This window comes from Salinicola socius (genome assembly GCF_001937195.1).
Lineage (GTDB): Bacteria > Pseudomonadota > Gammaproteobacteria > Pseudomonadales > Halomonadaceae > Salinicola > Salinicola socius.
Genome location: NZ_MSDO01000011.1, coordinates 1 through 57,671 on the forward strand (window position 1 = coordinate 1; position 57,671 = coordinate 57,671).

Consider the following 57,671-nt stretch of genomic DNA (forward strand, 5'->3'; position numbering starts at 1 on the left):
ACTAGACGAATGGGACGTAATGTCTCGGCTCCGTCGAAGTGGCGCGTATGTTACTGAGGCGACCTAAAGGTGTCAAGCGGTTGATTTCACCGATTTTCACCTCGACCCAATCAAGGCTGGTCAGTGCCCGACAAATGGCCTGTAATGCAAGGCATGAGCTGCAACGAATAGTGTCAACGTGATGATGAGGAGACCGAACATGAGCAAGGTGGAGAAGACTGAAGCCGAATGGCGCGAGAAGCTGACCCCCGAGCAGTACCACGTGACCCGCGAGAAAGGCACCGAGCGCCCGTTCACCGGCGACTATCAGGTCGAGCCGGTCCAGGGTATCTACCACTGCATCTGCTGCGGCGCCCCGCTGTTCGAGAACGAGCACAAGTTCGAGGCCCACTGCGGCTGGCCGAGTTTCGATCGGCCCCTGGCGGCGGCCTCGGTCGAAGAGCATCAGGACGATAGCCACGGCATGCGCCGGATCGAGGTGACCTGCCGCCGTTGTGACGCGCACCTTGGTCATGTATTCCCGGATGGCCCGGCGGACACCACTGGTCAGCGGTACTGCATCAACTCCGTGGCGATCACCTTCCACGCTGGCGAGTGAGCGCGCCCGTGGGCCGTTCGGCCCATCCTGCGGCACGTAGCTCCCTGCTAGCACCCAGACGATAGCACCCAGACGATAGCACCAGGACGACAGCGCCCCGATCTGGATCGGGGCGCTGTCGTGGCGACCGTCGCCGCCCGTCGGGCCGTACTCAGCTGCCGCGATAGGTGGAGTAGGCGTAGGGACTCAGCAGCAGCGGAATATGGTAGTGCTGCTGGGTATCGGCGACCTCGAAAGGCACGGTGATCTCAGGGAAGAAGGTTGCGCTGCCACGGGCGCGGTACCAGTCGCCGGTCTCGAAGACGGCGCGGTAGACACCGGACTCGAACGTCTCGCTCTCGGGATAGAGCGCCGAGATCCGCCCATCCTCGGAGGTTGTCCCGGTGGCGATGGTCTCCCACTGGCCGTCGGCCCGATGCTCCAGCTTCACCGCCACCCCCGCCGAGGGCTTGCCGGTCTGGGTGTTGAGGACGTGGACGCTGATCGGGTTGCCGGCGGCCAGTGAGACGCTCGCGACGCTGGCGAGCAGCAGACCGGCGGCGATTGATGCGAGTGGTTTCATGCGGGGCTCCTTTCCCTGCTGTTGATGATCAGACTCCCCTACGCAGCCCGTCGACGAGTGGATGCAAAGAAATGCCATCGCCGGCTGACGATCGCGCCCGCCACGGACGCCGACGCGCCCCAGCTGCAGCCGTCGGGTGCCGCATTCTGCTAGAATGTCCGCCCGCTTGCCGTTGGGCGCGGCACGATTCGATTCGAAGAACAGGCAGGAGAACCTCATGCTCGGCTGGTATCCCGGACACATGAACAAGGCGCGGCGCCAGATCACCGAGGCGCTGCCGGAAATCGACGTGGTGATCGAGGTCCTCGACGCCCGCCTGCCCTACTCCAGTGGCAACCCGATGCTGGCGGAGCTCACCGAGCACAAGCCGGTACTGAAGATCCTGTCCCGCGCCGACCTGGCCGATCCCGAAGCCACGCAACAGTGGATCGAATTTTTCGACGCCCAGCCCAATAGCCGCGCGATCGCCGTCACCACGACTCAGGCTCGCGAGCTCAAGCAGATTCCCGCGCTATGCCACGAACTGGCCGGCCAGGTACGTGCCGACCGCGACGTGCGCGTGATGGTGATGGGCATCCCCAACGTGGGAAAATCGACCCTGATCAACGGGCTGGCCGGGCGCAAGATTGCCAAGACCGGCAACGAGCCGGCGGTCACCAAGCGCCAGCAGAAGATTCGGATCGACGGCCGGGTCTCCTTGATCGACACGCCAGGCGTGCTGTGGCCGAAGATCGAGAATCAGGTCAGCGCCTATCGGCTCGCCGCCAGCGGCGCGATCCGCGATACCGCGATCGAGTACGTCGATGTCGCCATCGTCTGTGCCGCCGAGCTGGCCAAACGCTATCCACAAGGCCTGCGCGAGCGTTACAAACTCGCCGAACTCCCCGTCTACGTGGCGCCTTCCGAGGCCGATGCGGTGGACGCCGATGGGCCCAAGCTGGTCGATTTCCAGGCCAGGGCCGGTTTCGACGGTCACGCGATCATGAACGAGATCGCGCGCAAGCGTGGCGGACTGAAGGCCGGCGGGGTGATCAATCTTCATCGCGGGGCGGAAGTCCTGCTGCACGAACTCCGCGATGGCAAGCTGGGTCGGCTGACGCTGGAACTCCCCGAGGACATTCCCGAGCCCATCGAGGCAGCAGCCGACGAATCCGAAAGCTGATTCTCGCCATACAGATGACCTGAAAATTGTGTCTTTTCTGCCCCTTGCGCCGCGCCTGCGCGGCGTTATGCTGAGATATCGGCGACGCAGCCCGCCGAGCAGAACTGACTCAGCGTGTTCGCCAGCGGCGCCTTGCGTTTCACGCCGTGCGCCACCGACTCTTGATCCTACTCATCCGCCTGACTCTTTAGGCTGTGCAGCTTACGGAAGCCCCATGAACGGCCCCATTCGGAAATCGCATAAGCTCGACAATGTCTGCTACGACATCCGTGGCCCCGTTCTCGATCACGCCAAACGGCTCGAGGACGAAGGTCATCGCATTCTCAAGCTGAATATCGGCAATCCGGCACCCTTCGGTTTCGAAGCGCCGGAAGAGATTCTTCAGGACGTGATGCGCAATCTGCCGACGGCGCAGGGCTATTGCGACTCCAAGGGGCTCTATTCGGCGCGCAAGGCGATCATGCAGGAGTGCCAGCGCAAGGGCATCCCCGGCGTCGGCGTCGAGGACGTGTTCATCGGCAACGGGGTTTCCGAGCTGATCGTGATGGCGATGCAGGCGCTGCTGAACGACGGCGACGAAGTTCTGATTCCGGCACCGGACTATCCACTGTGGACGGCGGCGGCAAACCTGTCCGGAGGTCATCCCGTTCACTATCTTTGCGACGAGGCCGCCGACTGGTCACCGGACCTTGCCGATATCCGCGACAAGATCACCACGCGTACTCGCGCGATCGTGCTGATCAACCCCAACAATCCGACCGGAGCGGTCTATCCACCGGCGGTGGTCAAGGAGATCCTCGCAGTCGCTCGCCAGCACGGCCTGGTGGTGTTCTCCGATGAGATCTACGACAAGATTCTCTATGACGGCGTCGAGCACGTCTCCACCGGCGCCCTGGCAGCGGACGACCAGCTGGTCGTGACCATGAACGGTCTCTCCAAGAGCTATCGCTGTGCCGGCTTCCGCTCGGGCTGGATGATTCTCTCCGGCGGCCAGGGCAAGCAGAACGCCGAGGATTTCATCCAGGGCCTCAACATGCTGGCCTCGATGCGCCTGTGTGCCAACGTGCCGGCGCAGCACGCGATCCAGACCGGATTGGGTGGCTATCAGTCGATCAACGATCTGATCCTGCCCGGCGGTCGTCTGTTGGCACAGCGCGATGTGGTCTATGAAAAGCTCAACGCCATTCCGGGCGTCTCCTGCGTCAAGCCCAGGGGGGCGCTCTATGCATTCCCACGGCTCGACCCGGAGGTCTACCCGATTCACGATGACGCCCAGATGGTGCTCGACCTGCTGCTGCAGGAACGCATCCTGCTGGTCCAGGGCACGGCCTTCAACTGGCCGACCCCGGATCACGTGCGCATCGTGACACTGCCGTGGGCAGACCAGTTGGGTGATGCCATCGATCGTTTCGCGCGCTTTCTGTCACGCTACCGCCAATGATTGAAAAGGCCGCGCGTCATCGCGCGGCCGACCGCCCTCCTGAAATCTCCCTCTTGAAACCTATTCGCGAAAGCCGTATCTAACGGTTCATAACCGCCTGATTACCGGGCGATAACGAATAACAGACCAATCAACCGGCGCGCAAAGCGTCGGCAGCACCTTTCCACGACCGAGGGTAAAGACCGATGATGCGAATCATCCTGTTTCTGGCGACCAACCTGGCGGTGGTGCTCGTCGCCAGCATCACGTTGCGATTACTGGGCGTCGAGCCCTATCTCAATGCCAACGGGCTGAACATGAACAGCCTGCTGATCTTCTGCTTCGTGTTCGGCATGGCCGGTTCCCTGATCTCGCTGTTCATCTCCAAATGGATGGCGAAAATGAGCACCAAAGCCAAGGTGATCGAGCAGCCGGGAAATTCGACCGAGCAGTGGCTGCTCGACACCGTCCGCGAGCTGGCACAGCAGGCCAACATTCAGATGCCGGAAGTCGCGATCTTTCCAGCCCAGCAGTCCAACGCCTTTGCCACCGGCTGGAACAAGAACGACGCGCTGGTGGCGGTTTCGCAGGGACTGCTCGAGCGCATGCGTCCCGAGGAAATTCGTGCGGTGCTGGCCCACGAGATCGGCCACGTCGCCAACGGCGACATGGTTACGCTGGCGCTGATCCAGGGCGTGCTCAACACTTTCGTGATGTTCTTCGCGCGGGTGGTGGCCCAGGTCGTCGACAGTTTTCTGCGCGGTCGCGACAACGGCGGCGGCCTCGGCTTCATGGGCTATTTCGTGGTGGTGATCGTCGCCGAGATCGTGTTCGGACTGGTGGCGTCGATCATCGTGGCGTGGTTCTCCCGCTTCCGCGAGTATCGCGCCGATGCCGCCGGTGCCAAATACGCCGGTAGCGGCGCCATGATCAATGCACTGGCCCGACTGAAAGCCGAAACCGGCCAGCCGGACCAGATGCCCGACTCGCTGACGGCGTTCGCCATCACTACCGGGCAAACGCGCAAGATCATGGAAAAACTGTTTGCCAGCCATCCGCCGCTGGACGAGCGCATCCGCGCGCTGAAGGAGTCCGCCTACCGGGATTGACGTCCATTCGGGACGATGCCCGAGACGCTACAGGCCCCCTCCCAACGCCCCGCCCTGTGCGGGGCGTTGGCCTACCCCGCCCCCTATCCGGCCAGTGTTACCTCGCGCTGCCCCCTTTCGGCAAGTCGACGACTCGATTCGGCACGCTCTGCGCCAAAGATGTGCAGACCTGGCACCCAGGCCGGGCCGTCGACCGGTGGAGGACGCGGATGGATAACCCTTTTCAGCGCCGCGGCATACAGCTTGCTTGGTCAGTGCCGACTGCCATAGCGAGGATCGAACCATGCCCCTACCCCAAGCCGACAATGACTACCCCCTGAGCGAAGTGCCTGACGATGCGCGCAAACCCTTCGCATCGCTGACCTTGCTGTTGCTGGGCTTCACCTTCTTCACCGCGACCATGTTCGCCGGCGGCCAGCTCGGTGCGGCGTTTCCGCTGGGAGAGCTGCTGGCGTTGATCGTGGTGGGCAATCTGCTGCTGGGCATCTATGCCGCGGCGATCGCCGGCATTGCCGCGCGCTCCGGTCTCAGCACAGCGCTGATGTCGCGATTCGCGCTGGGCGAGCGCGGCAGCGCGCTATCCGATCTGCTGCTGGGCATCACCCAGGTCGGCTGGTACGCCTGGGGCGTGGCCACCATCGCCAACGTGCTGGTCTCGACGCTGGGACTCGCACCAGACTGGGCGACTCCGCTGATGGTGGTGTTCGGCTTCGGTTTCTGTCTCACGGCCTTCATCGGCTACCGCGGCCTGGCTCTGCTCTCCAACGTGGCGGTACCGGCGATGGCGCTGCTGATTGCCATCAGCATGATCATCGCCTGGCGCGATGGCGGCGGCTGGACCGGACTGGCCGCCAACGCCCCCAGTGCCGAGCTGGGCTGGGCAGCCGGTATCACCATCATCTTCGGCACCTTCGTATCCGGCGCGACGCAGGCCAGCAACTGGAGCCGTTTCGCACGCACCCCGCGTCAGGCGATCACGGCGACCCTGTTGGCGTTTTTCATCGGTAATGGCCTGATGGTCTTGATCGGCGCCGTGGGAGCGTTTGTCTACCAGCAACCGGATGTGGTCGAGGTACTGATCCTGCAAGGCTTGAGCGTCGTCGGGCTGGCCATGCTGTTCCTCAACCTGTGGACCACTCAGGACAACACCATCTACAACTTCGCCGCCGCCGGCTGCAACCTGCTGCGAACGCGCCAGCGTGGCTGGGTGACGCTTGGCGGCGCGGCGATCGGCACGCTGCTGGCGCTGGCCGGGATGGATACGCTGCTGGTGCCCTTTCTGATCGCGCTGGGCACCTGCATCCCGCCGCTGGGGGGCATAATCATTGCCGACTACGTCTTCCTGCGTCGCGGCCACTATCCCAGACTCGACGCTGCCAGGTTGCCGGCGTTTCATCTTCCCGGGCTCGGCGCCTATGCGTTGGCAACCCTGGGCGCCTGGTTCTCTCCATGGGTGCCCCCGCTGGTCGGCATCGCGCTGGCGCTGGCGCTCTACCCCCTGTGCTGTCGCTGTCTGGGCCAACGATCCATGAAGCCGGTACTATAATCCGCTCCAGCGAGGCCCAGGCCCAGGCCCGTTCAGCGGCATCGAGATCGTCTGCATCCATATCTCTGGCCCGCGTGTATCCCCGGTGCAGGACATGAAGTTCTGCCCTATTCACGCTTGGAGAGACGCCAATGAAAACTCGACAGCTAGCCAGCGTTACCCTGACCGCCGCCCTGCTGGGTTCCTTCAGCCTCGTGGCAAATGCGGATGGAGTACCGGCAGACGTACAGGTACCGGACGGCAACAAGGTCGCCATGGAAACGGTAGGCGTCGGCGAGATCACCTACGCCTGCGAGATCAAGGATGGCGCGCACGAATGGGTGTTCAAGGGACCGGATGCCAAGCTCAACGACGCGGACGGCAATCAGGTCGGCAGCTACTACGGCCCGCCGGCCACCTGGGAATCCAGCGACGGCTCCAAGATCACCGGTACTCAGCTGGCTACCGCGCCAGGTGGCGAGGGCAACATCCCCTTCCAGCTGGTCGAAGCCAACCCGGCAGAGGGTGAAGGACACATGACCGGCGTCAGCTACGTCCAGCGCCTGAACACTCAGGGCGGCGTGGCTCCGGACATGGCCTGCAGCGCCGACAACGAAGGCGCCGAGGAAGTGGTCGAGTATCAGGCTGACTATCTGTTCTGGAAAGCCAGCTGATCGGCAGACAATGCCAGCTGACCGACAATGCCGACTGATCGACAATGCTGGCTGATCTGCCAACGCAGTGGATGACTCCACGCTCATCCACAGGCCAACACGGGCTCGCCATGACGAGTCCGTGTTGCGTAGTATGAGACTCATCAGCCCCGACCGGGGTGCGCTTCAAGGAAAGTGCGTGTGACAGACGACACAGCAGCGCTCAATCAGTCGACGTCCGATCATGGCGTTCTGCTCGAAGCCTGTGCCAAAGGGGACCGCCACGCGCTTCAGCGGCTCTACGCGCAGGAGGGATCCCGCATGCTGGGCGTGGTGATCCGTATCGTCGGCGATCGCGGCATCGCCGAAGACATCATCCACGACGCTTTCGTGAGCATCTGGAACAAGGCCCATACGTTCGATGCCCAACGCGGCTCGGGCAAGACATGGATATTCAGCGTCACGCGTCACTTGGCACTCAATCATGTCAGAACCCGTCATCGGGAAGTGACCGTCGATGACGATACGGCCGAAAGGCTCGATGCCGAGCGATCACAGGAGGCGGCTACGGATACCCAGGATCATTTCGACTGGCTCGGCCATGGAGAGCTGGATCGCTGTCTCGGGCAACTGGCGCCGGAGCGACGCAACTGCCTGTTCCACGCCTATGTCGACGGCTTCAGCCATCAGGAGATCGCCGCGCGCCTGGATCGTCCCCTGGGGACCGTCAAGGCCTGGATCAAGCGAAGCCTGGCGGCGCTGCGTGAGTGCCTGTCATGACCGACCATCTCGAGCCACTGTCTCCTCTCGGACCGGACGAGACCGACGACTTGGCGGGCGAATACGTTCTGGGTACGCTGAGCGCCGAACGGCGCGACGCGGTCGAACATCGTCTAGCCCATGACGCGGCGCTTCGAACCGCTGTCTGGAGCTGGGAATCGCGATTGCAGCCTTACACGGCGTTGGCCGAGCCGGTAGAGCCGACGCCTCATCTATGGCAGCGCATCGAGCGAAGCCTCGACCACCAGGATGGGCCGGTTTCGACGCTCCCGGCGGATCGATCGCCATCCAGGAACACGCTCTGGGAACGGCTGTGGGACAGCGTCACGGTGTGGCGAGGCGTGAGTTTCGCCAGCGTGCTGGCGGTCGCTGGCCTCGCTGCCATGCTGGCCTTGGCTCCGTCATCTGCGCCGTCGTCCCGTTATCTGGTGGTATTGATGACACCCCAGCACACCCAAGCCGGCTGGGTAGTCGAGGCGAGCTCATCGCAGCAGCTCAGTCTGATCCCGGTCGGTACTTTCGAGGTGCCACCGGGCAAGGCGCTGGAATTCTGGACCAAGGCCGACGACTGGAGCGGGCCGGTCTCGCTGGGTCTCGTTCAACCCGGAGAGTCCCAGCAGCTTTCGCTGAAGAACCTGCCACCGCTGGAAGACAACCAGCTGTTCGAGTTGACGCTGGAGGACGCCACGGGCTCCCCGCTCGATCGCCCTACCGGCCCGATTCAGTTCATCGGTCGTGCCGTCGAACTGTAGCGCATCGCAACTCTGCAGCGGCGTGGGCCGCTGCAGGACACCTTCCGACACTTGATGAGAATGGTTGACAATAACGTCCTTCGCGCGCCTAATTGGTTGACACTATCAACCGAAAAGGCAGCCACATGCCAGGCATGACGGTCGGCGAGCCCCTGCATCAGCTCATGCATGCCTACAAGCGCGCGCTGCGCCAGGCATATGCCGAAGCCGAGCTGGACCTCACCGTCTCGCACATTCGCACGCTCAAGGCGATTCGTAGCCAGATGCCCTGCACCGCGCAGCATATCGCGCATCGGACCCAGCGCGACAAGGCCCAGATCACTCGGCTACTTCGCGATCTGCTCGACGCGGGCATTATCGCCAAATCGCCGCATCCGGATGACCGGCGCAGCCTGATTCTGTCGCTGACTGCCCATGGCCAAGCCGTGATGAAGCAGGTCGATACCTGCGAACGCCAGGCCCACGCGCAGCTGTCGCGCGGCATGACCCAGGCCGATCTCGAAGCCTTCCTGCGCCTGTCGAGGTTGATGATTTCCAACCTGAATTGATCGGGAGTTTCAATGCCAAAACCCGCACCCAGACCCTATACCGTGCTGAACCGACGACTCGTCACGCCCCATATGTTGCGACTGACGTTCGGCGGCGAGGGCATGGCCGAGTTTCCAGCCGACCAGGAAAGCGCCTACGTCAAGCTGATCATTCCGACCGATAACGACGCGCGCGACACGCTGCGCACCTACACGGTCCGCCATCAGCGCGAAGACAGCATCGATATCGACGTCGTGCTGCACGAAGATGGTGGCCCCGCCGCGACCTGGGCCGCATCGGCACAACCGGGCGACACGATTCTGATCGGCGGCCCGGGACCGGTCAAGCGCCTGCCGGCAGCAGCCGACTGGTATCTGCTGGCAGGCGACATGACCTCGCTACCGGCGATCGGTGCCAACCTGGAACGGCTGCCTCCAGACGCCAGCGGCTACGCCATCATCGAAGTGACCAGCGAAGCGGACATTCAATGGTTCGACCTGCCCGCGGGCATGCGGATCAACTGGTTGATCAATCCGCATCCCGGCAGTGACAGCGATCGTCTGGTCACGGCGCTGCGCGAGTTCGATTGGATCCCGGGCACGCCGGGCATCTGGGTCGCCTGCGAGTTTTCGGCCATGCGCAAGCTGCGTCGTCATCTGATCGATGAGCGCGGCGTCGGCAAGCGGGACATGTACATTTCGAGCTACTGGAAACTGGGCAGCAGCGAGGATGGGCATCGCACCGTCAAGCGCGAGGACGCGGAAAGAGAGGAAATCGAGAGCGCCTAGCCCCGAGGATGTCGGCACGGGCGCTCTCTGGCGGGGCAAGACTGGGCTATTTGCCCAGCTTGACGCTGAAGCCGAACCCTTCCATGGCGTCGCGAAGACCGCCCTTGTTCTTTTTCAGCTCGACCCGCAGCGTCTGAAACTCCCGCCGTGACGGGTACTCGCGACGATAGGCATCGAAGCCCGCCGCCATTCCCAGACGCCGCCGGTAGCGATCGAACGCCAGCATGTCGCGGCGAACGTCATAGCAGGCGCGGGCACATAGCGACAGCGCTTCCAGCGGCGGTGTCCAGCTGTGCAGCACGATCTTGCGCAACCATGGGTCGGGCTTGAGCTGACCGAGCTTCTTGCGCGCCGGCAACCCGAAATGACGCATGGCCGCCTGGTAGATCATTTCGGTGCCCAGCATCTTGCCGTCGACACTGTAGCCCGCGATATGCGGCGTGCCGATATCGACCAGCTCGAACAGCGCCTCGTCGACGCCCGGCTCATGTTCCCAGACATCGAGTACCGTACGCAGATCGGCCTGACGTTCCAGCCGCTCGCGCAATGTATCGCCATCGAGACAGTCTCCGCGGCCGGCATTGATCAACACCGTACCCGGCTTGAGCGCATCGATACGTTGACGATTCATCAGATGATGAGTGGCGTGTTCGCCATCGGCCACCAGTGGCGTGTGCAGGCAGATGATGTCGGCACGGTCGATCAACGTGTCCAGATCGAGAAAATCTTCGCGGTTCTCGGCCTCGGCGCGCGGCGGGTCGCAGATCAGGCAGTCGACGTCCAGATTGTCGAGACGCGTCGCCAGGCGTCCGCCGACGTTACCGGCGCCCACGATACCCACCGTCTTGCCGGACAAGGAAAAGCCGTCTTCTTCGGACAGCAGCAGCAGACTGGAGAGCACGTAGTCGACCACGGATTCGGCATTGCTGCCCGGCGCGCTGGCGAAGCCGATGCCACGTTCGGTCAGAAGGCCCGTATCGATATGATCGGTGCCGATGGTGCAGGTGCCGACGAACTTCAGCTTGTCGGCACCCTCAAGCAGTGCGGCATTCACCGGAGTGATCGACCTGACCACCAGGATATCGTGTCCACGGAGACTGGCCGCTGTCATCTCGCGACCGGGCTGGCGGGTGACCTCCCCCAGCTCACCAAAGAATTCTTCTGCCAGCGGAATGTTCTCATCCACCAGGATGCGCATGACTACCCTCTTGTCTCGTTCAACGCCGACTTATGTCGTTCAGCCCAGCCTCGAGCCGGCTCGGTGAGCCCCGATGTCGAACTCAAGCGTCGACACCGGCGTCGATTTCTGCGGGGCTTGCTTTACAATGGCGCCTGACGTCGGGTGCGACGCGGGGTCGCGGAATCGCGACGCTCGGCGCAGCCATATTAGGCCGGCCATTCGCGATGAACAAGCGAAGAGCAACAAGCAGCAGGAGTCCGCGTGATCGTCCGTTGGGAAAGTGAACATGACTATGTCCTGGTCCATCTGCACCAAGACATGTTTGGCGACTGGATCTACAGCCGCGCCTGGGGCCAGATCGGCACCCAGTATGGCGGCCTCAAGCATGCCGTCGCCGACAGCTACGATCAGGCCATGATGTGGATCGACGACCTCTCCCATATCCAGACGGCGCGTGGCTACCGCAAGGTGCTCGACGCCGAGGACGATACCCCCGAGGGGCGGCAGGCCATGGCCCAGCTGTCGCTGCTGGACTAGGCACTGTCTGAAAACTGCCTGCGCTCGCCCATACGGCGTTAAAAATCGGCTCACTGAACAACGTTCAGAACGTCCGAAGGGCGAGCGGAGCGAGTCGCATGCTCATTGACACCGCGTAAACTGGTACGCCAGCCCGGTCCGTCTTCATCGATTTTCGCCTTGGCCACGCCCCCGGTCTTGCCTTCGCTCGTCGACTTTTCAGACAGAACCTGGGCTCTGACGGGTCCGTTCGAGCGCCTAGCCAAGGTGCCGAATGCGGAAGCAGTGATGCAGATTGGCCCGCCGGGTGAAATCCGGATCGTAGGTCTGCGCGGTGATCTCTTCGACCTGATAGCGTGACGCCACCGCCGCGTCCAGGCTGAACCGCTGCTGGTTGTTGGAGAAGATCAGTTCCCCTTCCGGTGCCAGGCGCGCCATCGCCAGCGCGATCAGCCGAGCATGATCGCGCTGGATATCCAGCGTGCCCTCCATCCGCTTGGAATTCGAGAACGTGGGCGGATCCATGAAGATCAGATCGAATTCGCTGCCCGCGGTCTCCAGCCAGCGCAGGCAATCGTCGCGCACGACCCGATGCCGGCTGGGATCGAGCTTGTTGAGCGTGAAATTGTCCCGCGCCCATTCCAGGTAGGTATTCGACAGATCCACGCTGACGCTGTCGCTCGCCCCGCCCAGCGCGGCGTGAACCGTCGCCGTGCCGGTGTAGCAGAACAGGTTGAGGAAGCGTTTGCCGCTGGCCCTTTCAGCCAGCAGACGGCGTACCGGGCGGTGATCCAGAAACAGCCCCGTGTCGAGATAATCCTTGAGGTTGACCCACAGCCTGGCATTTCCCTCGTCGACCACGAAGCGGTCGCCGCTGTCGGCCTGCTTGCGATACTGCGCCTTGCCGCTCTGGCGCTCACGCTGCTTGTAGTGAATCTGCTCGGGACGGACGTCCAGCGCGACGGGAATCGCGCTCAACGCATCCATCCGACGACGCTGCGCCTTGCTGGGCTCGATCGATTTCGGCGCCGCGTACTCCTGCACGTGAACCTGATGACCGTAGACATCGATGGCCAGCGCGTACTCCGGCATATCGGCGTCATAGAGCCGATAGCAGGACTCGCCGGACTTCTTGAGCCACTTGTTCAACCGTTTGCGATTCTTCTGCAGCCGATTGGCGAACATCTGCGCGCCTTCGCTCAGCGTTGCCTCCCGCGGCCCAGCGGCCGATCGCTTTTCGTCGCTTTCCGGGACCGCCCTTACGGCAATATCGATCAGCAGCAGCTTGCAGTCCAGCGGGCCATTCTTGAACGCGTACTGTTTGTGAGCGCGCAGGCCGAGACGGTGGCCCAGGTCCGGATTACCGGTGAACAGCGCCAGTTGCCAGCCCGGAAACTGCTGACGCATGCGCTCGCCGAGATCGCTGTAGAGCGCCACCAGCTCGGGCAGTTCCCCCAGCCGCTCGCCGTAAGGCGGATTGGTGATGACCATGCCGGTTGATTCGGCATCGTCCTCGCCGAGCTCGGCCGGACGTTCGAGCGCTTTGACCGACCCGCCGGACAGCGTGATGAGGGCAGGAATGCCCGCCCGCATGGCGTTGCTCCTGGCCGCAGCGATCGCCTGGGGGCTCTGGTCCAAGCCGAACAGCCGCGACCTGGCGCGACGCCGGCCGAGATCGGCACGCGCTCGGGCTTCGCGACGCAGCTCCTGCCAGCCCTCGGCGTCGACATCGGCCAGCGTCTCGAACGCAAAGCTCTCACGGTTCAGCTGCGGCGCCACATCGGCCGCTATCATTGCCGCTTCGATCAACAGCGTACCGGCACCGCACATCGGATCGACCAGCGGTTCGCCGCGGCGAGCTCTCGCCGGCCAGTCCGCCCGCACCAGCAGCGCCGCGGCCAGATTCTCCTTCAGCGGCGCGTGGCCGGCATCGCGACGATAGCCGCGCTGGTGAAGGCTCGCCCCCACCAGATCGATACCGACCAGCAGCTGGCCCTTGTGGAGGTGGGCATACAGGCGCACGTCGGCCTCGCGGGGATCGATGGCGGGTCGCTCCCATCCGGCCTCGCGTAGCGCATCGACCACGCCATCCTTGACCACTTGGGCTCCGAACCGCGTATGCCGAATGGCTGCGGAGTGGCCATGAAAGTCCACGGCGAGTGTCTGTCCGGGTTTCAGCATACTGGCCCAGGGCACTGCCTTGACCATCGCCACGATCGCCGCCGGTTCCTCGCAACCGGTTTCCCGACCCAGGGTCAGGATCACCCGATTGGCCAGACGTGACCAGAGACAGATCCGATACGCCCCTTGGCGGTCGGTGGTCGCATGCAGTCCGGCGACGGTAGTTTTTTGTATCTCGCCCCCGAGATCGGCGATCTCTTCCGCCAGCAGGGATTCGATACCCCAGGGGCAGGTGATGTAGAGGCTTAACAGGGAGTTATCATCTTTCATGGCAGCGTCATCCGACCGTTATATAGCGGTCATATTCCAGTGTGTTCAGTGAAGAAGCCGTTTTATGACGAAACGCCTATCGACATCGTTTCTCATTTCGACTAAAGCTATCAGACGTAGCTACGAAACAACGCATGCGGTTTGCCTGTCCGGACTTTTTTGCGGGCAGTCCGTCGAGTTCGGCCCCGGGCCACTCGATGGACTGTGGTTTTCCTCAGAAGATGCACTGGCTCTGACAAGAGGCTACTACACGATGAAACGACAGAAACGTGATCGTAACCAGCGGGCTTTTCTTCACGGCTACAAGGCAGGGATCGTCGGTCGCTCACGCGACGAATGCCCCAGCCAGGACGTGAATCTGCGCGAAAACTGGATGAGCGGTTGGCGTGAAGGTCGCGGCGACCAATGGGCCGGAATGACGGGCGTTTCGGGCATCCACAAGAACCCGACGGTGATGACGTAGCTGGCGCTGATTTCAATACCCTCAAGGCTCGCCACCGGCGGGCCTTTTTGTGATGCCCGCATAGTACAATCCACGCCCGGACACGGCTGCGGCCGGCTTCATTTCCGATCTATCACCGCTCTTCCATCACTGCTCTGGCTCTGACGCCGGTTTCAGCGACTGTCGCGGTCGTCTTCGTCAAGCCGCTTGACCGACCACCGGCGCTCTGACGTTGTCGGCATGCTCAAGCCTGGGCGCTATCGAGCTGCGTCGCTCGCACGCACTCGCCAATCAGCTCCGGTCCGCGATAGATGAAACCGGTATAGAGCTGCACCAGGTCGGCGCCCGCCTGGCACTTCTCGCTCGCCCGAACACCGCTGTCGATACCGCCCGCGCCGATGATCGGCATCGTCGGCAACAATTTTCGCAGCTCTCGAACCACTGCCGTCGAGCTCGCGAACAGCGGCGCTCCCGACAGTCCTCCGGCTTCATGGGCGTGGGGCATGCCGGTCACGTGCTCGCGGGACACCGTGGTGTTGGTCGCGATGACACCGTCGATATCGTTCGCCTGAAGCGTGTTCGCGACCAGCGCCATCTCGTCGTGCGTCATGTCCGGGGCGATCTTGACCGCCAGCGGCACACGATGGCCGCGCTCGGCGTCGAGTTTGGACACCTCGGCCTTCAGCGCGCTCAGCAGGCCATCGAGATGATCACCGAACTGGAGATTGCGCAGCCCCGGCGTGTTGGGCGAGGAAATGTTCACCGTGATGTAGTGCGCGGCACCGTGCGCCTTGCGCAGACAGGTCACGTAATCATCCACCGCGCGCTCGACCGGGGTCGTCAGGTTCTTGCCAATGTTGATGCCGATGACGCCGTTGTAGCGGCTCTTGCGCACGTTGGCGACCAGGTGATCGACACCCGCGTTGTTGAATCCCATCCGGTTGATGATCGCCTGGGGGCCGGTCAACCGGAACAGGCGCGGCTTGGCGTTCCCCTGCTGCGGCTTGGGGGTTACCGTACCGACCTCGACGAAACCGAAGCCCAGAGCACCCAGCGCGTCCAGATGGTCGGCGTTCTTGTCGAGACCAGCCGCCAGTCCCACTCGATTGGGGAAGGTCAAGCCCATCAGGTCCACGGACGTCGATGCCACATAGGCATCGCCGAGCATGCCGGAAAGTCGGGCACGATGTGCCGTATCCAGCGCGGTCAGGGTCAGGCGGTGTGCGGTTTCCGGCTCTAGCCGGAACAGCAGCGAGCGAACGAGGGCGTACATGAATGGATCTCGTCGGTAACGAAAGAAGTCTGTCGCGGCGGGGGAGTATATCCCAACCTGGTACCTCGGAACGAACCCTGCGCGCTCGAACCCGAAAGTCGAGGCCTGGAGACGAAAGCTTCGAGACCAGAAGCTTCGAGGCCAGAAGCGCTTGAGCGGAATACTCTGGGACGAAGGTGCCGAAGGAACGGTTAGAGCGAGTGGTAAAATCCGGTGCCATGACCGACAGGCCCGGCGCTCAAGCGCCGGGCCTGTCGGTCTTTTCAGGACTTACTGCGTGTCGAGTTGCTGAACCCGAAGCGTATAGTTGTTGGCGCCGTTCATTGCCGACCCGAACCGCTGGCCCTTCACCCAGACGCGGTAGCGACCAGGCTGCAGCACGCTCTCGATATCGAAATTGCCATTGGCGAGCGAGCCTTCGTCACTGGCCACCGTCCTGCCATTGGCGTCGAGAACCTTGGCCTGAAGGCGATACGTACCCTCGTTGCCGGGGAAGGTCGAACTCTCGATCGACACCGTGCCCGCTTCGGCGACATCGAAGCTCAGGACCTCGCCTTGCTGGCGAATCATGATGTCGGCCACGATCTCGTCGAACGCGTCCGGCATCTGCGGCTGCTCGCGGGCCGAGGCGCTGTGGCCGCTTGCGGCAGTGGCCTCGGCGCCCGAACTCGGCGTCGCAGCGGCCCCGGTGTTGGTGGTACCGAAGGTGGCGTCTCCATCGTCCTGTCCTGCCGATCCGGTCCGAGGCGCGGTGCCGCCACCTGCGGCAACACTGCTGGCAGCCTGACGGCCCGGTGCACTCAAGGTTGCGACCTGATCGCCCTCGTCGACGAACGCCGTCGTCCGGCCGCTGGGACCGGGGCCACCGAACATGATGCCTCCGCCATTGTCCACGCCACCTTCATCACTGGTAACCACGTTGCCGCTGGCGTCCAGTCTCGCCACGTCGATATTGAAGCTGTTGCCACCGGTCTTGGTGGTGCCGAACTTCTGTCCGGAGACTTGCAGGGAGTAATCGCCGGGCTCGAGCGTTTCCGTCATCTTGAGGCCACCGGTGTTCCCCAACCCCGAACCGCTGGCCAGTACGTTGCCATTGCCGTCCACGAGCTTGGCGGAGATCTTGTAATCGTCCGATTCGCCCGGCAGAGTCGAACTGGAGAACTGATACCGGCCCGCCTTGTCGACGCTGAATGGGTGCTGGTGGAGCCCACCGAAGAAGAAGCTGCGGCTGCGCGCGTCCGAACTGGACTTGAAGAACTTGGTCAGATCGACCTTGCTGGCCGCTTCCTGGGCATCCTTCAATGCCTCGCTCTGAGCCAGAGCCTGACTGCTGGCGCCGGCCAGACTCAACGCCACGAATAAGGTGGTAAATACGCGATACTTCATGGGGCCTCTCTGCACTCTGCGACCGAATCGGAGCCAAAGCATACCAGAGACGCCCGCCGGAGCACCTTAAAGGCTGGCCGGCGAACCCCTCTGAGCTGAATAAACGCATGACCTGACGGTGCTCACCCGGCAGCCCTTAGCGTTGCCGAATGGCACCATCCAACATGGGCGACATCGCTGCCGCCCGGTCTGCAGGCCACCTTAGCCCTCGCTGTCACTCTCGGCAAGGTCGACCAGTTCACGGATGGCGACGGCAACCAGCGGGAAACTGATCTGCGCCCCCGTTCCGATTTCCGCCAGCAACGCATTCCAGCGGTCGAACAGCGGCGCATGCTGCTCCTGCCAGTGCTCGACTCGGGGTTCGATTTCCCGCGGGGCGTCCGACATGCCCAACACCCTGACCGTCAGTGCCAGCTGCTGACGATCGAGATCGTCGCGGAACGTCTCCCGCGCCTGCGCCTGCCAGCTATCGCGGACTTCCAGCGTGTTGATCTGCTGCATCATGCGTGGCAGTTCCAGACGCTGGCCGATAGCGTAGTAGGTCTCGGCCACCCGCTGGATCTTGTCGCCACTGGTCCGTGCGGCCTGAATGATGCCGAGCCCCGCGTAGAGACTGGAAGCCGCCGCAACGATCGACGCCAGCGCTTCCGGCACCTTGGCCTCGATCAGCGCATCGCGGCGCTGACTCCAGGCTTCCCGCTCGTCGCCGCTGAGACGGTTGCCGATATCTTCCTGCAGCTGGGCCAGCTGCGGCGCGTACTGTTCGACGCACTCCTTGACGCCGAGCGAACCCCGATGACGCAGGAACCAGCGCGTCGCCCGGCGCAGCAACCGCATCAGATCGAGCATCATGGTGTACTGGGTCTGGCTGTCGACACGATAGTCCAGGGCCTCGATCTGCTCCCACAGCGGGTTGAGACCGAAGCTGTCGCGGGCGATGACGTACGCCTGGGCGATCTCGACCCGCGAGGCACCGGTGGAATCGCGCAGCTGACGCACGAAGGTGATGCCCATGTGATCGACCAGATCGTTGGCAATCTGAGTCGCCACGATCTCCCGGTTGAGACGATGCTGATACAGATCGTCCGGATAGCGCTCCGCCAGCGTCGCCGGGAACGCCTTGGCAACGTGCTGCTGCAATTGCGAATCCGCCGGCAGCTCGGCCGCGATAAGATCGCTCTTGAGCGTGCTCTTGGCATAGGAGATCAGTACGCTAAGCTCCGGCAGCGTCAGACCGCCATCGGCATTGCCGCGTTCGATCAGCTGTTCGTCGCTGGGCAGGAACTCGAGTTCACGATCGAGACTGCCGGCCGCTTCGAGTTCATTGATGAACCGACGGTACGGGCCGAGCCCCTCTTTCGACTGCAATTCGGAGAGCGACAGCGCCTGGGTCTGACGATAGTTGTCGCGCACGACCAGCTCGCCGACCTCTTCGGTCATCTCGACCAGCAGCTGATTGCGCTGCTTTTCGGTCATGTCGCCGCGCTGAACGATGCCGTCCAGCAGAATCTTGATGTTGACCTCATGATCCGAGCAGTTGACCCCGCCGGCGTTGTCGATGAAGTCGGTGTTGACCCGAATGCCCCTTTCCGCCGCTTCCATGCGGCCGCGCTGGGTCAGCCCCAGATTACCGCCCTCGCCGATCACGCGGCAGTTGAGCTCGCGTCCATCGATGCGCAGGCCATCGTTGGCCTTGTCGCCGACATCCGCATGGCTTTCGCTGGAGGCCTTGACGTAGGTACCGATACCCCCGTTCCAGATCAGATCGACCTTCGACTTCAACATCGCGTTGATCAGGTCGTTGGGCGAGAGCTTGTCCTCCTTGATCCCGAAGACTTTCTTCATCGCCGTCGAGAGAGGGATCGATTTGGCATCGCGGGAGAAGATACCGCCGCCTTCGGAGATCGTCTTCTCGTCGTAATCCGACCAGCTCGAGCGCGGCTGGGCGAACAGCCGCTTGCGCTCGGCGAAGGACTTGGCGGCGTCGGGTTTGGGATCGACGAAGATGTGGCGGTGGTTGAAGGCTCCCACCAGCTGAATCTTGTCGGACAGCAGCATGCCGTTACCGAAGACATCACCGGCCATGTCACCGATACCCAGCACGCTGAAGGTGTCCTTCTGGGTATTCAGCCCCATCTCGCGGAAGTGGCGTTTGACCGACTCCCAGGCGCCACGGGCCGTGATCGCCATGCCCTTGTGGTCGTAGCCCTGAGCGCCGCCGGAGGCAAAGGCATCGCGCAGCCAGAAGTCATACTCGATCGAGATCGCATTGGCGTAATCGGAGAACGTGGCCGTGCCCTTGTCGGCGGCAACGACCAGATAGGGGTCGTCCGGATCGTGACGCACGACCGTGCGCGGCGGCACGACGGTCGTCCCGTCGAGATTGTCGGTGATGTCCAGCAGACCGCGAATCAGGATCCGATAGCACTCGATCCCCTCGGCCTGAATGGCGTCACGGTCGGCGTTCTCCGGCATCCGCTTGCAGATGAAGCCACCCTTGGCGCCGACCGGAACGATGACCGAGTTCTTGACCTGCTGCGCTTTCATCAGACCCAGAATCTCGGTGCGGAAATCCTCGTTGCGATCCGACCAGCGCAGGCCGCCGCGCGCGACCTTGCCACCGCGTAGATGCACGCCTTCCATCCTCGGCGAATAGACGAAGACCTCGAACATCGGCCGCGGCTTGGGCATGCCCGGCACCCTGCTCGGTTCGAGCTTGAACGAGATGTACTCCTTGGCGCTGCCATCTTCACGCGGCTGGAAGAAGTTGGTCCGCACGGTCGCCTGGATCAGATCGACATAGCGACGCAGCAGCAGGTCGTCGTTGAGGCTGGCAACCTGGTCGAGCATCGCATTGACCTCGTCGATGCAGCTCTGGCACTGCGCCTCGCGCGACTGGGTCTCGGGCAACTGGGTCTCGGGCGAGAAACGCAGCGTGAACAGCCGCGTCAGCCCCCGCGTGATATCGGCATGGGTCGCCAGCGTATTGGCGATGTAGGCCTGCGAAAGCCCGATGCGCAGCTGCTTCATGTAACGTGCATAGGCCCGCAGCACGGCGACCTGACGCCAGTCCAGATCGGCGCCGATGATCAGCCGGTTGTAGGTATCGTTCTCCGCGTCTCCCACCCAGATCTTGGTGAAGGCATCGATGAAATTGTCGCGCATGTCGCCCAGGTCGACCTCACCCACGCCGTGATACTCGAAGGTGAAATCGTGGATCCAGTAGGTCTGCTGGCCGCTTGCGATGCGATAGGGGCGCTCGCTGATGACGCGCAGCCCCAGGTTCTCGAGGACCGGCAGCATGTCGGAGAGCGGAATCGGCGTATCTTGATGATAAAGCTTGAGATTGACGCTGTCGGCGGCGCTTTCGGCCAGATGGTAGAGGCTGACGCCGATCGGGGAGCCATCGTCGAGCGCTTCGAGATGGCGAATGTCATTGGCGGCGGTTCGCGCCGAGAAATCGTCCCGGTAGCTACCCGGGAAGGCGTCGCGGAAGGCCTGGGCACGGCGGTTACCCGCTTCCTCCCCCAGGGCCTCGATCAGCGCCCCGTGGAGCTCCTCGCGCCAGTTGCGGGCCAGGTTGATCACCTTCTTCTCCAGCGCACGCGCGTCGAACGCGACCGGCTTGTCGCCGTTGAATCTCAGCGTGAACTGGATCCGTGCCAGAATCGACTCGGAGAGGTACGGATTGAAATCGGCGAAGGTCGCGTCTAGCTCCTCGCACAGCAGATTCTGAATACGCAGACGCAGGTCCGTCGAGAAGATGTCACGCGGCACGAAAACCAGACAGGAATAGAACTGCCCGGCACGATCCTCGCGGATGAACAGTCGCACCCGGCGACGCTCGCGGATATTGAGAATACCGAACGCGGTCCGGCTGAGCTCTTCGGTGGAGCTCTGGAACAGGTCATCACGCGGGTGCACTTCCAGCACCTGCAACAGCAGCTTGCCATTGTGACCTTTGGGATTGACTCCCGCGGAATCGATCACTGCCTGGACCTTGCGGCGAAGGATCGGCACGGTGCGCGGCGACTCGTTGTAGACCAGCGAGGTGAACAGCCCGAAGAAGCGCCACTCGCCGATCACCTTGCCTTTGCTGTCGTGGCGGGTGATGGCGATGTAATCCGGGTAGGTCGGGCGATGGACGCGAGCGTGATAGGCGCTCTTGGCGAAGTGCAGCAGCGCCGAACCTTCGTCCTGCTCGAATCGCACCGGCTCCTGGTAGCGCGGCTGGTCGAGCTTCAGCACCCCCAGTTCGCTACCGTCGACCCGCTCTTTGCGGGCCTTCTTGCCGCTGCCGACGAAGCGGCTCTCGGCGTACCCGAGAAACGTGAAGTGTTCGTCCAGCAGCCACTTGAGAAAGGCGACGGTTTCCTGCTGATCCGCCTCGGAGATAGCGTTCGCCGGCTGATTCTCCAGCTCGCCGATGACCTCGCGAACCTGATCGCACATCGGGTCGAAATCAGCGACGGCGGTACGCACGTCGAGCAGTACGTCGCGCAGCCCTTGTTCGAGATCGGAGAGCGTCTCGCTATCGGTATGCCGATCCACCTCGATCAGAATGATCGACTCGCGGGCCTCGGGGGCCTGCGGGGCGCGGGTGCCGGTGATCCGCACCGCGTGGTGACGGGAATCACGTTCGACCGCCAGCACCGCGTTGTGGATCGCATGCAGGGTCAGACCGCGCCGATTCAGCTCCATGCGGACCGAGTCGACCAGAAACGGCATGTCGCGATGCAGCACCGCCACCACCGTATGCGGCGATTGCCAGCCGTGGGTTTCGAAATTGGGATTGAAGACACGCACCTTGGCTTCGTCGGGATCGAAGGTGCGCATGAAATGCCAAGCCGCCAGCGTCGCGCCGTAGATATCGTCGAGCTGCCGGTCCGCTGCCTCTTCGAAAGGCGCGGTGGCATAGAGATCCTCGGCGAATGCCGTGATCCGCTTGACCTTATCTTCGGGGAGTCGCTTGGACAGCTTTTCCTGCAGCTGTTCCAGAAATTCCGTTTTTCCCTCGATCGCGACGTGTTGCATCTATCACCTCGGCTGGCATCGACCGTCAACATGGCGGCCGCATTCAATAGGCTGGAAGCTTACGTCAGCGCCGCATGGCGCCCTACTCAGTTGAAGCTTCGTCATGACGCATGTCGGTTATGCATCACCGGCGGCACTTCGCGAGCACGCCAACGGTTGACAAGTCTCGTCGTTGAGCCATGTCGCTGGCGACATGGCACTTCGAATCACGCGTTGGGCAGACGCTCGAGCAATACCCCGCACTCACAGTGGTCGGTCCAGGGGAATTGGTCAAACAACGCCATCCGGACCACCCGGTGCGTCTGACTCAACTGTTCGAGATTGACCGCCAACGTATCGGGGTTGCATGAAATATAGACGATGCGGGAATAGCGCATCAGCGGCGCGCAGCTCTCCGCGTCCAGACCGGCCCGCGGCGGATCCACCAGTACGGTGGAAAAGTCGCATTCGTCGAGATCCATGGCCGCCACTCGGCGCCCCTGCTTTTCCCCGATCAACGCCTGAGCGAACTCTTCGGCCGACATCCGCGCCACATGCACGTTGTCGATACCGTTGGCCTCGAGGTTGGCCTGTGCAGAGGCGACCGAGGTCCGCGAGATCTCGGTGGCGACGACACGTCGGAAATTCTCTGCAAGCGCCACCGTGAAGTTGCCATTGCCACAGTAGAGCTCGACCAGATCGCCCTCGCTTTCGCGGGTCACACTCCGCGCCCAGCTCAGCATCGAACGACAGATCTCGGCATTGGGCTGGGTGAAGCTGTTCTCGACCTGCTGATAGCGAAACTCGCGACCCTCCACCTCCAGGCGCTCCCAGACGTGGTCACGGTCCAGCACCAGACGCTGCTTGCGGGAGCGCCCGATCAGCGCTACGCCAAGCTCGGCCTGCAGCTCGCGAGCCCGGGTTTCCCAAGCGTCATCGAGCGGCTTGTGATAGATCATCGTGACCAGCGACTCACCGCTCAACGTGGTGAGGAACTCGACCTGGAACAGCTTTCGCCGCATCAGTGGCTCGTCCCGGATCGCGTCCAAAAGCTGTGGCATCAATTCATTGATGCGCTCGCCGGCAACCGGAAACCGGTCGACACGGATGATGCGTTGAGCGACGCGCCCTCGCTGAAGCGGCGCTTCCGGGTCGGCCTCGAACATCGCGTAGAAAAGATCGTCCCCCTCGTGCCAGATCCGGAATTCGGCCCGCATCCGGTAGTGCGACGGCGGCGACGCGAACACCTCCAGCGGCGGCGGCGAGAAGCGAGCGAACTGTCGTTCGATGCGTTCGCGCTTGGCCTCGAGCTGCGCGTCGTAACCAGAAGGATCAATATCGAAGATCACCAAACCATCAGTCCTTAACAAGAAGTCTTTGAATCAGGCCATCGGCAACCGGGCCAATCGGTAGTCGACAGGAGAGATCCCGGCCTCGCGGCTACGGCACCTTCGGTGATGCCACCTCGAGCGCGGCGGGCGGCGCATAGCCATAGCGCGCCAGCGCCGCCGCCAATCCCTGGACCGTGGCAGCCGTGGCCCAGCTGAAATCGAAACCCATGCGCGTGACGCCTCTACCGAGCCTGGATTCTTCGACCGCCCCCCCTGTCGCAGCCGTCGTCACACCAGTCATCGGCCCGTTGGCGAGCACGGACTCGAGACGCCTGGCGATGGCTTGCCCCGAGTCGATCCAGGCGACCTCCGGCGGCATCAAGGGCGCCAGGCAGTCACGCAGCAGCGGGAAATGCGTGCAGCCCAGCACCACGACATCGACGTCTGGCGCGACCCTGAGCGGTTCGACGGCCTGATGCAGCCGCTCGAGATCCACCGCCCGCCCCTGAAGCCGATGTTCGGCCTCGATGACCAGTGCGTCAGCGGCCACGCGGACAACCCGACAGTCAGGCGCGTGGTCGGCGATCAGCCTATCCAGATAAGGGCGATGAACGGTTGCGTGCGTAGCGAGCAGGCCGATCGCGCGGCTTCGGGTCATCTCCGCGGCAGGCTTGATCGCCGGAACGGTACCGATGACCGGTATCGACAGCCGAGCCCTGAGCGCCTCCAGCGCCAGGGTGCTGGCCGTGTTGCACGCCACTACCAAGGCGCGGGGTCGAGCCTGCTGACAGGCGCGGATGCAAACGGCAACGATCCGCGCCAACAACCAGACCTCGTCCTTTGTACCGTAAGGCAGTGCGGCATTGTCACAGACGTAGCCCAAGGATAGCCACGGCATCCGACGACGAATATCGGCGCTGACCGAAAGCCCCCCCGCCCCCGAATCGAAAATCAGCGCATCAATCATATGGCGTGCCGCCACCGAAATAGTCGAGCAGGGCGTCGATCAGCGCACGCAGGCGAGCTGGCATGTAATCGCGCTCGGCGTACAACAGGTGAACGTCGAGCGGCGGCATCTCGAATGCCTCGAGTACACGAACCAGCTGTCCGCTCCTCTCTTCCGCTGCCGCCAGCGATGCGGGCTTTAGTGTCAGCCCCATGCCCAGCACGGCCGCTTCGACCAGCGCGCGGCCGTTATTGCAGGAGAGCGCCGGCTGCAGCCGAAAGCGATGGAGCTCGCCATCGACCATGAACGGCCAGTGAAGCCCGTGTCGGGACAGGGTGTAGTACAGGCAGCGATGATCCTTGAGATCCCGGGGATGCTGCGGCGTACCATGGTGCTCGAGATAGCCCGGCGAGGCGTACAGATGCATCGGCATCCGCATCAGCGGCCGTGCGATCAGGCAGGAATCCTCCAGCTCGCCGATGCGCACGACCAGATCGAAATCCTCGGCCAGCGGATCGACTCGCCGGTCCTCCAGCACCAGATCGAGCGAAACCGCCGGATGTGCCGCCTCGAAAGCCTGCAGTGCCGGCATCAGCGAACGGGCGCCGAAATCCACCGGTGCCGAGAGCCGTAGACGACCCCGCACTTCGCCGCGCTGTTCGCCGATCCCCGCTTCCAGTTCCTGCAACTCGTCGAGCAGGCGACTGGCCGTCGTCAGGTAACGCTCTCCTTCCGCGGTGAGCTGTAGGCGCCGCGTGGTGCGCACCAGCAGCCGCACTCCGAGGGCCTCTTCCAGCCGGGACACCTGCTTGCTGACCATGGCGTTGGAGACGCCCAGACGCCGAGCTCCACCGGCGAAGCTACCGGCGTCGATGACCGCACGAAATACCTGCATCGCCTGCAGTCGATCCATCCTGCCTCCTGTCCCCGTTCCTGTGGCTCATTCTACGCAAGCGGCGACGATCGCGCAGTGGCGATCGTCGTCGGGAGAATGACAGGTTCGGCGGTGGATGACGTTCAGGCTACAGCGGTGACGGTGCCTCTCGGAATTCCGTGTAGAGCTCCGGATAGGCCTCCTGCAAACGCGCCAGCTCGGCGCCCGCCTGAGGCGGCAGCTCCTGGGCAAGCCGCGCCAGATCCTCTTCGTCGAAATGTTCGCGAATCAGCGGAAACAGCTCTTCACGCTCGGCACGCAGGTAGGCTCGATGCGCCTCGAGATAGGACTTGAGATCATCGGCAAACTTGTCCATCGGCATCACCCCATCCATCAGGATCATGTCGATGTTTTGAGACAGCTGCATCAGCTGCTGATGGAGATGCTGGTAGTCATCAGCCAGGCGATTGCTCAGATCGCCGATCTCCGACTCCCGCGCCACCAGTCGATCGCTGCAGATGCGTTCCAGCGGAATGGTGAAACCGCTCATGTAGTCGAGGATGTAATCCACGACTTCCCGAATCAGCCGAAAGTCCGGGCGTTCGCCATCGGCCAGTGTCTTATGCTTGAGTTGCAACACATGCAGCAGGCGCGCCATGTTGGCATGGTCCTGACGCAGTTGAGTCAGCATGGGCATGGTGAGTCTCCTGTCCGTGAAGCGCGATGTCGGGTAACACCGCCGTGTCCGCCTAGTGTAGCGTCTGTCTTCGGAGTTGGCTCTGGAACTCGTGACCGTGAATCCGGAACGCGCACGGCGGTGCCGGAATGCATCGTCCGCGCTCCGGAGATCGGACAACGACCGCCAGCAAGGCGCCTTTGCAGCCAGAACAGGTCGGTTGCGCCCAGCATCCCTTCCCACGATCGATTGGGTCTACCTCCAGCGACGCGCTAGAATTTCCTACCCTAGCGGGTTTTTCGATAAACGCTCTACGCCTAACGTCTGAATCGCTGTAGCGAAATGTACGCTTTCGCTGCCGACAGCCAGCCCGGAAGATGCCATGGACCTTTTTGCCGACGACGCCTCCCGAGGCGAATCCCGCACGGACAACGCGCCGCTCGCCTACCGTATGCGACCGCGCACGCTTGACGATTACATCGGTCAGCAGGCACTGGTCGGGCCCGACAAGCCGCTGCGACGCATGGCGGAAACCGCCAGCGTGCGTTCGATGATTCTGTGGGGGCCACCGGGCGTGGGCAAGACCACGCTGGCCGAGATCCTGGCCGAGGCCTCCGGCGCACGACTCGAGCAGCTTTCTGCCGTGATGGCCGGGGTCAAGGACATTCGCGCGGCGGTGGAGCGAGCGCGGGAAGGCCAGATGCGCGAGCGCCAGACGCTGCTGTTTCTCGACGAGATCCACCGTCTCAACAAGAGCCAGCAGGATGCCCTGCTGCCTCACGTCGAATCCGGCCTGCTGACCCTGATCGGTGCCACCACCGAGAACCCCTCGTTCGAGGTCAACTCGGCGCTGCTGTCCCGGGCCCGGGTCTACGTGCTGAAGACGCTCGACGAGAGCGAGCTGATCACGGTCCTGAAACGCGCCCTCGGCAACGAGACGCTGGGGCTGGGCGCACGCAACATTCGCGCCAGCGACGACACGCTCTCGATTCTCGCTCGCGCAGCCTCCGGAGACGCACGCCGCGCCCTGGGCCTGCTGGAAACCGCCTGCGATTTCGCCAAGAGCGACGAACATGGCGAACACCTCGATCGCGATGCCGTGGTCGAAGTGATCGGCCATCAGGGCGCCGCCTTCGACAAACAGGGAGAGCACTATTACGACCTGCTCTCGGCGATTCACAAGTCGGTGCGCTCGTCGCGCCCCGATTCGGCGCTTCTTTACATTGCCCAGTTCATCAGTGGCGGCGGCGATCCGCTGGACATCGTCCGGCGACTGGCCGCCATCGCATCGGAGGACGTGGGTAACGCCGACCCGCGCGCGCTGCCTCTGGTCATCTCGGCGTGGGATGCCTACCTACGCCTGGGCGACTACGAGGGTCAGCGTGCCATTGCCCATGCCGCAATCCACCTGGCGATCGCACCCAAGAGCAATCGCATCGATCAGGCCTGGAGCCAGGCCAAGGCATTCGTCGCCCAGCATCCCGACCTGGAAGTGCCGGTCTATCTGCGCAATGCACCGACCCAGCTGATGTCGTCGCTGGGCTACGGCGACGGCTATCGATATGCCCACAGCGAACCCAACGGCTATCCCGCCGGCGCCGAACACGACTGCTGGCCTCCAGAGCTGCCTAGAACCCGCTTCTACGAACCCAGCGACTACGGCCAGGAGAAGCGCTTCCAGCAGATGCAGGCGTGGCGCGAGGAACTGGATCGGCAGGCTGACGGCGGCGCCTGATCCGCCACGTTCGGAGCGGCAGGGACTATCAGCAAGAGCCGCTCGTGTGTGATGGCTGCCAAAAGCACTCGCCCCCGTCGTGGCAACCACGGCGGGGGCGAGTCGACTGACGGACGAAAGCGTTACGGCGTCGCGGGCGACTGCTCTCGGATCACGTCAGCGCCCTCGGGGGCCTGAAACTGGAACTGGGCGGGATCGATATCGACGTTGGTCTGCGCATTGTCGAAGTCGATCGCGGTGCGTTGTCCGGTGCTGTCGGTCATCTGCAGCGCATCGAGTTTCTCGCTGTAGAAGGTCAGCTTGAGCTGCTCGAACAGGGTATCGTTGGCCTGCGGCACCAGGGTGAAGGTCTCGCTGGCGCCCTGCTGCTGCCGCGACACGTCGTAATTGTCGGAGAGCTCCGAGGCGCTCCCGGAGAGCAGCAGCGCTGGCGTGTGGGTGACGCGGTCATCCAGCGGCTGGATGGTGACCTGCTCGAGATCGGGATCGTAAAGCGACACCTCGTCACCGTCGGAAACCACCAGCTGGCGATACGGCTCGTTCACGGCCCAGCGGAAATGTCCGGGACGAGACAGCCACATATGCCCGCTGGTGTCCTGCAGACTCGAACCCGATGCATCCAGGATCTGCTGCGTGAAGTCCGCCGAATAGGTCTTCAGCGGCTCGAGCAGATGGGTCAGGCGATCGGCGGAGGCCTGATCCGCCAGCGCCGCCTGGGTCATCAACACCGGCGTCAACAGCAACGAACCGGCAACGGCCAACATCTTCATCTTGCGCATGCGCATTCCTTATCGTGAATCGACGACCTTGCATCGACGATCTTGACTCAATGGCGTGGAATCATCGTGGTGATGAGACAGCAAAACGGCCGTAGGGTTTAATCTCACCCTGCGGCCGCTGGCACCCGATCAGTGGCCGAGGGGCGGCGGCGCGAGCACCTCTCGCGAACCGTTGTTGCCCATCGAGGAGACGACACCGGCCTGCTCCATCGCCTCGACCAGCCGCGCGGCGCGATTGTAGCCGATCTTGAAACGACGCTGGACGGCGGAAATGGAAGCCCGCCGTGTCTCGGTGACGAACTGCACGGCCTCGTCATAGAGGGCATCCTGTTCGGCATCGTCACCGTCACCGCCGTCGGCCTCGAGCCCGGCAAGCGCGTCGGCGGAGACCCCGCCCGACAGAATCTCCTCGATGTATTCCGGCTCGCCGCGGCGTTTCCAGTCCTCGACGATACGATGCACTTCATCATCGTCGACGAACGCGCCGTGGACGCGCTGCGGCATGCCGGCACCGGCCGGCAGATAGAGCATGTCGCCGTGGCCGAGCAGGTTCTCGGCGCCACCCTGATCGAGAATGGTGCGAGAATCGATCTTGGAGGAGACCTGGAACGCCATGCGCGTCGGAATATTGGCCTTTATCAACCCCGTCACCACGTCGACCGATGGCCGCTGGGTGGCCAGAATCAAGTGAATACCGGCCGCTCGTGCCTTCTGGGCCAGGCGCGCAATCAGCTCTTCGACCTTCTTGCCCACGATCATGAACATGTCGGCGAATTCGTCGATCACCACCACGATGTAGGGAAGCTTGCCGAGCACCGGTGGCGGCTGATGCATCTCCCACGGCTGCGGCTCCCACATCGGGTCCTGAACCTGGGCACCGTGGCTTTCGGCCTCGTCGAGCTTGGCATTGAAGCCGGCAATGTTACGCACGCCCATCGCCGCCATGAGCTTGTAGCGTCGCTCCATCTCGGCGACACACCAGCGCAAGGCATTGGCGGCCTCTTTCATGTCGGTGACGACGGGCGCCAGCAGATGCGGTATCCCATCGTAGACGGAAAGCTCGAGCATCTTGGGATCGACCATAATCATGCGAACCTCGTCCGGCGTCGCCTTCAGCAACATCGACACGAGCATGGTGTTGATACCCACCGACTTGCCCGAGCCGGTGGTGCCGGCGACCAGCAGATGCGGCATCTTGTTGAGATTGGCGACCACCGGCTTGCCGCCGATGTCCTGACCCAAGGCCAAAGTGACCGGCGATTCGGCATTCTGGTAGACGTCCGAGTCCAGCACCTGACGGATGCGAATCATCGCCCGGTTGGGATTGGGAATCTCGATCCCCACCGTCGGCTTGCCGGGAATGATCTCGACCACGCGCACGCTCTTGACCATCAGCGAGCGCGCCAGGTCCTTGGCCAGGTTGCTGATCTTGGAAACCTTCACCCCGGCCGCCGGACGAATCTCGAAGCGGGTGATCACCGGCCCGGGCCAGGTTTCGACCACTTCCGCCTTGACGCCATACTCCCGCAGTCGCATCTCGAGCAGATCGGCCATATCCGCCAGCTGCTCGGGGGTGTAGTTCGGCTGTTCGGGGTCGGCGGGCGTGGTCAGCCGAATCGAGGGCAGATTGCCGCTCGGCTCCGGCATGTCATCCATGACCGGGCGCTGACTTTGCAAATGCTCGACGGTCCACAGCGTCGGCTGGTCGTCAGCCGCCGCTCTGGCTTGAGCCGCCGTCGCCAACTGCCCCCCCTCGCTCGACGTAGGCGTAGGCGTGGGCGTGGGCGTGGGCGCATACTGCGGCGTCGCGGCGGGCGTCGCGGCGGGCGTCGCGAGACCATTAGCGCCCCCGCGACTTTCCTCCACCGCAGCCCGATCGCCGTCGGCGATGTCGAAACGCGGTTCCTGACGCTGGGTTCGCTCGACCGACACCCCTGCCGACTCCTGCGCCGGTCCGGACGCAAACCCCGGATCCGAAGGCATTTCACCACTGTCCGCTTCGACTTCTCGCCAGTTCACACGCGGGTGACGGCGCTGATCGTCTGCCGGTTCGGTCGGGAACGCCTGCCGCGATGCGACTCTCGAATCGTCGCTATCGATCTCCGGTTCCTCGGTATCGAATGTCGATTCACCGGTATCGATGATCGCCCCGTGGTCATGGGTGGCCGTTGCCGAAGGCCGTTCGGCGATCGGTTCCTGACGTTCGGCACGAATGCCCCATTGATGCGTCGGCGCGTCCTCGTCGGTTGCGGACAGCCCGGATTCGCGGGCAGCACGCTCGGACTCGTCGCTGGCAACCCCCGAAGCGGGAGCTTGCTGACGACGCTCGTACTGACTTGGCGGCGTTTCGACGAGCGTGGGCTCGGGGGCATCATCACGATCGGTGAACGGCTCGGAGGCGAACTCGCCTGCCGGTGCCTGAAAAGCATCGGGGATACGCCGCCGGGTAACGTCGGCGCGGAACGGTGCCCGTTCCGCCTTGCCATCCGACTCGATAACGGGCCTGCCTTCCGGTTCGACGGCGGAGATCGCGGAGGAACCAGCGACCACACTCTCGGCGCCATCGGTCGCGGAGATTCTGTTCGGCGTCGTGTCGATGGATCGCTCGTCGGAAGCGCGCTGAGCGGGAGAGAAATGCCGAGCCGATGTCGGTTCCGCGAACCGTGTCGGCGGTGTCGTCCGCGGCGACACGCCGGGGGCTTCATCCGGCGTCCGACCCAAAGTGGGTTCGCGAGACTCGTCACGCTGCTGACGAGCGGTGTAAGAAGACTCGGGACGCTTGGCGGACGGTGTACGTGCCGGGACGTCCCAGGGAATGTCGGTGCGACCGTCATGTCGCCACATCGAGCTACCGCGCTGTTCGTGTCCGTCGACGGCAGCACCGACGGCATCCTCCCACGCCGGTTCCTGACGGGTGGCATGGGCGCCACCCTCGTCGTCTTCCCAACGCTCCAGATCCGGCGCCTTGTTCCAGGGCAACCACCTGGCCCACCATGCGGTCTTGCCGGACGACGCTTCCTCCAGCGCCACGTTGTCGTCGTCCTCGATTGCCACGTCGTCGACACGATCATGGTCAGCCGCCACACGACGTGCCTCGGCATTATCGAGACGGCGGTTAGCTCGCACTTCGCGCTGCTCGCCCGCCTTGGCTTTCGTCCACTGGAACAATCGGTTGAGCGAGCTGCCAAGCTCATCCATTACCGTCAACCAGGACATCCCGGAGAACAGCGTGAAGCCTGACATGAAGGCCGCGATCGCGATCAGCGTGGTGCCCCGCACGCCAACCAGCGACGTCAGCGAACCGGCGATGCCTCGGCCGAGAATACCGCCAGCTTGATTGGGCAGATCGCTGGAAGCGTTATAGAAATGCAGATCGCCCAGGGTGGTCGTGCTCATCAGCAGCAATACCAGCCCACCGGTGTGCACGGCCAGCGCCATGGGGTCCCAGGCAATCTGGACCTGGGACTGCCGCATCAGGCGCCAGGCACCCAGACCGAACATGCCAGGCCACCAGAGGGCGCTGGCACCAAACAGGGAATAGAGCACGTCCGACAACCAGGCGCCGATCCGGCCCATCCAGTTGGAAACCGACTGATCCGGCCCGCTGTGAGACCACCCGGGGTCCGTCGGCGTGTAGCTGAATAGCGCCAGTAGCAGAAAGACGCAAATGGCGAGCAGCAGAATCACGGCACCTTCACGTGTCACGCCCTGTAGGCGCATGATCACGTGGCGGGCCTGCTCCTTGGCTTGCGCTTGCGTAGATGAACGACGGCTCTTCTTGGCCGAACTCTTGGCACTCAACTGATCAACCCCCTCGCGCCTGGTCTGGCGTGGCGTAGCGCAATCAACGGCCACACCGCTGGCGGCATTCCATTCCGCTCACGGCGTTGGCGATCAACAGCCGAACCCGTTAACGGGTCCGGCCTCTTCGACCCGCCATCATACCGGGGGGCGCGCCGACATCACAGGGGGCGCCGACAGGTCGCCAGACCCGTCATCTGTCATGCATCCACTCAAGCCGATAGCGTTTCGTCGGCCGTCGTTCGCGCCAGAGCACCCCGGGAGGACGGCAAGGCGCCAACGGGCGACTCCGGCTCGGCCTGTACCGTGCTGCGCAACCGGAATAGCGAGACGGTGTCCGCCAGCTGGCGACTCTGCTCGTTCAGCTGTTGCGTCGAAGCACTGGATTGGCGCACGAGCGCCGCGTTGCTCTGGGTCGTCTCGTCGATCTGCGAGATCGCCAGATTGATCTGCTCGATCCCGTGGGACTGCTCTTCCGACGCCAGACGGATCTCCGAGATCAGCGTGCTGATGCGCTCGACCTGAGACACGATTTCGGTGACCCGCTGCCCTGCCTCCGCCGCACGCAGGTTGCCGCCGTCGACCTCGTTCACCGTCTTTCCGATCAGCGCCTTGATCTGCTGGGCCGATGTGGCGCAGCGCTCCGCCAAGCTGCGGACCTCCTGAGCAACCACTGCGAACCCTCGACCATGTTCGCCCGCCCGTGCCGCTTCGACGGAGGCGTTCAGCGCCAGCAGATTGGTCTGGAAGGCAATGCCATCGATCACGCCGACCACCTCGGATATCTGCTTCGCCATGCCGACGATGCGCTGCATCGCTTCGGCCGTCGCCTCGACGGTACCCTGCGCCTCACCCGCCGCCACTGCGGTTCGTCGGGCCTGCTCATCGCTCTCCTGCGCCCGCTGGGCATTCTGCCGCACCGTCGCATTGATCTGCTCGGTACTGGCAGCCGTTTCCTCGAGGCTCGCGGCCTGGGATTCGGTGCGCGATGCAAGCTCGCCATTGCCCGATGCCAGTTCGCGGGTATGGCTTTCGGTCTGCGCAACGGCGCCACGCACCTGGCCCACGATGCGCTCGAGCCCATCGCCTATGCCGTTCATGGCACCGACCAATTGGCCGATCTCATCACCGCGACGCGTCTCTATGCGCTGCGACAGATCGCCCTCTGCGAGAGCCTGCGCCAGACCCACGGCACGATTCATGGGTCGTGTCACCACCCGTTTAACGACCCAGTAGAGCGTGAAGCTCAAGCCCGCCGCGAGGGCGAGCGCAATCAGCAGGAACCGGTTCCGCGCCGCGACCACGCCGGCCTGAATCTCATCGACCGAAACCGATCCGGCCACGACCCACTGCCATTCGGGATAGCGCGAATAGAGAACCAGCCGCTCTTCGCCGCTCCTGGCGGCGTAGTCGATCTCGCCGGAGTCCTGGTCGAACATCGGCCTGAAGACAGCTCCGTTATCGCTGTCCAACAGATTCTGCCCTTCGTAGGGTCCGCCCGCGATCACCTCGCCAGCGCGATCGCCGGCTGCAGAGATCAACATGGTGTAACCCGCCTCGCCGATCCCCATTTCCCGAATGCGGTCCTGAACCTGGGCCATCTCGGCGCTGACGTCCACGCCCACGAACAGCGCCCCGACGACCTGGCCATCGCCATCCTGAATCGGCTGATACTTGGTGATGTAGGGAATGCCGAAAAGCGTGGCGAGACCGATGTACGGCTGATTTGCCATCAGCTTGGCGTAGCTCTTCGAGCCTCTGTCGAGCAAGGTTCCCATCGCCCTCTCGCCCTTCTCGTTCTTCAGCGAGGTGGAAATCCGCACGAAATCGTCGCCGTCACGGGCGAATATCGTCGCCGGCGTTCCCGTCTGGGCGGTGAAGCGATCCAGCTTCCAGGTGTTGTCGTTGAGGACTTCCAGCCCGTCCTTGAGCGTCGGCGTCGGACGTCCGGAAACCTCGACGAGCTGATCCGGGCTCAGGGCGAATCGACCGGAGTACTGGTCGGAGAAGATGTTCAGAAACCGATCCGCCTGCTGCTGCAGGCTGTAATCGAACAGCGACAGCATGTCTCCGATGGAGTCCTGCTGCGTTTGCAGTTCATGCGCAGTGGCCGCGCGCAGCTGTGACGTGCTGTTCTGGGCCATGGCGAAAGCCAACCCCATGAGCACGGCGACCTGCAACAAGGCGACGATGAGGGCCAGCTTGGTACCGATACTGGCGTGACGAAAGCGCTGTCGGAGTGCAGCCATGGATCTTTCCGCGAGTTATGGAGTCGAGGAGCTTATCGGCGGCCGCAAAGAGAATCTTGATGACGGTCACGACAAAATCGTGTCCGGGCAAGACGCCATCCGGGTTTGCTATGCTGGGGGCCGCTTTCTCATCCGGCCATCTGCATGCTGCCCTGGTTACCGCCTCACATCGTCGCTTTCCCACCCGCCGCCCAGGCGCTCGATGACCCTGACGGCCTGTTGGCCGCGGGCGGCGCGCTGACGCCCGACTGGCTATTGAGCGCTTATCGTCACGGCATCTTTCCCTGGTATGGCGAGGGCCAGCCGGTGCTGTGGTGGTCGCCGAATCCGCGCATGGTGCTGTTCCCCGAGGAGATCCGCATTCGCCGAAGCCTGGCCAAACGCCTGCGCAACGGCGGCTTTCAGGTCAGCTTCGATCACGCATTCGAGCGCGTCATCGCCGCCTGCGCCGAAACCCGCGCCGAGGCCGAGGGGACCTGGATCGACGACGCCATGCGCGAGGCCTACGTGGATCTTCATCACCTGGGCCATGCGCATAGCGTCGAGGTGTGGCAGGGAGAAGTTCTGGTCGGCGGGCTGTACGGGCTGTCGATCGGCCGCATCTTTTTCGGGGAGTCGATGTTCAGCCACGTCCCCGATGCCTCAAAGGTGGCGCTGGTCCATCTGGCCCGGCGCCTCCAGCGTCACGGCTTCACCTTGATCGACTGCCAGATGCATACGCCCCACCTGGCCAGCATGGGCGCCAGAGACATCGCCCGGGATACGTTCCTCGACTATCTTGAGAACAGTCTCGGACTCGGGAGCGAAAGCCTCGTCAACAAGGCTTCTCTCGAAAACGATCTCACTGCCCTCAACCCGGCCGATCCCTGGTCAACGGAGTCAACGTGAGCAGCGGCAATGCGAACAACCCGCAACGTCAGGCACGCGATCTTCGTTTTTTCCTGACGGTGCCCCACCCCTGCAGCTATCTGGCTGGCCGTGAAGCCACGACGCTGTTTCTCGACCCACAGGAAACCGTAGCTTCCGACGTCTACGACGCCCTCACGCTATTGGGATTTCGGCGCAGCGGCAGCAATCTCTATCGCCCCCATTGCGAGGCTTGCAATGCCTGCACATCGGTCAGAATTCCGGTCGAAGAGTTCGTGCCATCGCGAACACAGCGCAAGCTGATCAACCGCAACCGCGACCTTACCCTGCAGGTACGGCCAACCGAGTTCGATGAGCAGCACTACGCACTCTATGCGCGCTACATTCACGCCAGACATGCGGATGGCGACATGTTCCCCCCCAGCCGGGAGCAGTACCGAACGTTCCTGACCCAATCGCATCCCTTTGCCAATCTGCTGGAATTTCGGCTGGGCACTCAGTTGATGGCCGTTGCCGCCACGGACCTGCTCGGCCATGGACTCTCTGCGATCTATACGTTCTTCGACCCGGATCCGATCTTCGAGCGACGTTCGCTGGGCAGCTTTGCCATCCTCCGTCAGATCGAACTGGCCAGTGAGCGCCAATTGCCCCATGTCTATCTCGGCTATTGGATCCGTGCCTGCCAGAAAATGCGTTACAAGCAGGACTACCAGCCGCTCGAATATCTCAACGGCGGGCGCTGGCAACGCATGGTCCCGGCGACAGCCCTGCGCTAGCGCAACCGGCTCGGCAGGAGAGGTCGCAAACGTCACGACACTCATGCCCGCGGACGAATTCTGGCCCGATTTCAAGCGTATTTTTGCCTTCCCCGACGAGATGGCCCATAATATCGCGCACTTCAGAGGCTCAAGGGCGGGCCGGCTCGATGCCGACGTGAATGGCGACACTGCCGTTCGCGTTGATTTACGTTGATTGCCGACCGCAAGGCGCCATGCCAGGCCCTCACACCAAGCCCCATGCTCAAACGTTCAAGAGGGATCGCCTATATGGCACGAGAAGATCATATCGAAATGGAAGGCGTCGTCGTCGACACGCTTCCCAACACCATGTTCCGCGTTGAACTGGAAAACGGCCACGTCGTGACCGCCCATATTTCCGGCAAGATGCGCAAGAACTACATCCGCATCCTGACTGGTGACAAGGTCAAGGTAGAGCTGACTCCCTACGACCTATCCAAAGGCCGCATCGTCTACCGCTCTCGCTAATTCCGCGGCCCATCTCGGCGTGACCCTGTCTCGGCGATCTCCCGCCTTCCGGGAAAATACCTGACCTCCTGGTCGGGCGTCAGGCAGACGAGAGCAGAGATGCAAAGAATCGAAAAACGCCTCGCCATGTTGCCATGGCGAGGCGTTGTCGTTTCCGTTCCACCGCAAGGCGCTGACCTTGTCAGGCGACCTCGGCCTCGGTCTCCAGTTGCAGTTCGTCGTTCTCGACCCGAACATGCACGGTGCCGCCATTGTCGGCCAGATCGCCGAACAGGATCATCTCCGCCAATGGCTTCTTGAGCTGCTCCTGAATGACTCGAGCCATTGGCCGCGCCCCCATCTCCCGGTCGTAGCCTTTCTGGGCCAGCCACGCGCGAGCGTCGTCATCGACATCGAGCTGTACGCGTTTCTCATCCAGCTGGGCCTGTAGTTCGACCAGGAACTTGTCGACGACGTTGCGCACGATGGACGGCTCGAGACCATGGAACTGGATGATGCCATCGAGACGGTTGCGGAACTCCGGCGTGAACGTCCGCCGAATCACTTCCATACCATCGGTAGAATGATCCTGCGTCTGGAAACCGATCGAGCGACGAGAGATCTGCTCGGCACCGGCGTTGGACGTCATGATCACGATCACATGACGGAAATCCGCTTCGCGGCCGTTGTTATCGGTCAGGCGGCCGTGATCCATCACCTGCAACAGCAGATTGAAGACCTCGGGATGCGCTTTCTCGATCTCATCGAGCAGCAACACGCAATGCGGTTGCTTGGTGATCGCCTCGGTCAACAGGCCACCCTGGTCGTAACCAACGTATCCCGGCGGCGCACCGATCAGGCGCGATACCGTATGCCGCTCCATGTATTCCGACATATCGAACCGCACCAGCTCGATTCCCATCAGATGGGACAGCTGTCGTGCGACCTCGGTCTTGCCGACGCCGGTCGGGCCGGCGAACAGGAAGCTGCCGACCGGCTTGTCCGGCGACTTGAGCCCGGCCCGGGACAGCTTGATCGCCGCGGACAGACTGGTGATCGCCTCATCCTGGCCGAACACCAGCATCTTCAGATCGCGCTCCAGATTGGAGAGCAACTTGCGATCCGAGCTGGAGACGCTCTTCGGCGGAATTCGTGCAATGGAGGCCACCACGGCCTCGACCTGCTCGACATCGATCGTCGCGATTCGCGCTTCCGGCGGCAGCAGACGCTGGTGCGCACCCGCTTCGTCGATGACATCGATCGCCTTGTCGGGCAGGTGACGATCGTTGATGTAGCGATCCGCCAGCCGAGCGGCACTCTCCAGCGCCGCATCGGTATACTTCAACTGGTGATGCTCCTCGAACCGGCCCCGCAACCCCTTGAGGATGCGAATGGTGTCGTCGACGGTCGGCTCAGGCACATCCACCTTCTGGAATCGACGCGCCAGCGCGCGATCCTTCTCGAAGATTCCACGGAACTCCTGGAAAGTCGTCGAACCGATGCAGCGTAGCTCACCGGAGGAGAGCAGCGGCTTGAGCAGGTTGGACGCATCCATGACGCCACCGGACGCTGCACCGGCCCCGATCACCGTGTGAATCTCGTCGATGAACAGAATCGAATTGTCCTGCTTGCGCAGTTCGGCCAACAGCCCTTTCAGCCGTTTCTCGAAGTCACCGCGATACTTGGTGCCCGCCAGCAATGCACCCATGTCGAGCGAATAGACCACCGCGTCGGCGATCACGTCTGGCACGTCTTCCTCGACGATGCGCTTGGCAAGGCCTTCGGCGATGGCGGTCTTGCCGACACCGGCTTCACCCACCAGCAGCGGATTGTTCTTGCGCCGACGAGCAAGAATCTGCACCACGCGCTCGAGTTCGTGGTCGCGGCCGATCAACGGATCGATCTTGCCCAGCCGCGCCTGATCGTTAAGGTTGGTGGCATAGTTGGTCAGCGGGCTCTGACCATTCTCGGTGGCCGCCTCTTCGCCCTCTTCGGACTCCTGGGAAGGCTGCTGAGACTGACCATGACCCGCCACCTTGGAGATGCCGTGGGCGATGTAGTTCACCGCGTCTACCCGCGCCACGCTCTGTTGCTTGAGGAAGTAGACGGCCTGGCTCTCCTGCTCGGAGAAGATCGCCACCAGCACGTTGGCACCGGTCACTTCACTCTTGCCGGAGGACTGGACATGGAAAACGGCACGCTGAAGCACGCGCTGGAAACCCAGCGTCGGCTGCGTTTCCCGATCTTCCTGCTCTTCGGGAATCAGCGGCGTAGTGGAATTGATGAAATCCTGCAGATCGGCACGAAGCTTTTCCAGATTCGCCCCACAGGCATTCAGCACATCGGCTGCCGAGGCATTATCGAGAAGTGCCAGCAGCAGGTGCTCCACGGTCATGAACTCGTGTCGCTTGGAACGCGCCACGGTGAAGGCCGTGTTCAGGGTGAGTTCAAGTTCTTTACTCAACATGGCAGTCCCCTTTTAGCCACTGAGGGCATCGGTCGGCACTTTCACAATCGGGCACAATCAGCGGTTCCGCAAGTCTTCAAAGACAAAAGCGTTGACGATGTGTGTCCGCCACTTATTCCGCGGCATCCACGTCACACATCAGCGGATGCTCGCACTCTTTCGCGTATTCATTGACCTGATGACACTTGGTCTCTGCGATGTCGCGGGTGAAGATGCCACAGGTCGCACGGCCCTGGGTGTGGACGGCCAGCATGATCTGTACGGCTTTCTCGCTATCCATGGCGAAAAACCGCTGTAGCACTTCGACGACGAATTCCATCGGCGTGTAGTCGTCGTTGTACAGCACGACCTTGTACATGGGTGGCGGCACCAGTTGCGGGTCCGACACCTGCTCGGCGACATATCCCTGATCTTCATGATCGGGGTCGGGAGGACGCGTCATTCCTAGACGCACCGGCTCCCTGGAAAGGTAGGTCGACACTCTGTCTGCGATCTCTGACATACGGTTCTTGGCACAATCTGGATGAATCCCTGGATGCATCGGCTCGGGTACAAGTTGGGACTGAGGTCAGGTATTGGATACCATCGGAGGCCCGAGGTTCCTTGAAGATGCGGCCGACGGGGTTCGTATGCAAGCCCTCATTCAAAATAGTCACGACAGGCCCCGACCGCCACGATGTCGCTGTCGAAAGCCACCACCCCACTAGCTCGGAGGCGCGTCGACGATCGACATGAGTCGAATCTATCTACTGCATAAGCCCTACAACGTGCTCTGCCAGTTCACCGATGACAACGGGCGAGGCACCTTGGCTGACCACATCGAGATACCCGGCATCTACCCGGCCGGGCGACTCGATTATGACTCCGAAGGGCTACTGCTGCTGACTGACGATGGCGCTTTGATCCATCGTGTCAGCGACCCGCGGCACAAACTGCCGAAGCAATACTGGGTCCAGGTGGAGGGCGAACCGGACGAGAACGCGCTCAAGGCGCTGCGCGAGGGAGTTACGCTGAAGGACGGCCCGACCCGGCCGGCCAGGGTTCGGCGCCTGACCGGGGCGGAGCCCGCGCCCCGCACTCCCCCGGTGCGCTACCGCGAATCGATACCCACGACCTGGCTTGCGATCGAACTGCGCGAGGGGCGTAATCGGCAGGTCCGCCGAATGACAGCGCATGTCGGCCACCCAACGCTACGCTTGATCCGCACCGCGATAGGGCCGTGGCGACTCGACGACCTGGCACCAGGCGATTGGCGCAGCGAGACCATCAATGTCCCCGCACGACCGCCGCGGACGGCCTCGGACAAGCATTCAAAGCCACGTCGCAACCACTGAACGACGCGTCCAGGCAGGTCGCGCCGACCACGGCATTTCGGGTAGCGGGCTTTCGAATTGACCCAGACCGGGTATGATCGGCCTGAGCCCTGCGCCCCGAGGTCGGGGAGACACGTATCGAGCTGGGCGTATCGAGTCGGGAGAATAATGACATGAATCGCTGGACACCCCGCGTGACCGTTGCCGTGGTCGTGGAACGGGCCGGTCGTTACCTGATGGTGGAAGAGGATCGCGGCGGGCCGTTCAGTCTGTTCAACCAGCCCGCCGGGCACCTGGAGAGAGGAGAGCGCCTGATCGCCGCCGCCGAACGGGAAGTTCGTGAAGAGTCGGCCTGGCAGGTTGCCATCACCGACTATCTGGGACTCTACGTTCACCAGACCTCGGATGGCATCACGTTCCATAGCCACGCCTTCCTCAGTCTGCCGCTGGCTCACCTCGGCAACTCTCTCGACAAGGGCATCATCAGCGCCCACTGGCTAACCTATGACGAAATCGACGATCTCAACCGCAACCGTCGCCTGCGCAGCCCGGTCGTGATGCAGCGACTGCGCGATGCCCGCGATGGTCGTCGCTACCCGCTGGACGTCATCCGCGAACGCTGACGCGACTCGCCACGGGCGGCCCCCAGCCTACTCCGCCGTCAAGTACGACCGGGCTCGATGCCGCGGTCCGCTTTCGGCTATAATCCGGGGTCATTTATTCGGTCGACTACAACGTCGTTGCACCAGCGGTTGGCGAATCCATTTGCATCGCCCGCCCCCACCTGCCTCGGAAATCGCCATGACCACAGCCAGCTTGCCCAGCGATACCGTGCGTTCCTCCCGCGAAGACGCCTTGTCATCCAAGGAGGCTCGGAGAGTCATCGTCGGCATGTCGGGGGGCGTCGACTCCTCCGTGACCGCACTGTTGCTGCTCCAGCAGGGCTATCAGGTCGAAGGCCTGTTCATGAAGAACTGGGACGAAGACGACGGCACCGAATACTGCACGGCGATGGCGGATCTGGCCGATGCCCAGGCGGTGAGCGACACGCTCGGCATCAAGCTGCACACGGCCAACTTCGCCGCCGAATACTGGGACAACGTCTTCGAGCATTTCCTGGCGGAGTACCAGGCGGGTCGCACGCCCAACCCGGACATTCTTTGCAACCGCGAGATCAAGTTCAAGGTCTTTCTCGACTACGCCGAGCGACTCGGCGCGGATCTCATCGCCACCGGGCACTACGTCCGTAGAGGCATCGACGACGCCAGCGGCCAGGCCCAATTGCTCAAGGGTCTTGATGGCAACAAGGACCAGAGCTATTTCCTCCACGCGGTGCCCGGCGATGCCATCGCGCGCACGCTGTTCCCTGTCGGTGAACTGGAAAAGCCCGAGGTCAGGGCGTTGGCGGAGCGTCACGGCCTGGCCACGGCACGCAAGAAGGATTCCACCGGCATCTGCTTCATCGGAGAACGCCGTTTCAGCGATTTTCTCAGGCAGTATCTGCCGGCCCAGCCCGGCCCCATCGAAACCGCGGAAGGCGATCGGGTCGGCGAACACATGGGGCTGATGTACTACACCCTGGGACAGCGGCGCGGTCTGGGTATCGGCGGCCTCAAGGATCATAGCGAGGACCCGTGGTTCGTCGCCGCCAAGGATCTCGAGCGCAATGTGCTGGTCGTGGTTCAGGGCGAACATCCGTTGCTCTACAGCGATGTCGTGTACTGCGAGCCGGCGACCTGGGTCGCCGGCAAGCCGCCGGCAAGCACTCGCCTGCGTGCCAAGACTCGCTATCGCCAGCAGGACGTTCCCTGCGAGGTCACGCTACTGGCCGAGGGCGAACTCGAGGTTCGCTTCGATCGGCCGCAGCGCGCCGTCACGCCGGGCCAGTCGCTGGTGCTCTACGAGGGCGATATCTGTCTCGGCGGCGCGGTCATTCGTGCCACGGCAACGGCCGAGGCGGCGGCCGGCGCCGCGGTTGCCGATACCCTCTCCGACGCCGCCACCCTTAACGCCACGACGGGGAGTCAGCGTTCGGCATGAATCCAACGCCCATTCAATCGGCACCACTCGACAGTCAGGGTCGCCAGGCGCTGGCGCTGGCAGGCGTCTTCCAGGCAGCCTCCGTGGTCGATCAGCTCGCCCGCACCGGCCAGTGCGACGAACGCGCCTGGAACACCCTGCTTCGCGCCACGCTGGAGACCGATCCGCCCAGCTTCGAATCGATCTACGGCGGCCATCACAACAACCTGCGCCTGGGGATCGATACCTTGCTGGCAGTGATGTCTCGTCAGCACGCCCAGCCGGCCGTGATGCGCTACGGCTTCTCGATGGTTCTGCTGATGCAGCGGCTGCGCAAGGACGACGCCATGATGAGCACGCTCGGACAGCGGCTGGGCCGAGTCCAGGGCCAGGCCGAACATTTCGGCGAAACGCACGAGAACGTGATCGCCAGCCTCGGCGAACTCTACCAGGAGACCCTGTCGACCTTCCGTTATCGGATCGTGGTGCAGGGTGAACCCAGCCTGCTGCAGAGCCGCCACATGCCGGAACGCATCCGTACTGCCTTGCTCGCCGGCGTTCGCTTCGCCCTGCTGTGGCATCAGCAAGGTGGGCGGCGCTGGCGCCTGATCTTTCAGCGTGGCGCCATCAAGCGCACGCTGCGCGAGCTCGACGGCAATTGATGTCGAACCCATGAATTCGTTAACCGCGAGCCCCGTGCTCGTGCGAGCCCTCGGGAACCCAAGATGATCGAACTCTCCGCATTGACCGCCCTTTCACCCGTCGACGGCCGCTACGCCGCCAAGGCAGCGCCGCTACGCGAGCATTTCAGCGAATTCGGCCTGATCCGCGCGCGCGTGACCGTGGAAGTTCGCTGGCTCGAAAGACTGGCTGCGCATCCGGGCATCCCCGAGGTGCCGCCGCTCTCCGTGGAGGCCCAGGCCTTTCTGGACAATCTGGTCAAGACGTTTTCCGTGACCGACGCCGAGCGCATCAAGACCATCGAGCGCACCACCAATCATGATGTCAAGGCCGTCGAGTACTTCATCAAGGAAGCCATTGCCGATCAGGCCGAGCTGCATGCCGTCACCGAATTCGTGCACTTCGCCTGCACCAGCGAGGACATCAACAATCTCTCCTACGCGCTGATGATGCGCGATGGGCTCACTGCCCTGCTGCCGACGATGCGCAAGGTCCATGATGCGATCGCCAGGCTGGCCCACGAGCACGCCGAACAGCCGATGCTATCGCGAACCCACGGCCAGACCGCCAGCCCCACTACGCTGGGCAAGGAGATGGCCAACGTCGCCTACCGCCTGCAGCGCCAGCTCAGGCAGATCGAATCGGTCGCATTGCTGGGCAAGATCAATGGCGCCGTGGGCAACTACAACGCGCATCTGGCAACGTATCCGGAGATCGACTGGGCCGACAACGCCCGCACGTTCGTCGAGTCGCTCGGCCTCACGTTCAATCCCTACACCACCCAGATCGAGCCGCACGACTACGTCGCCGAACTGTTCGATGCCATCAGCCGCTTCAATACCATCTTGATCGACTTCGACCGCGACGTATGGGGCTATATTTCGCTTGGCTACTTCAAGCAGCGCACCGTTGCCGGCGAGATCGGCTCATCGACGATGCCGCACAAGGTCAATCCGATCGACTTCGAGAATTCCGAGGGCAATCTGGGCCTGGCCAATGCGCTGCTTGATCATCTGGCGCGTAAACTGCCGATTTCCCGCTGGCAGCGCGATCTGACGGACTCGACCGTATTGCGCAACCTGGGCGTCGGGCTGGCCTATGGTTTGATTGCCTACGAAGCGGCACTCAAGGGCATCGGCAAGCTGGAAGCCAACCCACAGCGACTCAATGACGATCTGGATCAGAGCTGGGAAGTGCTGGCCGAACCCATCCAGACCGTCATGCGCCGCTACGGAATCGAAAAACCCTACGAGAAGCTCAAGGAACTGACCCGCGGCAAGCGCATCGATCAGGCCGGTTTTGCCGCCTTCATCGACACGCTCGCCCTGCCGGATGAGGTCAAGACCGAGCTCAAGGCGCTGTCGCCGGCGAGCTATATCGGTAACGCCGCCGATCAGGCCAGAGCGCTTTAATCCCCCAATCACGCCAAGGCAGGAGATCGACATGACGTCGGCCAACACGCCCCGCACACTGCTGGGCGGTCTCACGCCCGCCCAGTTCCTCAGTCAGCACTGGCAGAAATCGCCGCTGTTGATCCGCGGCGCCCTGCCCGATTTCGTCTCCCCGCTGGAACCGGACGATCTGGCAGGTCTGGCCTGCGAAGAGGGGATCGAAGCGAGACTGGTCGAGGAGAACGGTCCCGACAAGGCGTGGCAGGTGAGCCATGGCCCGTTCGACGAGGATACCTTCTCGCGCCTGCCGACCAGCGGCTGGTCGCTGCTGGTGCAGGCGGTGGATCACTACGTACCCGAGATCGCCGAACTTCTGGAAACGTTCGATTTCCTTCCCAGCTGGCGACTCGACGACGTCATGGTCAGCTACGCCCCGACCGGAGGCAGCGTGGGCGCTCACATCGACCAGTACGACGTTTTCCTGCTGCAGGCCAGCGGTCGGCGGCGTTGGCAATTGGGGGGCAGCCCCGGGGACGACGCGCGCCTGATCCCCGGGATCGACCTGCGCATTCTGGAGAACTTCACGGTCGACGCTGATCATGACTGGGTGCTGGAACCGGGCGACATGCTCTATCTGCCTCCCGGCGTCGCCCACCACGGCGTCAGCGACTCCGACGACTGCCTGACCTACTCGATCGGCTTTCGGGCGCCGTCCGCCGATGAAATCGTGACCTCGTTCGCCGACTATATCGGCGAACAGCTAGGCGATCGACAGCGCTATGGCGACGCCGATCTTCAGCCACCCGCCGCCGTTGGCGAGCTGGACGATCAGGCCATTGCGCGGGTTCGCCGGCTATTGATGGAGGCGATCGACAGGCCCGAGCAGATCGCGCAGTGGTTCGGCCGAGCCATGACGCAACCCAAGTATGTGGATCAGCTGCTTCCCTCGGAGTCCCCGACTGACCCGGCCGAGCTGCGCATTGCGCTGGAAGCGGGTGGAGAATTGCGCCGTACGCCAGGATCGCGCTTTGCCTGGCGTCGGCTTAGCGACGCTCAGGCCACGCTGTTCGCCGATGGCGACGCCGTCGTCTGCGACCTTGGACTGGCCCACCACCTGGCCGAGAATCCCCTCATCGACGCCGATGTGCTCGGCTATTCCGATAGCGAGCGCCTGCTTGCGGCGCTTGTCGACAGTGGTAGCCTGAGTCGCCCCGATGAGGACGACCAGGGTTGACGGTGGCGCATGCAACCAGCCGGTCGCTTCCACCCAACCTGTCGAACAGACCTGCCGAACGCAGTGGTCGACGACAGGCCCGCGAACGACAAAGCCCCGAATGACTGGACTCGTTTTAGAACACTGTTTTAATGTAGTGGTTTGATGTACCGGGCAAGAAGCCATATCTGGATGTTAAGGAGAATCGATCATGAAACGACTCATCGCCCCCGCCCTCGTCATGAGCCTGCTGGCCCTGGCCGGCTGTACCAACAACTCGACCTACTCAGGTGATGTCTATCGTGGAGATCAGGCAGGTACGGCACAATCTGTCAGCTACGGCACCATTCAATCGGTTCGTCCCGTCCAGATTCAGGGCGGCAATGGCGAGAGCGTTCTCGGTAGTCTCGGCGGCGCGGTGATCGGGGGCCTGCTGGGCAACCAGGTCGGCGGCGGCTCAGGTCGCACCATCGCCACCGCTGCGGGCGCCCTTGGCGGGACCGTTGCCGGCAGCAAGATTCAGCAAGCGACCGATCGCGTCGACGGCTACGAGCTCGAGATTCGTCAGGACAGCGGACAAAACGTCGTGGTCGTTCAGAAGGCCGATCGCAACTGGCAGGTTGGCCAGCGCGTCAAGCTCGTCGCCAGCGGTTCAAGCGTGAGCGTCGCTCCCTACTGAGCGAAGGCATGAAGACGGAGAAGCGTTGCCCTTCCGTCACATCGTTGTCAACGGCGCCCTCGAGGCGCCGTTTTTGTTAGTGTGATACTAATTTCAGATGTCGTAGACGCTTTACATACGTTATTGTATGTTGCGTAGGCTAGGTCATTCGTCGAAGGGAACAATACGATTCATGAAGGGACTCATGTGGGCGTCAACCAGCGTCGCCATCGCTCTGGCAAGCATTTCAGGCTCGGTCTGGGCCGATGGCATCCTGACGCTGAAATCGGAAAACGATATTTTTGCCAGTGGCGGTGACGGCCACTATACCAACGGCCTGGAAGCGGACTGGTCCTTCCGACCCGACCGCGACCACTGGACACGCGCACTTGCCGACGCCATACCCGGATGGAGCGCGGCATCGCTGGATGGTGCCGCTTACCGCTTCGGACAGCAGATCTATACCCCCGAAGACATCGATCAGCGAAAACTGATCGAGGACGATAGACCCTACGCGGGTGTTCTCTATGCCGGTCTTTCGCTATTCGATGATGAGCAACTGGTCGGATGGCGCCGCACCAGCGGCGTGTATGTCGACGTCGGTCTCGTCGGCCCGGGTTCCGGCGGCCATACGGTGCAGCAGAACTTCCACCACCTGATCGACAGTGACGAGCCCAAGGGCTGGCACAATCAGCTTCACAACGAACCATTCGTCAACGTTGCCTATCAGACCGCCTGGTGGAAGCAAGGTCAGCTGGGCCCACTGGAAGCCGAGTACGGCCCTTCAGCCGGCCTGGCCATCGGCAATCTGTACACCTACGCCGCAACGGGTCTTGGGCTACGCCTCGGCCAAGGTCTCGACAAGAGTTTTGGTGTCCCCGCCGTGGCACCCTCTCAAGGCAGCCGAATCTTCTTCGAAGCCAACAGTGGCTTCAACTGGTACCTCTTCGCCAATGTCGAGGGTCGACTCATGGCCTACAACATGTTGCTGGACGGCAATACATTCGAAGACAGCCATTCCGTCGATCGCCGCCCCTGGGTCGGCGACGCGCAGGCCGGCCTGGCTGTCTCGTGGAATCGCTGGCAGCTGACCTACAGTTCGGTCTGGCGCACCCACGAGTTCGAAACTCAGGACAGCGGCGACCAGTTCGGCTCCATCACGCTTTCGACCTGGCTATAACGGCAATTTCACGCGCAGCCAGGCGTCCTCGTCAGCTTTCCTTCAGTCGGTGTCAAACGCAAAACGGGCGATGCTCGAGGCATCGCCCGCATTCCAGGTCGGCCAAAACGACCGATATCGGACTCAGTGCAACTTGGCTTTGCGCATGCCCCAGCAGGCGACTCGTTTGCCGACCCAGATCCCGATTGCCAGCAGGATCAACGTCAACAGCATGGAAACGGGTTTCACGATGAAGGTCGCCCCCAGCACCGCCAGCGCGACCGCCATGATCCAGCGATCCTGAGCGGGGTCTCCCTGCAGTTGAACCGGCAACCGGCGTTTGACCGCCCCTCCAAGCCCGCCATCCCACGCCTTGAGCAATAGAAACAGTAGAACGGCAAAGGCAACGAGCCAAACGACAAAAACGGTCATGACGAACTTCTCCTCAACCGGGAATCATGGTGGTCTATGCTCGGATCAGGGTAACCACCCCCGTCAGGCGGTGCAACCGCCACAGATGCCGTCTGGCGGGCGCGAATACCCCCGATAAGGTCAATATCCGACCCATTGCGACCTGACAGAAAGGTCATGGCACGTTAGGATGGGACAGACATGCACAAACGCAAAGGTTTCAAGATGCAGATTGCCCAGAACTCCGTGGTCGCGTTCCACTACAAACTGACCAATGATGCGGGAGAAGTACTGGACAGTTCCGAAGGTCGGGATCCGCTGACCTACCTACACGGTGCGGGCAACATCATTCCGGGGCTCGAGAAAGAACTCGAGGGCCACGGTAGCGGTGACAAGCTCCAGGTCGCCGTCGCACCGGAAGAAGGTTACGGTGAAGTGCAGCCGGCGCTGGTCCAGGAAGTTCCCCGCGATGCCTTCCAGGGTGTCGACGATGTCGAGCCGGGTATGCAGTTCCAGGCGCAGACCCAGGAAGGTCCGCTGATGGTCACGGTCACCAAGGTCGAAGGCGATACCGTTACTGTCGACGGCAATCATCCGCTGGCTGGCGAGAAGCTGAACTTCGACGTGGAGATCGCCGAAGTGCGCGAAGCGACCGAAGAAGAAGTGTCTCACGGTCACGTTCATGGCGAAGGTGGTCACGAGCACTGATCAAAGCGAACCCCGCCCGGGCGGGGTTCGTTGCCTGGCGTCATTGATCGCCATGCAACCGTCATGTAAAAGGGCAGCCTAGCGGCTGCCCTTTTCATGTTACGCGGTGGTGAAAATTCACCGGTACGACGCCGTCGTCGCCATCGAACTTCCGCCAACACCGCTCGTCGCCTCGAATCCCTTCAGCCTTCGCTGGCCAGCATCACCCGCTGAGCCAGTTGCGTGCGTTCAACGGGGCGCCGCGCCTGCCAGTAATATCGCTTCCAGTAGACGTTATCCAGACGGGACAACTTCACGCCCTGTGACGCCGAGGCGTGAAGGAAGTAGCCGTCCCCCACGTAGACGCCAACATGATTGTAGGGCCCCGGCGGTCGGAAGAAGACCAGATCACCGGCCTTGAGATTCGTTTCCGTCACCCGACTTCCTTCCAGCACCTGCTCTTCCGTCGTACGCGGCAACTCGAAAGAGAAGGCTTCTCCGAACACATGTTGCATCAACGCGGAGCAATCGATACCCCGGTGTGTCGTTCCGCCAAGCACGTAGGGCGTCCCGACCCAGCGCTGATGCTCATCCAGCAGCGCCCGACGAATCACCGTTGGAGAGACAACCTGCGGCCGGAAGTCCTGCAGCGTCTGGGGGGGCGGCGGAACATCCCGAGGGATACTGACCGCAACGGTTCGAGATTTGACCAGTGGAAGTGAATACTGAGCGTTTACCTGTTGTTGTTTTACAGGAGCAGTGCAACCGGAAATGACCATCGCCAGTGCCAGCCCCATGGCTGTGCGTCTTAGCATTCAGCGAGCCTCGTTCGCCTGTGAGCCGTCACGGGCACCGCCTAACTTCACGGCAACTCATGGGGAGTCACCTGGCGAAATGGAGTCGCTGTGGTGGTGACACACCTCGACGAGGTGTCACCGCCAGAACGGCCTGTATTCGGCTCTGATAATCGGACAGAAAAAAGCCACGACCTCACTTGGCAGCGGGCGTAGCACAGCGGGATCATATGTCATTAAAACCGCTTTGGCGAGAGCTGTTGATCAACAAACCGCGTCAATGAAGCTGGCGGGACTCACCCGGCAGGATATCGACATGGAACGATGTCCAGTGAGTCATGGCGCAGCCGGGGAAATCGAGGCTTGCCCAGGCACCGGCCAACAGAGGCGATGCCTCGAGCCACGCAGTCAACGCCTCCCGAAAACGCAGCAGAAACGCCTCGCGCTCGGGGGTGTCGTCCATGAAAAATCCGAACCCGCTGTACAGTCCTTCGGCATAGTCCTGCCAGCTGCTGTAGTGGCGCTCCGCCAGCTGCAATGCCGTATCCAGATAGCGGGAGAGCCGCGCCTCGTCGAGCCAGTCGAGCTGACGCCCGGCCAAGGCCAGATCGACCAACTGGGCGATATCCCAGGCCGTCATGTCCTGATCGTTACAGTGACAGGCGTTATCCCTTACATGCTTGAGCCGCAAAAGATGCACCCGATCCTCTTCTGCGCACTCACCCGATTCGAGGATCGCGATTTCCGCTTTCAGCCGGGTTCGGTTCAGAGTGTAGGGCGCGTAGTTGACCTGATAGTCCTGGCGATCGCCCGCTTCAACGAGAAAGTCCAGAAAGTCGACGAGGCCGCGAGCCCCCTGCAACGCATACTGATGCTCTATCCACTCTCCCAGCGCCTCCTGATCTTGCGGCGCCAGAGGCTGCGGCGCCTGCCATAGAGCCTCGTTGAGCGGGCCCGCCAGCGATATCGCCGTGAACCGCCTCAGTGTCGGCCTCACGCCCGGCTCCAGCCAAGTCAGTGACCGAGACGGCGTCAGCCAGTGGAACGGCGATCCCGGATCGCGACGATGCCAGGCGATGTCGTCCGCCAGCGAGACCTCGTCTGGCGTCTCATCCTGACTCAATACGATTTCCCAGGCATGCCACGCCGACAGCATGCGCAACGGATCGCTGTAGAAGCGACTCAGCACGTCACATAGCGACTGCGCCAACGCTTCGATCTCTGTAGCCGGATAGCGGCCGCTGTCGGACGCCATCACCAGATAGAACGCATATTTTTCCGCCATCGAGATCGTCGCCGCATGATCGGCACAGGCGGCCAGTCGCTGCGACGAGCCCCGCGGGAGCTTGCGGCCTGCGATATGACGAGAATCGGCAGCCAATTGATTGAGATGGTGGGCCTGGGCCGGCATCCAGAATCGGGCCAGCCCCGCGGCCCCTTCCTCGCGACGCAACCCCAGGACATCCTCGAGATAGCGTTCGGCATCCTGGATTCGCGCCTGTCCCAGCGGCTCATCGAGATGTCGACGATGGATCAGATCGGGATCGCGAATCGAGGCAACGGTCAAAACCCAACTGCCGGCCCCTTCACGATGCTGCCGGACGAGCTCACGCGCTGCCTGGCGCTGTTCATCTCCCAGGATCCGGGACAATGGCATCTTCCAAGGAGTGACAGCAGCGCCGAGCAGATCGGCCCAATCCCGTTCGAAACTGTCTCGCAGGTCGCGACCTTCGAACAGGCTGCGGCCGCGTTGATAAGCCTGCGCAATCGCTTCCCAGTCAGCATAGCGCTGCTGCAAAAGATCGATCGCATGGGCCGCAAAACTCTCCGCCTCCGATGCCGAAAGCCAACCGGCGCAGTAGCCGAGATAAGCCTGATCGACCAGCCGAAGCCAGTCCCACGCGGCCCAGTCCGACGGCTCCTGATCATCCAGGAAACGTAGCAACACCCGGCCGTAATCCTGCTGGTCATTCAACCCGGACAACCACTCTGCACGAGTTTCAGGGCCCTGCCGCGCGACTCGAACTGCATCCATCTCCCAGCCATAGCGGTGACCCTGGCCGGCGAGCCAGAACAGCAGGGACTTGAGCTCATCCCGACCATTGACCTCTCCCTGCTCACGCAGCAACGCTTGATGCTGCCGGCGTTCATCAGAGGAAGATTCGATTGGCCAGGCCAGCACGGGTGCCATGGCGGCCCTGGCCCGCCACAAATCGGTGGGCCAGAGCGGAACCACTGCCTCGATCGATCCCAGACGGTGTCGAAGCTTCAGCCAGGAAACGCCTCGCTGCTGACGTTCCCGAACCAGCAGTTCCTGCCCGGCGGCGTCCAGTGCCGGGTCGTTCAGAGGCGCCAGCGCCTGCAGCCAGGCCTTGAGCGTCGAAAAGCTCTTCACGATGTCGCTCGCCAAGGCGAGAAGCCAGGCTTCATCGGTACGCTCAGGAACCCATCCGACCACACTGCCCAGCGCAAGCAGTTCGAGCCCTGCCAAGCGCGAAAGCGGCAGACCGTCCGCACTCGCAGCCTCCTCCCACAAGCGCCATGCAAACTCGTCACGCCCACCGACGCCTAGCGACAGCAAGCGCTCGAACGCCTGATCGGCGCTGAGTGCGAAGCGTGGATCGCTGACAAGGGGCCAACCACAAAGCGTCAGTTGCTGAGCCCACCACGGGACGAGAAGTTCGCTCAAGAGAGACCTCGTGCAAGGAGAAACGGCTTGCGCTTACCTGCCGGAATGATTCAGTGGCAGGGCGCGTGCGGCGGCATAGTATACCGGAAAGGTCGGCGTGCGCCGATGGCTCGGCGCACGGCGGAACGGCGGGGAGATCTAGCTCAACTTCTCGGTATGGGAACGCGATGTGCTGCCGAGCAGATGACGTAACAGGAATTTTCTGACGCGTACCACGAACTGTTCCTGGAAAAGCACGCAGAAGCATACCGTCATCAAGAGGAACAGCGGATACAGCCAGAGATGCAACTCCCCCGCCGCGGCCAGGCAGCCCTGAAAATCCGTCAAGCACAGTTCAGGATCGCCGGACATTACCCGCTCGACGCGCGAGAACACCGCATAAAGCGGGACATGCAGCGCAAACATCGGCAGCGAGGCGCCCCCCAGCCGGGACGCCCAACGCATCAACCGAGGACTACGGGGCTCACCCCAATGTGCCGCCACATAGATCAACGCCAGCTGGGCCGGTAGCAGCAGACCATTGTGCAACGCGTAGTACCAGGCGTGGCCCAACCCCAGCAAGTAGACCGCGAGAACGACACTGACCGCCACCACCGCCAGCGTCAGGCAGCACTGGGAGAACGACATCAGCCGTCCTTGCGCCTTGCGCTGCGCGTAGAACGTGCACAGCAGAATACCGGCGGCAAACTCGGGCAGTCGAATCAGGGGGTTGCGATGCAGGATGCCGGTTTCCGGGACACCGTAATCCGTCGTCAGAATGACATACAGCGGCGGGATCAGGTAGATCAGGTTGACCAGCACCATGGCGCGACGCGGGTGCGCTATCCGGCGCAGTCGAGGCGCCAGCCACGGGAACGTCAGATAAAAGAAAAAGAGTGCCGATATCGACCAGGAGGGCGGATTGAAGGTCAGGTAAAGAGGATTCCACGCATGCAACAATGTGAGGTTGAGCAGCAGATTGATGCCGGTTTCCAGCGACCCCATAGTGTGATTGAGGCTTTTCCAGTCGAGCTGCCCGATGTCGTTGTTGACGTCGTAGACCACGAATTGCAGCGAGATATCACTGTCCCCCGGCGCAATCGCCAGATAGCCGACCAGCGCCGAGACTGTCATGGCAAGAACCAGCGACCCGATGTGGATGGGATAGAGATTCGAGAAACGTTTCAGCCAGAAGCTTCTGGGCGGTTCGCGCATCTGATACGACGAATCGAGATAGACGTGCGTCAGTAGAAAGCCTGACAGCACGAAGAAGGCACTGGTCGAGAAAAACCCGATATCGGTCACGTAGTGAGACCAATCGCGTATGGAAGGATAGTTATGAAGCGTATGGAAGATGACGATATAAAGGCCGAGCAGAAAACGCAGCCATTCGAGCCCAATGAAGCGTTCTTTGCGCGTGGCGGTCGTTGAATCAGGCATCCGTTGCAGATCTCTGGCCGTCAAAAGGCGCTAGTGTACCTGATTCCGTTGGTTAAACGTGCCGCCGACCTTCAACAGTATCGTCGAGTACGTTTTCTTCACGAGAAAGCCGCGCAATCGCGCGGCTTTCTGTGTTGAGCGTCGATCGATACGGCACTCGCCTAGGCTTTTTTGACCTTGGCCACGATCCACAACAGTATGATGGCACCGATGGTCGCAACGACCAGAGAGCCGATCAGGCCGTTCGACGACAGTCCCAGCAGACTGAACAGGAAACCGCCGATCACGGCCCCGACGATGCCGACGACGATATTGCCCAGGATACCGAAACCACCGCCACGCATGACTTTCCCGGCGATCCAGCCAGCGATGCCACCGATAATCAGCCACAAGATAAAGCCCATAGTCTTACTCCTTGATTCCCTTCAGGGTGAACAGTCGACAATGCGTTGTTAACGCTGCCTTGCTTAAGCGTAGTCACCAATCGATGAATCTTCGAAGACTGCGACGAAAAACGGGCCGGATGTTGCCGGCCCGTTCTCCAGTCACGTGCTCCCGGAGTTCATGATCAACCGAATGCCGGTACCCGCAGGGATGCCCGCGACGGCAGGCCATGCTGATGCCAGGAGCGATGGGCATCGCCATCTTCCCAAACTCTCCAGTGGAGCTGAGACAGCATGACCGGGTCGTCCAGGAATGCCAGGCGTTCGAGATTGTTCATCGATGCCGGTCCCTGCGTGACGGCCCGTGTCACGCGCTCGTGGCGCCTGCGCTTCAGCGGGGCAGCCTGCGCATGACGCGAAGTGCCCAGCGCCGTCGCCAAGGCATTGGATACCGGATCCACCACGACTTGAATGAAGTTCGGCGTCGGCGCGGCCGCGTTCATTCTCCCCAAGTAGCGCACCATCCGGCGCAACACCCGCGGCGGATGAGTCTCTTCGGGAATTCGGAACAGCCTGGCTCGGAAGCAGGCGCTACCCAGAGACACGCGACTCGATAGCGTCGACACCGGGATCGATATCATCATCGCGCCCACGATCGGTGACAGCCACCACAAAAAGGTTGGCTCCATGAAGTAGACGCCCACGGCCCAGACGGCACCGATGACGGTCTGACTCCAATGATTGCGAATCGCATCCCCCCAGGTCGTGTCACTGTTCTCACGGGACGGTGATCGCCACTGGATCGCCCAGCCCATGATCGAGGTCAGCACGAAGCGGGTGTGGAACAGCATGCGTACCGGCGCCAAGGCCATCGAGAACAGGGATTCCAGCACCATGCTCGCCAGCAACTTGAACGGTCCGCCAAACTGGCGACTCCCCTGAACCCACACCAGGATCACGCTGAGCACCTTGGGCAGGAACAGTAGCGTCGCGGTCGCGCCAAAGAGCCCGACGGCAAGCGTCGGATTCCACTGCGGCCACACGGGGAACATCATCCCCGGCTCCGGGAAATAGTTGGGCGTACTCAGGGTGTGGACGGCGAGTAGTGCCGTCGACAACACCAAGAACAGAAACCAGAGCGGCGCCGAGATGTAGGACATCAACCCCGTCAGGAACACGGCCCGATGCACCGGATGGATTCCCTTGGACAGAAACAGCCGGAAGTTCATCAGGTTGCCGTGACACCAACGGCGATCGCGGCCGAGCTCCTCGAGCAGGTTCGGCGGCATCTCCTCGTAACTTCCTTCCAGCTCGTAGGCGATCCACACACCCCAGCCGGCACGCCGCATCAGCGCCGCTTCGACGAAGTCATGAGAAAGAATCTCCCCGGACATCGACCCCTTGCCGGGCAACGGCGCCAACATGCAGTGCTGCATGAAAGGTGCCATGCGAATGATGGCGTTATGCCCCCAATAGTGCGATTCACCCAGCTGCCAGAAGTGAAGGCCGGCCGTGAACAGAGGCCCGTAGACACGGGTGGCGAACTGCTGCATCCGTGCGTACAGGTTCATGCGTCCGGAGGCACGTGGTGCCGTCTGCACGATGCCGGCATCCGGATGCGCCTCCATCATCTGGACCAGACGAGTCAGACAGGCGCCACTCATGACGCTGTCGGCGTCGAGCACCAGCATGTAGCGGTAGAGCGCGCCCCACCGCCGGCAGAAGTCATCGAGATTGCCGCTCTTGCGTTTCACGCGACGCTGACGTCGGCGGTAAAACACCTGCCCGAAAGCTTCCATGTCCCGGCACAAAGCCAACCAGGCGTGGGTTTCCTGGATCGCGATATCGGGGTCGAATGTATCGCTCAGGATGAACACGTCGAAATGCCGGCCGTTGCCGCTCTGGCGAATCGATTCGATGGTCGCCCGGACACCGGCGAAGACGCGTGGCACGTCTTCATTGCAGATAGGCACCAGCAACGCCGTGCGCGCCTCCTCCGCGATCGGTTCATCGCCGACCTCGGAATCGATGGCGTATCGGTCACGCCCCCGAAGCAACTGAAAGAAGCCCATCAACGCGGTCCAGAACCCCGCGGACACCCAGGCGAACAGCAGGACGAACAACGAGAGAATGGCAATCTCGAGCCACTGCTGCCCTTGTCCCGGCAACACCGTTCGCATCTGGTTGGCGGCGATGATGCTCTGGCCAAAAATCAGCACCAGCAGCACCCAGCGCCTGGCACTCGCGATCATCTGCCAGCGTGGCGCCGGTTTGCTCTCGCGGTGTTTACGCCGGAAACCGCGGCCAGCCCAGCTCCTGGAGCGCTGACCGAACCGCACGAAGGGGTTGGTCGACCATGCTTCCGGTGCCAAGGGCGTCCGTTTCAGCGGCGGGGCCGTCTTTACGCGCGTGACCCCGTGCGCATCGGTGCTCAGGATCTCGGGCGGTGCCAGCGGCGGTTCCGCATAGGCAAGAGCCAGCCGGCGTCCTACCGAACTGGCGGCCGGGTCGTCGTCATCGACCTCGCCACCGCCCAACGCCGCATGCAGCGACGCCATGTCGTGAGTGTCCAGGTCGCTGGAGAGCAGCTTACGCCGCTCGTCACGACTCTGGGCTTCCAGCGCCAGCCGTTCCAGGTAGTGTTCGGCCGACGCCATCCGTGAGGCGGGCGTCGCTTCAGCCATTGGCAGGCAGCCGGTAATACCAGGTTTCGGATACCCGCTTCTCGCCCTGATTCAGATAGGCGCGAATATCCAGCGGCTTCGCGTTGTCGCTGCGCTTGATCTTGACGAAGACGCGCCAGCCGCCGGTCGCGGTGTTGCGCTCGGCGTGACTGTCTACCAGCTCGCCGTTGTCGCCGACACTGGCCTGGACGCTCAGGTTGGCATCGTCATCGAGTCCGGAGAGCGAGGGACCCTCGAAATCCAGTACGAAAGCCAGAGAACCGTCGGCCTCTCGAACCAGGTTGTCTTTACGCACCTCGCCGCGAGAACGACGGGTCTGATCGACCCACGCCAGCGATGGGTCGAGGTAGCGACTTTCGTCCTTGGTCACGGTGAAGCGATAATCGTAGTCCAACGGTTGATCAGGCTGCGGCGCGGTTTCCGGCAACCACATCGAGACGATGTTGTCGTTGGTTTCGTTGGGCGTCGGAATCTGGATCAACTCGATCTTACCCGCACCCCATTCGTTCTGCGGCTCGACCCAGGCACTCGGACGCAGGTCGTAACGGCTGTCCAGATCCTGATAGCTGTCGAAATCGTGACCGCGCTGCATCAAGCCGTAGCCACGGAGGCGTGGCGTTGCCTGCTCGTTGATCATCAATTTCGCCGGGTTGGCCAGCGGACGCCAGGTCCAGCCGCTCTGGGAGTCGCTGATCAGCAAGCCGTTGGAGTCATGAATGGCCGGGCGGTAGTTCACCGTCTCCGAAGGCTGTTCCGGGCCATACAGGTACATGCTGGTGAGCGGCGCCACACCGAGCTTCTCGACGGAACGGCGCAGGAAGATTCGGGATTTGACGTCGACGACCGTATCGGCGCCGGGGCGCAGGACGAATCGATAGGCGCCGGTCAAACTGGGAGAGTCCAGCAGCGCGAAAATCGTCAGGTACTGGCTCGTCTGGCTCGGCTTCACGACCCAGAATTCCTTGAACCGCGGGAACTCCTCGCCGGAGGGCAAACCCGTATCGATGGCAAGACCGCGCCCGGAAACCCCATAGACCTGGTCTTTACCTATGACGCGGAAATA

Annotated in this window: 48 protein-coding genes (1 of these 48 running past the window's edge); 26 read left to right on the top strand and 22 right to left on the bottom strand. The window is 62.5% G+C overall.

From position 1 onward, the window contains the following. Positions 1 to 199: 199 nt before the first annotated feature. Positions 200 to 598 carry a peptide-methionine (R)-S-oxide reductase MsrB gene (msrB, locus tag BTW07_RS09140; protein ID WP_075569877.1) on the top strand — a complete coding sequence of 133 codons (399 nt, stop codon included), beginning with the start codon at positions 200 to 202 and terminating at the stop codon, positions 596 to 598. 151 nt (positions 599 to 749) lie between these two features. On the opposite strand, the gene uraH is transcribed toward msrB, so the two are convergent. Continuing rightward, positions 750 to 1,160: a hydroxyisourate hydrolase gene (gene uraH / locus BTW07_RS09145; protein WP_075570011.1), complete on the bottom strand. Its 411-nt coding sequence runs from the start codon at positions 1,158 to 1,160 to the stop codon at positions 750 to 752. A gap of 217 nt (positions 1,161 to 1,377) precedes the next feature. Here uraH and ylqF point away from each other — a divergent pair, with 217 nt between their 5' ends. From ylqF to BTW07_RS09190, 9 genes are all read left to right on the top strand, one after another. Continuing rightward, entirely contained in the window at positions 1,378 to 2,322 is a 945-nt protein-coding gene (gene ylqF / locus BTW07_RS09150) for a ribosome biogenesis GTPase YlqF (RefSeq protein ID WP_075569878.1), read from the top strand. Between the two features lie 214 nt (positions 2,323 to 2,536). Beyond that, positions 2,537 to 3,763, top strand: coding sequence for a pyridoxal phosphate-dependent aminotransferase (locus BTW07_RS09155; protein WP_075569879.1), 1,227 nt, complete (start codon positions 2,537 to 2,539; stop codon positions 3,761 to 3,763). Between the two features lie 185 nt (positions 3,764 to 3,948). Then, positions 3,949 to 4,851 (top strand): protease HtpX, encoded by a 903-nt coding sequence (gene htpX / locus BTW07_RS09160; protein WP_075569880.1) that lies wholly within the window; start codon positions 3,949 to 3,951, stop codon positions 4,849 to 4,851. Positions 4,852 to 5,134: 283 nt separating this feature from the next. Continuing rightward, positions 5,135 to 6,397 (top strand): cytosine permease, encoded by a 1,263-nt coding sequence (gene codB / locus BTW07_RS09165; protein WP_075569881.1) that lies wholly within the window; start codon positions 5,135 to 5,137, stop codon positions 6,395 to 6,397. Between the two features lie 131 nt (positions 6,398 to 6,528). Continuing rightward, complete coding sequence (locus tag BTW07_RS09170; RefSeq protein WP_075569882.1) at positions 6,529 to 7,050, top strand: DUF3455 domain-containing protein; 522 nt, start codon at positions 6,529 to 6,531, stop codon at positions 7,048 to 7,050. Between the two features lie 180 nt (positions 7,051 to 7,230). Beyond that, positions 7,231 to 7,809, top strand: a complete 579-nt coding sequence (locus BTW07_RS09175; protein ID WP_083941722.1) for a sigma-70 family RNA polymerase sigma factor — start codon at positions 7,231 to 7,233, stop codon at positions 7,807 to 7,809. Next, positions 7,806 to 8,561 carry an anti-sigma factor gene (locus BTW07_RS09180; protein WP_075569883.1) on the top strand — a complete coding sequence of 252 codons (756 nt, stop codon included), beginning with the start codon at positions 7,806 to 7,808 and terminating at the stop codon, positions 8,559 to 8,561. Before BTW07_RS09175 ends, BTW07_RS09180 begins: the two co-directional genes overlap by 4 nt. A gap of 125 nt (positions 8,562 to 8,686) precedes the next feature. Then, entirely contained in the window at positions 8,687 to 9,109 is a 423-nt protein-coding gene (locus BTW07_RS09185; protein WP_075569884.1) for a MarR family winged helix-turn-helix transcriptional regulator, read from the top strand. 12 nt (positions 9,110 to 9,121) lie between these two features. After that, the gene (locus tag BTW07_RS09190) at positions 9,122 to 9,877 is read left to right on the top strand and encodes a siderophore-interacting protein (protein WP_075569885.1); all 756 of its coding nucleotides are present in this window, start codon (positions 9,122 to 9,124) and stop codon (positions 9,875 to 9,877) included. Positions 9,878 to 9,923: 46 nt separating this feature from the next. Here the strand turns inward: BTW07_RS09190 and pdxB are convergent, their stop codons facing one another. Beyond that, positions 9,924 to 11,075, bottom strand: coding sequence for a 4-phosphoerythronate dehydrogenase PdxB (gene pdxB / locus BTW07_RS09195; protein ID WP_075569886.1), 1,152 nt, complete (start codon positions 11,073 to 11,075; stop codon positions 9,924 to 9,926). A gap of 243 nt (positions 11,076 to 11,318) precedes the next feature. On the opposite strand from pdxB, the gene BTW07_RS09200 reads away from it, so the two are divergent. Further along, on the top strand, positions 11,319 to 11,594 hold the full coding sequence (locus tag BTW07_RS09200) for a WGR domain-containing protein (RefSeq protein WP_075569887.1): 276 nt from the start codon (positions 11,319 to 11,321) through the stop codon (positions 11,592 to 11,594). Positions 11,595 to 11,831: 237 nt separating this feature from the next. Here BTW07_RS09200 and rlmKL read toward each other — a convergent pair whose 3' ends face one another. Next, positions 11,832 to 14,024, bottom strand: a complete 2,193-nt coding sequence (gene rlmKL, locus BTW07_RS09205; RefSeq protein ID WP_075569888.1) for a bifunctional 23S rRNA (guanine(2069)-N(7))-methyltransferase RlmK/23S rRNA (guanine(2445)-N(2))-methyltransferase RlmL — start codon at positions 14,022 to 14,024, stop codon at positions 11,832 to 11,834. Between the two features lie 253 nt (positions 14,025 to 14,277). Between rlmKL and rmf the strand changes: the two genes are divergently transcribed. Further along, entirely contained in the window at positions 14,278 to 14,487 is a 210-nt protein-coding gene (gene rmf / locus BTW07_RS09210) for a ribosome modulation factor (protein ID WP_075569889.1), read from the top strand. Between the two features lie 223 nt (positions 14,488 to 14,710). Here rmf and BTW07_RS09215 read toward each other — a convergent pair whose 3' ends face one another. The 7 genes from BTW07_RS09215 to BTW07_RS09245 form a co-directional block, all read right to left on the bottom strand. Next, the gene (locus BTW07_RS09215) at positions 14,711 to 15,739 is read right to left on the bottom strand and encodes a quinone-dependent dihydroorotate dehydrogenase (RefSeq protein WP_075569890.1); all 1,029 of its coding nucleotides are present in this window, start codon (positions 15,737 to 15,739) and stop codon (positions 14,711 to 14,713) included. Between the two features lie 270 nt (positions 15,740 to 16,009). Next, positions 16,010 to 17,125, bottom strand: a complete 1,116-nt coding sequence (locus BTW07_RS09220) for a hypothetical protein (RefSeq protein WP_075569891.1) — start codon at positions 17,123 to 17,125, stop codon at positions 16,010 to 16,012. Positions 17,126 to 17,326: 201 nt separating this feature from the next. Next, positions 17,327 to 22,159, bottom strand: coding sequence for an NAD-glutamate dehydrogenase (locus BTW07_RS09225; protein ID WP_075569892.1), 4,833 nt, complete (start codon positions 22,157 to 22,159; stop codon positions 17,327 to 17,329). A 206-nt stretch (positions 22,160 to 22,365) separates the two neighbouring features. Next, positions 22,366 to 23,490: a tRNA (uridine(54)-C5)-methyltransferase TrmA gene (gene trmA / locus BTW07_RS09230; RefSeq protein ID WP_075569893.1), complete on the bottom strand. Its 1,125-nt coding sequence runs from the start codon at positions 23,488 to 23,490 to the stop codon at positions 22,366 to 22,368. A gap of 88 nt (positions 23,491 to 23,578) precedes the next feature. Then, entirely contained in the window at positions 23,579 to 24,436 is an 858-nt protein-coding gene (murI, locus tag BTW07_RS09235) for a glutamate racemase (protein ID WP_075569894.1), read from the bottom strand. After that, entirely contained in the window at positions 24,429 to 25,328 is a 900-nt protein-coding gene (locus BTW07_RS09240) for a LysR family transcriptional regulator (RefSeq protein WP_075569895.1), read from the bottom strand. Before BTW07_RS09240 ends, murI begins: the two co-directional genes overlap by 8 nt. Positions 25,329 to 25,437: 109 nt before the next feature. Next, on the bottom strand, positions 25,438 to 25,980 hold the full coding sequence (locus BTW07_RS09245) for a hemerythrin domain-containing protein (RefSeq protein ID WP_075570013.1): 543 nt from the start codon (positions 25,978 to 25,980) through the stop codon (positions 25,438 to 25,440). Positions 25,981 to 26,347: 367 nt separating this feature from the next. Here BTW07_RS09245 and BTW07_RS09250 point away from each other — a divergent pair, with 367 nt between their 5' ends. Continuing rightward, positions 26,348 to 27,700 carry a replication-associated recombination protein A gene (locus tag BTW07_RS09250; protein WP_075569896.1) on the top strand — a complete coding sequence of 451 codons (1,353 nt, stop codon included), beginning with the start codon at positions 26,348 to 26,350 and terminating at the stop codon, positions 27,698 to 27,700. Positions 27,701 to 27,822: 122 nt separating this feature from the next. Here the strand turns inward: BTW07_RS09250 and lolA are convergent, their stop codons facing one another. The 3 genes from lolA to BTW07_RS09265 form a co-directional block, all read right to left on the bottom strand. Continuing rightward, the gene (lolA, locus tag BTW07_RS09255) at positions 27,823 to 28,479 is read right to left on the bottom strand and encodes an outer membrane lipoprotein periplasmic chaperone LolA (protein WP_075569897.1); all 657 of its coding nucleotides are present in this window, start codon (positions 28,477 to 28,479) and stop codon (positions 27,823 to 27,825) included. 129 nt (positions 28,480 to 28,608) lie between these two features. Next, complete coding sequence (locus BTW07_RS09260) at positions 28,609 to 32,280, bottom strand: DNA translocase FtsK (protein WP_425272027.1); 3,672 nt, start codon at positions 32,278 to 32,280, stop codon at positions 28,609 to 28,611. A gap of 212 nt (positions 32,281 to 32,492) precedes the next feature. Next, complete coding sequence (locus tag BTW07_RS09265; protein WP_075569899.1) at positions 32,493 to 34,529, bottom strand: methyl-accepting chemotaxis protein; 2,037 nt, start codon at positions 34,527 to 34,529, stop codon at positions 32,493 to 32,495. A gap of 144 nt (positions 34,530 to 34,673) precedes the next feature. On the opposite strand from BTW07_RS09265, the gene aat reads away from it, so the two are divergent. From aat to infA, 4 genes are all read left to right on the top strand, one after another. Beyond that, positions 34,674 to 35,417: a leucyl/phenylalanyl-tRNA--protein transferase gene (gene aat, locus BTW07_RS09270; RefSeq protein WP_075569900.1), complete on the top strand. Its 744-nt coding sequence runs from the start codon at positions 34,674 to 34,676 to the stop codon at positions 35,415 to 35,417. Further along, a complete protein-coding gene (locus BTW07_RS09275) occupies positions 35,414 to 36,172 on the top strand; it encodes an arginyltransferase (RefSeq protein WP_075569901.1) in 759 nt (252 codons plus the stop codon). The genes aat and BTW07_RS09275 overlap by 4 nt, the downstream gene beginning before the upstream one ends. Positions 36,173 to 36,215: 43 nt before the next feature. After that, positions 36,216 to 36,368: a hypothetical protein gene (locus tag BTW07_RS19830; RefSeq protein WP_158025874.1), complete on the top strand. Its 153-nt coding sequence runs from the start codon at positions 36,216 to 36,218 to the stop codon at positions 36,366 to 36,368. 74 nt (positions 36,369 to 36,442) lie between these two features. Further along, positions 36,443 to 36,661: a translation initiation factor IF-1 gene (infA, locus tag BTW07_RS09280; protein WP_013332816.1), complete on the top strand. Its 219-nt coding sequence runs from the start codon at positions 36,443 to 36,445 to the stop codon at positions 36,659 to 36,661. Positions 36,662 to 36,842: 181 nt separating this feature from the next. Here the strand turns inward: infA and clpA are convergent, their stop codons facing one another. Both clpA and clpS read right to left on the bottom strand, forming a co-directional pair. Next, the gene (clpA, locus tag BTW07_RS09285; RefSeq protein WP_075569902.1) at positions 36,843 to 39,107 is read right to left on the bottom strand and encodes an ATP-dependent Clp protease ATP-binding subunit ClpA; all 2,265 of its coding nucleotides are present in this window, start codon (positions 39,105 to 39,107) and stop codon (positions 36,843 to 36,845) included. A 112-nt stretch (positions 39,108 to 39,219) separates the two neighbouring features. Then, positions 39,220 to 39,549 (bottom strand): ATP-dependent Clp protease adapter ClpS, encoded by a 330-nt coding sequence (gene clpS, locus BTW07_RS09290; RefSeq protein WP_232823796.1) that lies wholly within the window; start codon positions 39,547 to 39,549, stop codon positions 39,220 to 39,222. Positions 39,550 to 39,838: 289 nt separating this feature from the next. On the opposite strand from clpS, the gene BTW07_RS09295 reads away from it, so the two are divergent. From BTW07_RS09295 to BTW07_RS09330, 8 genes are all read left to right on the top strand, one after another. Then, entirely contained in the window at positions 39,839 to 40,441 is a 603-nt protein-coding gene (locus BTW07_RS09295) for a pseudouridine synthase (protein ID WP_075569904.1), read from the top strand. A gap of 152 nt (positions 40,442 to 40,593) precedes the next feature. Then, the gene (locus BTW07_RS09300) at positions 40,594 to 41,043 is read left to right on the top strand and encodes an NUDIX domain-containing protein (protein WP_075569905.1); all 450 of its coding nucleotides are present in this window, start codon (positions 40,594 to 40,596) and stop codon (positions 41,041 to 41,043) included. A 178-nt stretch (positions 41,044 to 41,221) separates the two neighbouring features. Further along, positions 41,222 to 42,460, top strand: a complete 1,239-nt coding sequence (gene mnmA, locus BTW07_RS09305; RefSeq protein ID WP_110643069.1) for a tRNA 2-thiouridine(34) synthase MnmA — start codon at positions 41,222 to 41,224, stop codon at positions 42,458 to 42,460. Next, complete coding sequence (gene hflD / locus BTW07_RS09310; RefSeq protein WP_075569906.1) at positions 42,457 to 43,101, top strand: high frequency lysogenization protein HflD; 645 nt, start codon at positions 42,457 to 42,459, stop codon at positions 43,099 to 43,101. Before mnmA ends, hflD begins: the two co-directional genes overlap by 4 nt. Positions 43,102 to 43,167: 66 nt before the next feature. Beyond that, positions 43,168 to 44,532: an adenylosuccinate lyase gene (gene purB, locus BTW07_RS09315; RefSeq protein WP_075570014.1), complete on the top strand. Its 1,365-nt coding sequence runs from the start codon at positions 43,168 to 43,170 to the stop codon at positions 44,530 to 44,532. 31 nt (positions 44,533 to 44,563) lie between these two features. Further along, entirely contained in the window at positions 44,564 to 45,745 is a 1,182-nt protein-coding gene (locus tag BTW07_RS09320; protein ID WP_075569907.1) for a ribosomal protein uL16 3-hydroxylase, read from the top strand. Between the two features lie 190 nt (positions 45,746 to 45,935). Next, entirely contained in the window at positions 45,936 to 46,403 is a 468-nt protein-coding gene (locus BTW07_RS09325; protein WP_075569908.1) for an outer membrane lipoprotein, read from the top strand. 172 nt (positions 46,404 to 46,575) lie between these two features. Further along, positions 46,576 to 47,562: a lipid A deacylase LpxR family protein gene (locus BTW07_RS09330; protein ID WP_232823795.1), complete on the top strand. Its 987-nt coding sequence runs from the start codon at positions 46,576 to 46,578 to the stop codon at positions 47,560 to 47,562. Between the two features lie 123 nt (positions 47,563 to 47,685). On the opposite strand, the gene BTW07_RS09335 is transcribed toward BTW07_RS09330, so the two are convergent. Beyond that, the gene (locus BTW07_RS09335; protein ID WP_075569910.1) at positions 47,686 to 47,973 is read right to left on the bottom strand and encodes a hypothetical protein; all 288 of its coding nucleotides are present in this window, start codon (positions 47,971 to 47,973) and stop codon (positions 47,686 to 47,688) included. A 204-nt stretch (positions 47,974 to 48,177) separates the two neighbouring features. Between BTW07_RS09335 and slyD the strand changes: the two genes are divergently transcribed. Next, positions 48,178 to 48,660: a peptidylprolyl isomerase gene (slyD, locus tag BTW07_RS09340; protein WP_075570015.1), complete on the top strand. Its 483-nt coding sequence runs from the start codon at positions 48,178 to 48,180 to the stop codon at positions 48,658 to 48,660. 182 nt (positions 48,661 to 48,842) lie between these two features. Here slyD and BTW07_RS09345 read toward each other — a convergent pair whose 3' ends face one another. The 6 genes from BTW07_RS09345 to BTW07_RS09370 all read right to left on the bottom strand — a co-directional run. Then, positions 48,843 to 49,454 carry a C40 family peptidase gene (locus BTW07_RS09345; protein ID WP_075569911.1) on the bottom strand — a complete coding sequence of 204 codons (612 nt, stop codon included), beginning with the start codon at positions 49,452 to 49,454 and terminating at the stop codon, positions 48,843 to 48,845. A gap of 256 nt (positions 49,455 to 49,710) precedes the next feature. Beyond that, a complete protein-coding gene (locus BTW07_RS09350) occupies positions 49,711 to 52,122 on the bottom strand; it encodes a DUF1266 domain-containing protein (protein WP_075569912.1) in 2,412 nt (803 codons plus the stop codon). A gap of 138 nt (positions 52,123 to 52,260) precedes the next feature. Further along, positions 52,261 to 53,541 (bottom strand): acyltransferase family protein, encoded by a 1,281-nt coding sequence (locus BTW07_RS09355; RefSeq protein ID WP_075569913.1) that lies wholly within the window; start codon positions 53,539 to 53,541, stop codon positions 52,261 to 52,263. 161 nt (positions 53,542 to 53,702) lie between these two features. Further along, positions 53,703 to 53,945 (bottom strand): GlsB/YeaQ/YmgE family stress response membrane protein, encoded by a 243-nt coding sequence (locus BTW07_RS09360; RefSeq protein ID WP_071233199.1) that lies wholly within the window; start codon positions 53,943 to 53,945, stop codon positions 53,703 to 53,705. 164 nt (positions 53,946 to 54,109) lie between these two features. Beyond that, positions 54,110 to 56,608, bottom strand: a complete 2,499-nt coding sequence (gene mdoH, locus BTW07_RS09365) for a glucans biosynthesis glucosyltransferase MdoH (protein ID WP_075569914.1) — start codon at positions 56,606 to 56,608, stop codon at positions 54,110 to 54,112. Continuing rightward, a protein-coding gene (locus tag BTW07_RS09370; RefSeq protein ID WP_244158340.1) for a glucan biosynthesis protein G crosses the window boundary here: on the bottom strand, positions 56,601 to 57,671 show its 3' portion. It continues 513 nt past the right edge of the window; 1,071 of the gene's 1,584 nt are visible here — the last part of the coding sequence; the start codon falls outside the window, past its right edge; it ends in the stop codon at positions 56,601 to 56,603. Before BTW07_RS09370 ends, mdoH begins: the two co-directional genes overlap by 8 nt.

Coding starts and splice junctions, on each gene's coding strand:
- msrB (WP_075569877.1), top strand. CDS start 200: ATGAGCAAGGTGGAGAAGACTGAAGCCGAATGGCGCGAGAAGCTGACC.
- uraH (WP_075570011.1), bottom strand. CDS start 1,160: ATGAAACCACTCGCATCAATCGCCGCCGGTCTGCTGCTCGCCAGCGTC.
- ylqF (WP_075569878.1), top strand. CDS start 1,378: ATGCTCGGCTGGTATCCCGGACACATGAACAAGGCGCGGCGCCAGATC.
- BTW07_RS09155 (WP_075569879.1), top strand. CDS start 2,537: ATGAACGGCCCCATTCGGAAATCGCATAAGCTCGACAATGTCTGCTAC.
- htpX (WP_075569880.1), top strand. CDS start 3,949: ATGATGCGAATCATCCTGTTTCTGGCGACCAACCTGGCGGTGGTGCTC.
- codB (WP_075569881.1), top strand. CDS start 5,135: ATGCCCCTACCCCAAGCCGACAATGACTACCCCCTGAGCGAAGTGCCT.
- BTW07_RS09170 (WP_075569882.1), top strand. CDS start 6,529: ATGAAAACTCGACAGCTAGCCAGCGTTACCCTGACCGCCGCCCTGCTG.
- BTW07_RS09180 (WP_075569883.1), top strand. CDS start 7,806: ATGACCGACCATCTCGAGCCACTGTCTCCTCTCGGACCGGACGAGACC.
- BTW07_RS09185 (WP_075569884.1), top strand. CDS start 8,687: ATGCCAGGCATGACGGTCGGCGAGCCCCTGCATCAGCTCATGCATGCC.
- BTW07_RS09190 (WP_075569885.1), top strand. CDS start 9,122: ATGCCAAAACCCGCACCCAGACCCTATACCGTGCTGAACCGACGACTC.
- pdxB (WP_075569886.1), bottom strand. CDS start 11,075: ATGCGCATCCTGGTGGATGAGAACATTCCGCTGGCAGAAGAATTCTTT.
- rlmKL (WP_075569888.1), bottom strand. CDS start 14,024: ATGAAAGATGATAACTCCCTGTTAAGCCTCTACATCACCTGCCCCTGG.
- rmf (WP_075569889.1), top strand. CDS start 14,278: ATGAAACGACAGAAACGTGATCGTAACCAGCGGGCTTTTCTTCACGGC.
- BTW07_RS09215 (WP_075569890.1), bottom strand. CDS start 15,739: ATGTACGCCCTCGTTCGCTCGCTGCTGTTCCGGCTAGAGCCGGAAACC.
- BTW07_RS09220 (WP_075569891.1), bottom strand. CDS start 17,125: ATGAAGTATCGCGTATTTACCACCTTATTCGTGGCGTTGAGTCTGGCC.
- BTW07_RS09225 (WP_075569892.1), bottom strand. CDS start 22,159: ATGCAACACGTCGCGATCGAGGGAAAAACGGAATTTCTGGAACAGCTG.
- murI (WP_075569894.1), bottom strand. CDS start 24,436: ATGATTGATGCGCTGATTTTCGATTCGGGGGCGGGGGGGCTTTCGGTC.
- BTW07_RS09240 (WP_075569895.1), bottom strand. CDS start 25,328: ATGGATCGACTGCAGGCGATGCAGGTATTTCGTGCGGTCATCGACGCC.
- BTW07_RS09245 (WP_075570013.1), bottom strand. CDS start 25,980: ATGCTGACTCAACTGCGTCAGGACCATGCCAACATGGCGCGCCTGCTG.
- BTW07_RS09250 (WP_075569896.1), top strand. CDS start 26,348: ATGGACCTTTTTGCCGACGACGCCTCCCGAGGCGAATCCCGCACGGAC.
- lolA (WP_075569897.1), bottom strand. CDS start 28,479: ATGCGCAAGATGAAGATGTTGGCCGTTGCCGGTTCGTTGCTGTTGACG.
- BTW07_RS09265 (WP_075569899.1), bottom strand. CDS start 34,529: ATGGCTGCACTCCGACAGCGCTTTCGTCACGCCAGTATCGGTACCAAG.
- aat (WP_075569900.1), top strand. CDS start 34,674: ATGCTGCCCTGGTTACCGCCTCACATCGTCGCTTTCCCACCCGCCGCC.
- BTW07_RS19830 (WP_158025874.1), top strand. CDS start 36,216: ATGCCCGCGGACGAATTCTGGCCCGATTTCAAGCGTATTTTTGCCTTC.
- infA (WP_013332816.1), top strand. CDS start 36,443: ATGGCACGAGAAGATCATATCGAAATGGAAGGCGTCGTCGTCGACACG.
- clpA (WP_075569902.1), bottom strand. CDS start 39,107: ATGTTGAGTAAAGAACTTGAACTCACCCTGAACACGGCCTTCACCGTG.
- clpS (WP_232823796.1), bottom strand. CDS start 39,549: ATGACGCGTCCTCCCGACCCCGATCATGAAGATCAGGGATATGTCGCC.
- BTW07_RS09295 (WP_075569904.1), top strand. CDS start 39,839: ATGAGTCGAATCTATCTACTGCATAAGCCCTACAACGTGCTCTGCCAG.
- BTW07_RS09300 (WP_075569905.1), top strand. CDS start 40,594: ATGAATCGCTGGACACCCCGCGTGACCGTTGCCGTGGTCGTGGAACGG.
- mnmA (WP_110643069.1), top strand. CDS start 41,222: ATGACCACAGCCAGCTTGCCCAGCGATACCGTGCGTTCCTCCCGCGAA.
- hflD (WP_075569906.1), top strand. CDS start 42,457: ATGAATCCAACGCCCATTCAATCGGCACCACTCGACAGTCAGGGTCGC.
- BTW07_RS09320 (WP_075569907.1), top strand. CDS start 44,564: ATGACGTCGGCCAACACGCCCCGCACACTGCTGGGCGGTCTCACGCCC.
- BTW07_RS09325 (WP_075569908.1), top strand. CDS start 45,936: ATGAAACGACTCATCGCCCCCGCCCTCGTCATGAGCCTGCTGGCCCTG.
- BTW07_RS09330 (WP_232823795.1), top strand. CDS start 46,576: ATGAAGGGACTCATGTGGGCGTCAACCAGCGTCGCCATCGCTCTGGCA.
- BTW07_RS09335 (WP_075569910.1), bottom strand. CDS start 47,973: ATGACCGTTTTTGTCGTTTGGCTCGTTGCCTTTGCCGTTCTACTGTTT.
- slyD (WP_075570015.1), top strand. CDS start 48,178: ATGCAGATTGCCCAGAACTCCGTGGTCGCGTTCCACTACAAACTGACC.
- BTW07_RS09345 (WP_075569911.1), bottom strand. CDS start 49,454: ATGCTAAGACGCACAGCCATGGGGCTGGCACTGGCGATGGTCATTTCC.
- BTW07_RS09355 (WP_075569913.1), bottom strand. CDS start 53,541: ATGCCTGATTCAACGACCGCCACGCGCAAAGAACGCTTCATTGGGCTC.
- BTW07_RS09360 (WP_071233199.1), bottom strand. CDS start 53,945: ATGGGCTTTATCTTGTGGCTGATTATCGGTGGCATCGCTGGCTGGATC.
- mdoH (WP_075569914.1), bottom strand. CDS start 56,608: ATGGCTGAAGCGACGCCCGCCTCACGGATGGCGTCGGCCGAACACTAC.